The organism is Brooklawnia cerclae (assembly GCF_011758645.1).
In the GTDB taxonomy this organism is placed as follows: domain Bacteria; phylum Actinomycetota; class Actinomycetes; order Propionibacteriales; family Propionibacteriaceae; genus Brooklawnia; species Brooklawnia cerclae.
The window spans coordinates 684,706-742,376 of the sequence record NZ_JAAMOZ010000001.1 but is presented as its reverse complement, the minus strand read 5'-3'; the positions used below and the strand labels follow the sequence as shown (position 1 = coordinate 742,376).

The window sequence follows — 57,671 nt, the reverse complement described above, 5'->3', positions numbered from 1 at the left end:
GAGATCCAGAGGACGGCGTGGTGGGCGGAGTCGGTGCGCAGCCGGTTCCAGGATTCGTTGACGGCGACGGGTCCTGCGGTGGCGAGGTTCTGGCCGAGTTCCCCGTGACGTTCCAGGGTGGCGGCGATGGCGGGGTCGTAGGCGGAGCGCAGGATAACCGCGATCTGCCCGCAGCTCAGCCACGCCGACGGGGCCAGGTCGGCGGAGCGTAAGGCGGCGACGAGGGTGTTCATTTCTTGGCGGAGGACGGCGGCGCCACCGCGGATGCCGCCACCTGCGGTGCGGATCTGCCGGGCAGCGGCCTTCATGTCCAGCGAGAGCGACAGGGTGGTGGCGTGGCGTTCGCCTGCGGGTCCAGCCCGGTCGATCAGCTCACTGTAGGTGGTCGATGCCCAGGTGGTGTCGTGGGCGCCGTGGGTGGACCACCATTCGGCGAGACCCGTGCCCGAGTCCGGCAGGGTGCGTTCGAGGACTTGGAGCATGGAGACCCGCCCGGAGCGGCATACGGTAGCCAGCACTCGGCTCCAGGAGGTGACGCGTCGTTCCTGTTCGCCGGGGTCAAGCAGGACGAATGCTGGGTGGGTGACGGAGATGACGGCGGTGAGTGTGGCGGCAGCTGGGTCGTGGATCATTCCTGCCCCGGTGATGGGGTCGCGGTATTCGCGTAGCCGTGCGGTGTCCCCGGGTAGGGCGAGGGTGCCCTCGGGGCGTGGGCGGATGATGCGGCGGCGGTAGAGGAGTTGGCCGCCGGTGGTTTTCCACATCCACCAGAAACCCACGGGCACCCATTCAACGATCGGTCGTCCGGCCAGCGGTATCCAGGTCAGGGCCGCTGCGAGGACCCAGACGGGTGCGGTCAGCGCGATGAGGATGCCGCCGCCTGCGTAGAACGCCCACACCAGGGTGGCGATCCCGACACCCAACGTCACGAGCTGTGACAGTGAGAGTCCCAGGAGGACCCCGCGGCGGGTGAGCCTGGAGAACTTCACCGGCACCAGGTCGGACCCGGGAGTATTGCTTGACGTCATGGTGCTCACTCCTTGGGTGGCTGGGGTGCGGGCGGGTCAGCCGGTGGCTTCGGCTCGGCGGGTGGCGGGCTCTGCGGTGGTGCGGGGTCACTCGATGGCGGGTTCGGCTGCGGCGTCGACGGTGGTGGCGCACCGGGGTCACTCTGCTCAGGTGGTGGGGTGCTTCCTGGCTGGTCGGCAGCGTCAGCGGCCGACTCGGCTTGGTCGCCGACCTCGTGGCCGAGCGTGGGCCCGGCCTCGGCAACCGTTTCAGCGACTTCGGCGCCGACGATGACCGCCGCTGCGGGCCCTGCTGCCGCGGCGGCACCCCCACCGGCTCCCGCAGCTTCAGTGGTGGCAGCGGAGCCTGACGTGGGTGCGGCCTGCGTGGGTGGTGCAGAACCACCGCCGCCTCCTCCTCCGCCCCCTCCGCCTGATCCGGAGCCTCCTCCGTCACCGCCGTCGAGGACCTTCTTCACCCCGTCGGCTTGCGGCTTCGACGGGACAGGGACGGGCTGGTTGAGTGCTCCCTTGGCTTCCTGCTCGGTGCCCATGGCGTGGTAGAGGTCGAAGCCGAGGAAGGAGATGAACCGGTAGACCATGTAGGGGGCGAACGCGGCGATGAACAGCAGCACGATTCCTGTGATGGGTTCGGTCACTGCCGACAGGTCCGCCTCGATGGGTGTGGCGACCTGTGTGATCGCGATGAGGAACACGACGACAAGGACGAGCTTGGAGACGATCAAGGCCACGACGAATGCTGCCCACTTGCCGATCCAAGAGCGGGTGACATCCCACGCGGCACCGGCGAAGGCGACCGGGGCCAGCACGATCGCCACCAGCAGCAGTGCTTTGCGGATCAAGAGGGAGAACCAGACGATGGCGACGGCGCAGATCATGAGCCCGGCGAGGAAGATCGTCACGATGGCGCCAACTCCTGGGGCACTGATGTTGATCGCGGTGAGGCCCGCGGTGAGGAGCGCGATCTTGTCGCCCATGGTCCCGGTGGTTTCCCCGGCGGCTTGGACGATGCCGATTGAGAGTTGGTCGACGATCTCCAGGGCTGTGGCGGTCAGGGTGATGACGAGGAAGGAGCCGAGTACGGCTTTGCCTGCGCCGAGGGCTGCCCTGGAGAGGGCGGAGGGTTCGCGGCGGATGAGGCCGAGGATGAGTTGGAAGCAGAAGAAGAGCAGGACGATGAATACGCCGATGCCGAAGAGCAGGTTGTACACGTCCAGGTAGCCGTCTGCGGTGACGTCGACGAGGGTGGTGGAGTCGAAGACTTTCCACATGGCCTCGATGAGCCATCCTGCGGCCTGGCCCATGGTGGAGGCCAGCCAGTCGAACGGGGCCGACACGAGGGTGGCGGCGGCTTCTCCGGCGGCATCGCAGACCGTTGAGATGACGGGAACATCGCAGACACCCATCACAAACCTCCCAAGGTGAAACGGACGTGGCTGGCCTCAGACCTGCTGGCCGACGTTCCAGAAGAAGTTGATGAGCGTGACGGCGGCACCGCAGACCACGGCCGCACCACAGGAGACGAGGACGCCGATCTTGCCGCGCCCGGCCAGGTGCGGGTTCGAGGAGTTGGAGCCGAAGCCCCACACGATCGCCGAGATGATGAGCGCGAGGACGGACAGGATCAGTCCGATGGTCATGACGGCACCGACGATGGTGCGCAGCTGAGAGATCCCGGGCAGGCCGGAGTCGTTGGGGCTGATGTCGATGTCCATCGGCAGCACGGCGGGCAGCTGGACGAGGACGGATGCGAGGTCGATCACGATGAACTCCCAAAGATCAGAACCACCCGGCGGGCGGCAAACGAGAAACATGGTCGACCAGCAGGTGCACCTGCCTCCCCACGGCGCCAGAAGGCCCGCCACGGGAGACGATCCGAGGCGGGCCAAAGCCGGGTCAGTTCAGAGTTGTTCGCCGAGATTGATGAGCCAGTTGATCCAGGTGACCCCGGCCCCCGCCAGGACCGCGGCGCCCAGTGCGACGAGGACGCCTGCGCGGGCTTTCGTGGCGACACTGGTGTTTCCGGTGCTGCTGGCGATGGCCCAGATGATGGCGGAGACGATGATCATGAGGACCGCGATGACGAGGACGATGGTGAGGGCGGCGCCGATGACTGTCTTGAGGTCGCCGATGCCGCTCAGGCCGTCAAAGTTGGGGAACACGCCTATCACAGGGCTCCTTCTTTCACGGTGATGTGGAGGTGGTCGTAGTGGCCTCCGGTGATGTCTGACGGGTCGTGCATGCCGCCGCCGTTGTAGGGGCGCCAGCCCTCCGCGTCGCGGTCGAAGTTCCAGATGGTGCCCTGCCAGATCAGGTACTGGACGCCGAGGGTGTCGGCGTGGTCTTTGACCCAGTTGGTGACCTCCCACCCGTCCTCCAACTGCGCCGACGTTGGGCGCTTCCCGATGGGGTTGCCGAAGGTGATGTCGCAGGCCCGCCCGAGTGGATGCTCGGACTTGGTGCCAGTGCGCGGTGAGTAGCAGGACCAGGAGGTGTCGGGGAAGGCCTGCTGGGTCTGGGCCATCACGTAGGCCATGCGCGCGGTGATCTGCCCATCGGTGGTCGGATCGTCCACGAGCTTGTCGGGGTTGCCTCCGGGGAAGGCGGCAGGGTCGCCCGCGGTGCTGGAGGTTGAGCAGCCGTGGCTGTCGGTGCCGCCGGTGGCTTCGGGCAGGTCGGCGGCGTGGTGCCGGTTCAGCCAGGGTGCCGGGTCGATGGCCTCACTGTCGGTCCCGCCCGGGCGGACCTCGAAATGCAGGTGCGGCCCTGTCGAGTGCCCAGACGATCCGACGTCGCCGATGTGTTGACCCGCGGTCACACTCTGTCCTGCGGTGACGTGGATGCCGGTTTGCCACATGTGGATGTAGACGGTGGCCAGGGTGGTGCCGTCGATGTGGTGTTCGATGATGATGATCCCGCCGCCCGTCTCGGTGTAGCGGGCGACTGTGACGGTGCCGTCGGCGGCGGCCATGATGGGCGTGCCCTGCGGGGCAGCGAGGTCGATGCCGGAGTGGATGCGGGATTCCCCGTTGATCGGGTCGAGCCGGGGCCCGAACTGCGAGGTCTGCACCCAGGTGCCCTCCGGAAGCGGGAAGACGACCCGGGAGGTCTGACCCGTCACCACCGGCTTCGCGCCGTTGCCGGTACCCGTGCCACCAGCGGTGAGCGTTGTGAGGATCTTTTCGGCCACGGGCGCATAGTTGTCGTACCGGTCGGGGTAGGCGGAGACTTCTACGGCCTGGGCTGCCTCGCCTGTGCCCATCTGTTCCCAGCCGGGGATGTCCAGCAGGCCGCGGGGCGAGGGGTAGTTGGGGCCTGTGGGGCCGCCGAAGAATGCCTTGACCTGGTAGGTGGCGTCCATGAGCTGCTTGACGGTGCCCCATCCGGATTGGGGGCGCATCTGGAACAGGCCGAGACTGTCGTGGTCGGAGCCGTTCCCGTCGTTCGGGTAGTCCCCGGATTCGGGGTAGGTGCCGGTGTTGGCGAGCATCCGCAGCGTGGACTCGGTGAGCGCAGCCATCAGGGCGATCTTGAGCCCGGCCCGGGTGACGCCGTCGATCTTTGAGCCTTCAGTGATGATGGTTGCCGCGTGGGTGAGCTGCTGGTGGTTGAGCGTGAACGTCTCCCCGGCCGCGGTGGTCACCTTCAGCGATTCCGGGACGTTCCCGACGCCGACGCCCGGGCCGCCGGTGGTGGTGCAGGCGGCGTTGGCGGCGGGGTTCATGACCAGGGCGACGCCGACGAGTCCGAGGGTGGGCCCGAGGAACATGAGGGCGGCGGCGAGGATGGCGAGCTTCTTCAACATGACGTGGCCCCCGCTCATTTCAGGGGGTTGTCGAGCCCGGACAGGCGCAGCAGGTAGCAGTCCTTGCCGGGAGGGCAGGCGATGAACACGGTGAACGCGACGTCCCGTTCGGCCGAGGCCGGTTTCCCATTCCACGTGCCGTCGCGGTGCCGGGTGCCGTGGATCGTGTAGGCGGTGGCGCCTTCGGGGAGCTGGCCGGGATGCGTCTGCTGGAGGGCCTGCGCCCACGAGTCCGGGACCCGGATCGAGGTGATGCTGAGGGTCTGAGTGGTGGCGTAGGGGCGCAGCTGGGCCCACGCGTCGCGGGTGGGCAGGTAGGTGGCGATGTCGGCGGCCAGCCCCGCTTGCTCTTGGCCGGTCGGGTCGCCGACGTCAAGGAGGACAGACGTGTAGTCCAGGGGCATGAGCCCGGTGGAGGTATCCCAGGTGAACAGGGCGACGGCGACATTACCTGCGAATGTCTCTGGGTCCCGGCTTCCTCGCACCATAGGCACCGTCGGTTGCGGCGACGCCCAGGTGTCACCGGGAGCGGGCAATGCTGACGCGGAGGGCGCTGGCGTCGAGGTCTGACTCGACGGTTTCGCTGGTCCGGCGAGAAGGCCGTAGACGCCGAACGCCACCAGCACCAACAGTGCGGTGCCGGCGATCAGGGTGATGAGGCGGCGTCGGGCGCGCGAGTCGGCTGGAGTCTTCATACCCAGCAGGTGCGCCGCGGGTTCCTGAGGCTCAGATGGCCTTGAAGTGGGGGCGCTGTTCCACGCCAGTGAGCGTGGGCGTGGTGAGGGCGGCGCGGATCTGTTCGGCGAAGGCCGTGGCCTCGTCGACGAAGGTGAAGAACTCGTCAATCTCGGTCGTGGTGAGCTTGTCGACGAGGATGAGGACGTCGAAGTGGTCCCACCAGCCGGGCGCGAATCCTTGCCACGTGCGGACGAAGGTACGCGGCGGCCAGGCCTCAGGCCCCGAGGCGATAGGTGCTTTCGGCTTGGTCGTGGCCGGACGCTTCTTGCCTGCGGTGCGCTGCTCAGCCTGGAGTTTCGCGAGTGCTTCTTCGGCCAGATGCGCGGCGTTCTCCGAGCGGGAGGTTGTAGCTGCGGTGGTGAGGTCGCGGACGCGTTGCCAGGCCGGATGCACGGGAGCGCCCTGCTCAATGCTCGCCAACTCCTGGGCAGCCTGACTGCGCACGTCCTCGGGCTGGTCGGGATCGACGGCGACGTCTTGGAGCCAGGTGACCTTGTCCAGCGTGGCATAGGAGGCACCGCCGGGGACCATGTCGGCCGCCTGCTTGCGGCGGTCCCCAGAAGACTCTGACGGTCCCGCAAAATTTGCGGGACCGTCATCCCCAGGCTGATGCTCACGGGAGAACCGGGTCGCTTCTTGGCGTCGTTCGGCGTCCTCACGCAGCAGCTCGTTGATCTCTCGGTAGAGTCCGGCCTGCTCCAACTGGGTGAGCGGCTTGTGCAGCACGTTGTCGTCCTGCTCGGCCAACAGGTAGGCCAGCGGGTCCGAGATTCCTGAGCGCACCCACACGCGCACGGTGTCCCACCCGAGTTGCTTGATCGCTGCCAGGCGCCTGGCCCCACAGACCAGGACCCCATCGGGCGTGATGGTGATCGGCTGGAGCAGACCATACGTCTGGACCGAGGCGGCGAGCCCGTCAAGGTCTCCGAGGTCGCGGCGGTGACGCGCCCCGACCTGGATCGAACTGACGGCTCGTTCCAGTTCGATATGCCCGCTGCTCGTGCCCACGGTCGTTCACCCGGCCCTGCCCGGAGCGGCGAGCGCGATGGCGAGGATGAGGTCCTCGTCGTGGAGGATCGAGCGGATGGGTTCGCCGATGACCAGGCGCATGAGAATCCCGCGCCCGGCCGGGGTGGCCTGTAACGCGGGATGCGGGTAGCCCAACAGGGCGTGCAACAGGACTCGCCAGGAGTTCTGCGGCAGGTCCAGGAACGCGAGCGCGTATTTGTCGCGGCGCAGTCCCTCGTAGGCGGAGAGTCTGGAATGGGTGCGTGAAAGAGCCGTGGTCACGTAGTGGATAGCGGTGCGGGCCGCGTCGGGTGGCCAGCCGAGCCCGATGAACAACGCGACACACTCGTCGACCGCGTTCAGTGCCGACATCGCCTCCTCGGACGCCGCTTTCGTGCTCTCATCGCGGTCGTCGATGGTGGGGTTGTCGATGTGGTCGTAGACCTGGAAGGACGGGTGGTAGTCCGGTAGCGGTGTCTCCCGATCTGAGATCCGCTCGGGGTCGTGGAAGGCCTCGTACTTCTTGCGGCGGGCCTGATGCGTCGAACACAAGAGTCCTTGGCCGCGTTCCTCGGCCATGCAGGACAGTTGGACGGCGTGAGTGACCACGGCCCAGGGGTCCCGCGCGGTGCGGGTGGATTCGTTGCGCATCGCCTCGAAGGCGGCACTGGCAGCCTCCCACGGGTCCAGCCCGTGCTTTCGAGCCAGCCCCGCGTACTTCTCGGCCGCATAGGCGACGAGGGCGTCGGCGGTGCGGTCGTGTTCCCAACTGGTCGGTCCTGCCTCGTGGAGTCGGATAAGGACCTGGCGGAGTCCTTCACTGGTCGTGAAGTCCTCGCCCGATTCTGATCGTGGTGTCGTGGTGGTGGTCATGGTTGCTGCTACCTCCTTGACCAACAGGTGCGCACCCGCCCCCACACCGCACGATGGCGGCGGGTCGAGGCGGCCTGGTGGTCGTGGTTCCTCAGGTCAGGGAATGCCGACCGAATCCCTCGTCATCGGCTGGGTGCTGTGGCCTCGCCCGAACGCGGAGACCGGCGGGAGGCTGCGGGCCCTCGCAGCGACAGCTCGGGCGCTGGTGGCTGCGGCGTGACGGGAGCGGCGGGCCATGTCTGCTTGGAAGTCGATCCCGGCGCCCGCGACCCGTGAGCCGCTGCGGGCCATCAGTTCGGTAGGGCGCACCCAGTCCACGCCGCGGCCCACACGCTGGTGCGGACTGGAGGCCGGGTCGATGGCTGGGTCGTGGCGCCGGATGCTGGTGGCTTCGATGGCGTCTGGGGTTCCGCTGGCGCCAGCGATGTCACCGGCCACAGGGTCTGGGGTCTGCTCATCAGTACTCATGAGTTCTCCTCTTTATTGGGTGCCTGATCACTCAGGCCTTCTGGTTTGTCGTAGGTGTCCGAGCCATCGGCAGACTCGTCGTCTGCCTGTTCGGTGAGGGTGGTGAGCCAGCGGCCGACCGTGGAGGGATGGACGCCCAGCTCGCGGGCGATCTGCTTGTTCGACCAGCCCGCCTCGTGAAGGTCCGCAGCCCGGACGCGGCGATCCACTGACGGCGCCAGGTTGAGGTCGTCGTCGTATGCAGATTCGGTGCCTGTCCCGGCCGCGATCAGCACGGGTGAGGTCGGAGCTTCGTCATCGGCGTCGGGCCCCAGGTGCACCGGGACGTCGGAGGGATTCGCATCGGCTTGAGCTTCGGGCGGTCGGGTGAGGATGACAGTCAGGTGGGTGATCGCCAGGAGCACCACGGGCGGGACCGCGGCGACAGCGCCCGCGAGGATGCCCGGCACATCGCTATCGGCGGCGATGACGGCATGGATCGCGTTCGCTGTCACCGAGACGCTGGCTCCTCCGATCAGCAGCGCCCACGGATACCAGGAGGTGCGGGTTCCGGCCAGGGCAACGACGGCGACGGTCGCGACGACGATGATGCCGTCCACGATCAGCGGCCACGCCCACGCCTGGCTCGCCCCAATCCCCGAGCGCCGCGCCAGGTCGGCCAGCGAGGTGAAGGACAACCAGAAGGCCCCCACCGCGATAGACACCGTCCCCGCCACGGCCGTCATGACGGCCCAGCGGGTCCCATCCTGGGCGTTCATGACAGGCTCCGGACAGGAGGAGGCAGCGGTGGTGAGCGGTCCAATGAGGCCGCTGGCGCCGGTGAGCTGTCCACAGAGCTGCTGATGGGTGCGGCGGTGACGGTGCGGTAGGCCGAACGCACCGTCACGGTCACTTCACGCACGGAGAGCCCCGCCTGGCCACCGGCAGTAGTGAGGACGTCGAGTGTTTGCCCCGGCGGGACGTGGTGTTCGGCCATGGTGCAGGCGGCCCAGAACAATCCGTGGTTGCGTTCGCCCTCTTGAAGGCGCCCCACCCAGGCGGCGAGACGTTCAACATTCACCCCGTGATCCATCGCCTGCGCCTGCGACTGCGGGCCACGTGTCCGCGGCGGTGGCGGATCGAGGAAGCGGCGGAGCCGCCCCGCTTCCAGAGGCTGAGGCTGGTCGCGGGTCACCTGCTTCAACCGATAGACGCACCGCTGGCCGTCGATGATGCGGCTGGAGGGCGGGACGATGATGTATCCGCCGTCGCCACGAAAATCGATCCCAGCCCGTGCGGCTTGCCACGATCGTTGCTCGTTGCCTGAGGTGGCTGGGTAGTAGGCGTGGAGCCCGTCGGTGGGCGTCTGGATGAGGGCTTCCCACCCGGCCAGGAGTCCTGCGCGATCGGCGCGGTCCAGGGCGACGTACCCGTTGACGGGCCCGTGGACATCCACGTCGACGACAACGAGACCCGAGGCGGCACCGGTCGGCATCCCAATATTCGCCCCAGGGGTCGCCGACCACCACCGGCGGATCTGATCGAGGTCCGTGGTGGCGTCGTGGAAGCCGTGCCGGGTTAGTGGCTGCTTCCCACCTACCGTGACTGGAAACACGGGAACTCCATCAGATGCCAGCGCCACTGCGGCCTCGCCCGTCGACGCTCCGGGCGGCATGCGTATCAGCGTCTGTGTGAATGCGGAGAGGTGAGGCATCACAGACTCCTGGCCTCAGCGAGCACGGGCTCGCGCCCTACCGGTGTTGCTCGGTCGGCGGCCACCGCCTGCCGCGTGGTCTCTCGTGCTGGGGTGTCACGTTCCAGTCCAGGTGGCGTGCCGTTGCCGACCTGCGTGGTGTCGAGTTGGTCGAGGATCTTCAGCGCGACAGTGCGGACGCGTTCTCCCGTCGACTTGACGACCTCGGCAGGCTCGCTTCCCTCCACTTGGCCCGCCCAGCCGGAGACGTACGGGATCGTGTAGCCGGAGGTGTCTATGCCGTGCGCGGCGCAGATCATGAGGGCGACCGATTCGGCCTCTACCTCGCTGATCCCCCGATGCTGGCGCGCATCCTGATTCTCGGGGCCGTGCATGAGGACGTGCCCCAACTCGTGCGCCAGAGTCTTCACCCGGGCCGCGGCATCCATGTCGCCGCGCACCGTGACCGTGTGCGCGGCGTAGTCGGTGACCCCATTCGCCCCATAGATCTCCGACGCCGCGACAACATCGACGAGGTCGAATCCGGCGGCTTTCACCTGCGAGGCCAGCCCCTCCCACAATCCGGTGGGTGCTTCGCCTTCCAGCAGCTTGGGACGTGGGGGCTCAGGAATGTCGTCGCCCGCAGTCTGGGAGGCGTCCCACACGTAGGCCGGGCGCACCCCGACCATCTTCGAGCGCACCGCCTCACCGGGCCGGGGCTTCTCGAACTTGCCCAACCTGCGCCACGAGTCGGCATCCTGTGGGGTGGCCGAAGCGAACCTGCCGGTCACTGGAGCGATGATCTGATACCCGGGCTGACCCTTCTGCACCTGACGCCCCAGCCCCTGCCACTGCTTGTACCCCGCCACATACGACGGCGTCGACTCGGGCACCAGGCCGCGCTCATAGGCCGCGGCGTGCTGGGCCCAGATCAGCAGCGTGTTGTTGAAACTGCGCGAGCGGAAGTTCGCCGCAAACGCCAACGCACGCTTCCAGTCCTCACCAGAAACGAGCTGGTCCACGGCAGCGGTGAGCTTGCCGTGCAGCTCATCCAGGCGCGCCTCACGGGCCGCCTGCTGGTCCTCTCGTCGTGTCGCCATCTCGCGCTCCTCCCGCCTCACGGCCTGTGCCCCGGGGTGGGGCTGTGGCAATGAGGTGCGCCGAGGAGTCCAACGAGAAGACGACGGTCAAAAAGGGTAGGAGTGGTGCAGCGCTCGGGGTCGCTGGCGGGGTTGGCCGTCAGGGACCCGGCGTGACACCTGACGCACTACCAGAAAAGCAAGCAGACGGGCGGATTACGAGCCCTCAGCGGCGGTTTCGGCCGTATCCGGTCCAGGCGTGGCCAGATCCAGACCACGAGCCCGCCTCCGGTACTCATCCGGGCCGATCCCCAGCAGAGCCGTGAACTTCTCTCGAGCGTGTGAGCGGCCTCTCCAACCGACCATACGCCCGACCGCTTCCACCGAACAGTCCGGTTCATCGCGCAGCAGGCGGGCCATCTCCTTGGCCCGCAACATCGCCACATACGACATCGGCGGCAAGCCGTAGGACTCGCGAAACGCCCGGCCCAGCTGACGCGCCGACAGGTGAGCGATCCCTGCCAGATCCGTGAGCGTCCATCTGCGAGAAAGCTCGCTCTGCACGGCCTGACCGACGGAGACGATCTCCCGCCGCAGCGGCGGGAACCGCCCGCCCTCGCCCTCGTCGGCCAAGGACCGCACTGGGCCTTTCGAGATGTTCTCGTAGGGCAGGAGCGGGACCAGCAAGCTCAGGAGGGAAGCGAACGTGGCCTCGATGTCATAGAAGCCGCCGCCCTCGCTCTGGACCTGTTCGACCCGGTCAAGCAGCCTGCCCATCTCAGCTGCGACGTCAGAGCCGAGGCTGGTCGCCCACATGTTGTCGCGGAACGCCTTCGCCGCGATCGCCTCGGCCTCATGGCGGTCCAGCAGCAGGCCGTTGAGCCGCCACGTCAGCTGATCCAGCAGATAGTCCAAGCTCACGTAGGCCGTCGTGACCCTCACACTGGGCTCAGGGATGCCGCCACACAGCGTCCCCGCACAGACGATCACCAGCGATCCCGGACGAGCGCTCACCTTGCCCTGGGCGGCGTGCACCATACAGGCACCCTCCCGGAACAGCATGAACTTCAAGCACGTGTACGCGACTGGGTCCACGACCTGGTCAAACGTCGCTGTCTCGACATGGATTGGCCCGGGAGCCCGCTCACGGACGGCCTCCACACCGTCAGGGAAGATTCGCTCCATACCTCATTTTCGCTCATGGGCCTGTGGCGTGCACCCCGCTTGGGTGGGACATCTCCGCACAAACGGGGTCTGATTCGGTAGAATCAGCACGGTGTCCCAGCTGGTGGGGCCCGCACCGTCGAGGGAGGACCAACGTGACCGAGCCGTGGCTGTCAGCAGACGACATCGCGGCCCACCTCGGCGTCACCAAAGACACCGTCTACGCGTGGATCGCCGACAAGGGCATGCCCGCCCACAAGATAGGCCGCCTCTGGAAGTTCCAAGCCACCGAGGTCGATGACTGGGTCCGCAACGACGGCGCCGCCGACTCGGACTCCACCAAGGCGGGTGGCTGATTCGCGTGCGCATCATCGACAACGTCAACGACCGTCTGGGCGATGACCTGAAGACGGTTCTGGCCAGCGGGTCGAAGGTCAGGATCGCTGCCTCCACGTTCTCCATCTTCGCTTTCGAGGCACTGAAGAAGGAACTGGAGCGGGTCGACGAGCTGGAGTTCATCTTCACGTCCCCATCGTTCGTAGCCGAGGATGTGACCGACAAGATCCGCAAAGAGCGCCGTCAGTTCTTCATCCCTGCCGGGCATGCCGAGTCGGCGATCGCTGGGTCAGAGTTCGAGATCCGGCTGCGCAACAAGCTCACCCAGAAGGCCATCGCGCGGGAGTGCGCGGACTGGGTGCGCAGCAAGGTCACCTTCCGTTCCAACGCCACGGGCAGCCCCATGCAGCCGTTGGCAGCGGTAGATGACCGTGCCGCCTACTTTCCGATCCAAGGATTCACGACCACTGACCTGGGTTATGAGAAGGGCCCGGCCGTCTCCAACGTCGTGACCAAATTCGAGGGCGCGGCTGAAACCCAATCGTTCCTTGCCTTGTTCGACCAGATCTGGAACAACCCTGAGCAGCTCGACGACGTCACACAGGCGGTCTGCGACCACATCGCCACGGTGTACGCGGAGAACTCCCCAGAGCGCATCTACTTCCTCATCCTCTACAACCTGTTCGCTGACTTCCTCGACGACATCAACGACGACGTCCTCCCCAACGACCGCACCGGCTACCAAGAGACCAAGGTCTGGAAGAGCCTGTACAACTTCCAGCATGACGCCGCCACCGGCATCATCAACAAACTGGAAACCTACAACGGCTGTATCCTCGCCGACTCCGTCGGTCTCGGTAAGACCTTCACCGCGCTGGCCGTCATCAAGTACTACGAGCTACGCAACAAGTCCGTGCTGGTCCTGTGCCCCAAGAAGCTGGCAGAGAACTGGACGAACTACAACTCCAACTACACCACCAACCTCTTCCGCGAGGACCGCTTTGCCTACGACGTCCTCGCCCACACCGACCTATCGCGAACAAAGGGCGAGTCCCTTGGCCTGGATCTGGCCCGCATCAACTGGGGCAACTACGACCTGGTGGTGATTGACGAGTCTCACAACTTCCGCAATGCCGACTACGCGGAGGAGAAGGAGTCGCGCTACCAGCGCCTCATGCGCCAGGTCATTAAGGAGGGCGTGAAGACCAAGGTTCTCATGCTGTCGGCCACCCCGGTGAACAACCGGTTCAACGACCTGAAAAACCAGCTCCAGCTCGCCTACGAGGGCGAGTCGGAGAATCTCGCCAAGCACCTGAACATCTCCACCAGCGTGGAGAAGGTCTTCTCCGACGCCCAGCGGGTCTTCAACGAATGGTCCAAGCTCGACGCCGAGCAGCGCACCACGGACCGGATCTTGAAGATGCTGGACTTCGACTTCTTCGAACTTCTGGACTCGGTGACCATCGCCCGGTCGCGCAAGCACATCCAGGCCTTCTACGACACGACCGAGATCGGCGCCTTCCCCGAACGCCTCACGCCCATCTCCGTGCGTGAACCGCTCACCGACCTCCCGGACGTTCCGGGCTTCAACGACATCTTCGAACAGCTCCAGGCCCTCACCTTGGCCGTCTACACCCCGCTGGCCTACGTGTTCCCGTCCCGTCGCAGCAAGTACGAGGACCTCTACGACGTCACCACAGGCAGCGCCCGGTCGAATCTGGGGCAGGCGGGCCGCGAGCAGGGACTCAAGCAGCTCATGACCGTCAACCTCCTCAAGCGTCTGGAGAGTTCGGTTGAGGCGTTCCGCCTGACGCTGGGCAAGGTCCAAGGCTCTGTCACGCACACGCTGTCCCGGATCAGCAACCACGCTGGAAACCTCGCCGATCTTGTCCCGGACATGGCGGGGCAAGACTTCGACATCGACGACGAGGACGACGCCAACATTGAGGCCCTCTCCTTCGGAGAGAAGATCCGCATCGACCTGGACGACCTCGACATCGAGTCCTGGCAACGGGACCTGTGGAACGATCGCGAGACTCTGCGTGAACTCCTCGACGAGATGAACAAGGTCACCCCCGACCACGATTTGAAGCTCCGCAAGCTCAAAGACATCATCCGCTCCAAAGAGCAGCATCCAATCAACCCCGGCAACCGTAAGGTCCTGGTGTTCTCCGCCTTCGCTGACACCACCGACTATCTCTACAAGAACCTCGCACCAGCACTTGCCACCGCGGGGTTGGAGACGGCGGTCATCACCGGCGGCAACCGTGCCCACACCACCCTGGGGAAGGGGTACGACTTCCAGCAGATCATGTCCCTGTTCTCCCCGCGCTCCAAGCAGCGCGAGCTGACCATGCCCGGAGAGACCCGCGAGCTGGACGTGTTGATCGGCACCGACGTCATCAGCGAGGGCCAGAACCTCCAGGACTGCGACTACCTGATCAACTACGACATCCACTGGAACCCGGTACGCATCATCCAACGGTTCGGACGTATCGACCGCATCGGGTCCACCAACCAGGTCATCCAGTTGGTGAACTTCTGGCCCGACATCTCACTGGACGAGTACATTAACCTCAAGGAACGCGTCGAGAACCGGATGGTGATCGCCGACATCGCGGGCACCGCCGACGACAACGTCCTCACGCAGGAAGACCCGGACGCTGCATTCCGCAAGGAACAGCTCCGCAAGCTCCAAGATGAAGTCATTGAGTTGGAAGACGTCCGCACCGGGGTCTCCATCACCGACCTCGGACTCAACGACTTCCGCATGGACCTGCTCGGCTACATCAAGCAGTACGGCGACCTCGCCACCGTCCCGAAGGGCCTGCATGCCGTCGTCCCCGCCGACCCCGCCAAGGGGCTGGTGCCCGGCGTGATCTTCGCGTTGCGCAACGTCAACGCCGACGAGCACATGAACCGTGGAAACCGTCTCCACCCGCACTACCTCGTCTACCTCAACGAGGACGGCCAGGTGATCGCCGACCATACCGAGGCCAAGCACCTGCTCGACCTCCTGCGCAGCGGCTGCCGCCCCTATGACCAGCCCGTCCCCAGTGCGGTTCGCGCGTTCAACGAGGCGACCCGCGACGGCGCCGACATGAGCGCGTACTCGCAGCTGCTGACGGATGCGATCCACTCGATGATCAACGTCACCGAGGAACGCGACATCGACAGCCTGTTCACCCCCGGCCCCACCACCGCCCTCACTCAGACCATCGCCGGACTCGATGACTTCGAACTCACCGCCTTCATCGCCGTCGTCGACTCCACGGAGGAGGCGAGTGCCGGTGACTGACCTGCTGTACCAGTGGCCGAGCGCCGCCCACTTCGGGCGACGGGTGCCCAAGGAGAAGTTCTACGAGCACGCCAGCGTGAACAGTGCCTTGCGGGAGAAGTTTATCTCCGAGGTCGATCGCGTGATCTGGGCCTATGACTTGGCTCAAGCGAGCATCAACCTGGAGAGTACTGCTGAGGTCCCCGACATCGCTATCTTCCAGGTCGATACCAAAGGGACCGACGTCTCCGAGCAGGTGCTCGGCGCCATCGACAAGTCCATCCCGCGCCCGATCATCTTCGAGGTCAACCGCGACGACGCCGGCGTACGCGCGACTCGCATGGTCGCAGCCCACAAGCAACTCGGTGCGGGTGCCCCGAAGATCAGCCAGTACTTCAGCACCGGCTGGCAGCCCGCTGACACCGAGCGCCAACCGCTACCGACCGCCATTACCTTGCCTGCCCTCTACGCAGCCCTTCTAGAACCGCTCGCCGATGTCGAGGTTCGTCCAGGCGAAGGAATGTCGGAGGTCGCTGACAGACTGAAGACCGTCGGCAAGCTCGAACGCGAGATCAAAACACTGGAGCGCAAGCTCCGCACCGAGAAGCAGTTCAACCGCAAGGTTGAACTGCGCCGCACCCTCAAGACCAAACAAGCACAGCTGGAACAGCAAAGGTAAGACCCATGGAAAAACTGCGCATGACATCGCCCGACCTGACCGAGGCGAACATCGACAAGCTCGCCGAACTGTTCCCAACCGTCATCACCGAGACTCTCGATGCCGACGGAAATCCGCAGCGGGCCGTCGACTTCGACCTCCTCCGCCAGGAACTCTCCGATCACATCGTCGACGGACCGCAAGAGCGGTACCGACTCGACTGGCCGGGCAAGCGCGCAGCAGCGTTCGCAGCGAACGCGCCGATCGCCAAGTCGCTCCGTCCGATCCGCGAGGAATCTGTCGATTTCGACACGACCAAGAACCTCTTCATCGAGGGGGACAACTTGGAGGCGCTCAAGCTACTCCAGGAGTCATACCTCGGCAAGGTCAAACTCATCTACATCGACCCTCCATACAACACTGGCAACGATTTTATCTACGACGATGACTTTGCGGAGGATGCAGAGTCGTATCTACTGCGTTCAGGACAAGCCAGGGAGAACGGCGAACTGCTCAATGCAAACCCGGAGTCTAACGGGCGATTTCATTCCGACTGGCTCGATATGATGTATCCGCGACTCAAGCTAGCACGCTCGCTGCTCAGCGACAAAGGTGTCCTAATGGTCAGCATCGACGATGGAGAAGTTGCGGGTCTCCGGCTGCTGCTTGACGAGTTGTTCGGAAGAGGCAACTTCATTGGAACTCTGATCCATCAACGAGCCAAAGGTGGAGGAAATGCTAAGAACCTTGTTCGCGGTCATGACTACATTCTTACAATCGCTCGGAATATCGATTCTGTCGAGCCGCTCCGTCGAGACAAAGTTGTGCAGGGACGAACCGAAATCATCGACGGTGTGCAATACCTCATCGATGATGACGTCCTAAGAAAGACCTTCGGCAAGTACGAGACAGGCACGGAACGTCGTTGTCTATACGAAGAGATTGTTACCTATAAAGGCCAGGCTAAGAAGGACGAGATTGACTCTCAGCTGGAGGCTGGGACGCTATTCCTTATGCCCTGGAAGGGAGGGCACATCGTCGCTAAGCGCACACCGCTCAATGAGGCAAAGTCAAAACTGTACTCGATAATTAAGGTTCTTTCGGAAGAGGGTACCGCTGATCTTGAGTCCCTAGAGATGGCAGGGACGTTTTCTTACCCGAAGCCAGTGCGTCTAATGCGCCAACTCATACAAGCAACCGCTTCCTCTCCAGGCGATATTGTCATTGACCTATTCTCCGGATCTGCATCTACAGTACATGGTCTCTTTGATCAGTCAGTCGCCGACGGCGTGCCACGCTCATTTATAGCAATGCAGATTCCCGAGGATCTCGATGTCCAATTGAATAGCGTCTCAGGCCCGGCAGAATCCGTCGCCCGAACTGGTATTGAGTTCACGAACTCAATCGGAGCCCCTCACACTGTGGCAGAAATCTCGAAGGAACGGATCCGTCGCGCTGGCTCAAGAGCGTCAAGCGAAGCCACCAAGAAATCATTGGCTTTGGATACGGGATTCCGCGTGTTGAGGGTGGATAACTCGAACCGAAATGCAGTGTTGCAATCTGCTGACACTTTGGAGCAGCTGAGCATTGACACCTTAGTGTCAAGTATTAGGGATGACCGGAGCGGACTGGATCTGCTGTTCCAGGTGATGTTGGACTGGGGACTAGAGCCCACCATGTCGATTGTCCAAGAGGATTTCCCCACCTACACTTTGTTCAATGTCGAGGACGGTATGCTCCTTGCCTGTTTTGATCGCAATTTGACTTCAGAGGCGATCCGCGAGATGGCGCGGCGGCAACCTCTTCGCGCAGTTTTCCGTGACGATGGGTTCGAGTCTGACGCCGCTCGGATCAACGCTGAGCAGATTTTCCGTGAAGTTTCCCCTTCGACTGAAGTGAAGGCGATCTGATCAGGATGAAGCTTCAGTTCAAGGTCCAGCAGTATCAGACAGAAGCCGTGGATTCGGTGGTTGATGTCTTCGAAGGCCAGCCCAAGCGTGAAGGGGTCGCGTACCGGATCGATCCTGGAAAGGTGACGCCGGTCACGAATCCGGCGCTCTTTGAAGCAGATGAACGTCCAGACTCTGGTCTACGTAACAGCGAGATCCTCCTAAGCGACACCCAGCTGTTGGCGAACGTCCACAAGGTCCAACAGACTCGGAACTTGCCGTTCTCCTCCACGCTGAAGGACAGCAAAGCTGCGCCCCACGCTCCAAACCTGGATGTTGAGATGGAGACTGGTACCGGCAAGACGTACGTCTACATCAAGACGATCATGGAGCTTCACAAGCGGTACGGCTGGTCGAAGTACATCATCGTCGTGCCGTCGATCGCGATCCGCGAGGGTGTGAAGAAGTCCTTCGACGTCACCGCTGAACACTTCCAGCAGATGTACGGGACCAAGCCGCGATCTTTCGTCTACAACTCGTCTCAACTACACGAGTTGGAGCGGTTCAGCTCGGATGCTGGCGTCCAGGTGATGATCATTAACATCCAGGCCTTCAATGCGACGGGCAAAGACAACCGGCGAATCTACGACGTGCTGGACGACTTCCAGTCACGAAAGCCGATCGATGTGATCGCGGCGAACCGGCCGATCGTGATCATCGATGAGCCACAGAAGATCGGCGCGGAGAAGTCTCTCAAGGCATTGGCGAACTTCAACGGGCTGATGATGCTGCGGTACTCCGCAACCCACAAGGTGGAGCATACCAAAGTACACCGGCTCGATGCACTGGATGCTTACAACCAGAAGCTGGTCAAGCAGATTGCCGTTCGTGGCATTACCGTGAAAGGTCTAGCAGGGTCTACTGCCTACCTCTACCTGGAGGCAGTAGAGATCGCGAAGGGTGCACTACCGCGCGCTCGCGTCGAGATCGAGGTCCAGACCAAGACTGGTATCAAACGTCAGGTCAAGCGGGTGGAGAAGGGGACGAATCTCCACGATCTTTCCAATGGGCTGGAGGCCTATCGTCCCGACGGCAAGTCCCTCGTCGTTGTCGACATCGATGCGAACCGTGATGTGATCGAGCTGAGCAATGGGGACATCGTGTTCGCCGGTCAGCTCGCCGATCGCGACGTCACGGAGGACACCAAGCGACGCATCCAGATCCGGGAGGTCATCCGCGCCCACCTGGACAAGGAACGGGAACTCTTCAGCCAGGGCATCAAAGTGCTGTCCTTGTTCTTCATCGACGAGGTGGCGAAGTACCGTGACTACTCCCGAGAAGACACGCTCGGTGAGTACGCGCGGATGTTCGAGGAGGAGTACACGCTGATCCGCGACGAGGTGCTCAGCGAGCTGGCCCTCGACCAGGCGACTGCCGCCTACCAGGCCTACCTGCGCCGCGACGAGATCCGAGAGATCCATCAGGGCTACTTCTCCATCGACAAGAAGTCCAAGCACCAGGTCGACGGCAAGGTCTCCGGCCGGGGTGATGACAAGGGCCAGTCCACCGACATCGACGCCTACGACCTGATCCTCAAGGACAAGGAACGGCTGCTCTCCTTTGACGAGCCCGTGCGGTTCATCTTCTCCCACTCCGCGCTGCGCGAGGGTTGGGACAACCCCAACGTATTCGTCATGGGCATGCTGAAGAAGAGCGACAACACCGTCTCCCGACGTCAGGAGATCGGCCGTGGCCTCCGCCTGGCTGTTGACCAGCGGGGCGAGCGCATGGATGAAGCAACGGTTGGTGCTCGGGTCCACGACATCAACGAGCTGACCGTCGTCACCGACGAGTCCTACACAGACTTCGTTGACGGGCTCCAGAAGGAGATCTCGGAGTCCTTGGCTGCCCGTCCGCGCAAGGCGAGCGTCAACTTCTTCAAGGGCAAGACCATCCAGACCACCGCGGGCGAGTCGATCGTGGAGGAGCAACTGGCCCGGTCCCTCTACAACTACCTGGCACGCAACGACTACATCGACGATGACGGCCACATCACGCCCACCTACAAGGAGGCCAAGGCTGAAGGGACGCTTGCTGTCCCGACATCTGAGGTCTTGTTGCCGGTGGTGGACTTCATCTGGCCGCTGGTCGACTCGCTGTACATCGACGTACCGAAGCCCACCGATGACCGTAAGCCGAAGAAGGTTCCCCTCAACGAGGCCAACTTCGCGCGCAAGGAGTTCCAGAGCCTGTGGGGCCGGATCAACCATAAGGCGGTCTATCAGGTCGAGTTCGACTCAGACGAGCTGATCCGCAAGGCTGTTGACCACATGGACAAGCACCTCAACGTTGCGTCCATGCAGTACGTCATCCAGTCGGGCAAGCAGCGTGATGAGCTAGAGGCGGACGATCTGTCGAAGGGCTCGGGGTTCGCGGCGTCTACCACGGAGACCGTGACCGAGGCGGTGACGGCTGGGTCGCACGTGAAGTACGACCTGTTGGGTGAGATCGCCGAGAAGACGAAGCTGACCCGCCGTACGGTCGCAGCGATCCTCAAGGGCATCCGGCCGGATACGTTCGGGAAGTTCAGGCTGAACCCGGAACAGTTCATCACCGAAGCTGCGCGGTTGATCAACGAGCAGAAGGCGACCGTCATCGTGGAGCACCTCGCATACGACGCTCTGGACGAGACCTTCGACTCTGCTATCTTCACGGAGAACCAGACCAAGCAAGACCTCACCCACGCCGGTACCAAGCTCACGAAGCACATCTACGACTACGTTGTGACCGACTCGAAGATCGAGCGTGCTTTCGTCAACGACCTTGACACCAGCACCGAGGTCGCCGTGTACGCGAAGCTCCCGCGCGGGTTCTTCATCCCGACTCCGGTCGGGGACTACAACCCGGACTGGGCGATCGCGTTCAAGGAAGGCAGCGTCAAGCACGTCTACTTCGTCGCGGAGACCAAGGGCTCACTCTCAACTCTCCAGCTGAAGGGCGTCGAGGACGCGAAGATCGAGTGCGCCCGCAAGTTCTTCGCCTCCCTCAACAAGAAGAATGACGGCGACGTCACCTACGACGTCGTCACCGACTACACCGAGCTGATGCGGCTAGTTACCGCGTAAAGGCAAGAAGTTGACGTTCTTCTCAGAGAGCTACAGTTGGCCATCTAAATCGATCGAATTTCGATCCGCGTGTGAGGGAGCACGCGACGGCTCAGCCGATATCGTAGAGCGTGCCGGTAGATGGTATCTGAAGTCTCCTGGCAGCTTTTCATATACCAGCGGAAAGTCGGGCACGCGGAGTCTTACGACGCGTTTGGAGAATACTCCAACGTTCATTCGAGGTGAGGTGGCAGCTATAGAAGGCGATCTAGGTCTGCGCATCGATGAGCTCAGAGTTGGCTCCGAAACTCCTGACGGTTCATATGTGAAGGTTCAAGCCGTATTCGAACACCTATCTGCAGTATGCGCGTACCGGCCGGAAGATGGACCTGCCCGCAGTTTGTCGCAGCGGATTACTTTTCCGGCCGTAGAGGGTGCGTCTGAGATGTCGGCAGTTTTTCCTACGGATGGCAATACTATCGAATTGACCTCATCGACCGCCGTACCTCTTGAAGAGTTCGAGTCGCAACTCGCGGTATTCCAAGCATTGCTAGTACTCGCAACGGACCTCCCTTGTGGTCAGCTCTCAATGATCGCTACTGACGCTTCCGACGTTCGTGTTCAGATATTTGGCCGCGACAAGTATTCTCCTTTCCGCCGCAAGGAGCGACCCTCGGTCGAACAATCATTGCGATTTTCTGGCGATTGGCTACAAGAAACGATCGATGAATGGTGGAACTCGTATACGGACTGGAAGCCGATTCTACAGATAATCAGCGGTCTTCGATATCAGCCAGGCTATGTTGACGCCGACGTAATCCTGAGTTCTGCAGCTATTGAATCCCTCGCAACGAAGTTGAAACAAGACGCGCCTCCGCGACTGGATGCTGACGAACGGCAGCCTTTCCTCGATGCGCTTAACTCGCTGAAGGATCTAAACGCCGCACAAAAAGACATGCGTGGCATACTGAAGAGTGAATTGTCGAGGACCACATTCAGATCCAAGGTAGAACAGCTAGTGGAATCGGTTCCTGTTGATGTCTGGCAACAGGCCCGGATATCAACCTCGGAATGGACGAAGGCGCTCATTCGTGTGCGCAACACCATCGCCCACGCGGCTCAAAATGAAATCTGGGATGATTCGCAATTGTTACGAGGCGTGAGAGACGCGAACTGGATAGTTCTATCACTCTTGATATTGAAACACATTCGGGTCCCTTCCAAGGTACTCTCGCACTCCGCCGATCGACTCGGAGTTCGTTATGCACCGCGGCATCCCAGCGTAGATATTTTCCTCTGACCTAGTCCGTTCGTAGAGCTTCCACGCCTCTTGCAGATCGAGGCCCGGTGGTTCCGGTAGCTCACCTCCTTCCTGATGGAGGGAGGTGAACAGGCGTGACGGTGTCGATGCGGGTGATGTCGGCCGGGGACGGCTACAAGTACCTCCTGCGGACCGTCGCCGCTGGGGACGGGGACCGGTCACTGTCCACGCCACTGACCCGCTACTACAACGCCGAGGGCACTCCTCCCGGCCGGTGGATGGGCAGCGGGCTCCCAGCTCTCGGGACTGGGCAGATTGCCTCTAGCGACGAGGTCAGCGAAGCTCAGCTCCAGCTACTGGTAGGGATGGGCCGCGACCCCGTGACGGGTGCACCCCTGGGCCGCGCCTATCCGGTCTACAAGACCATCGCGCAACGCATCGAAGAGCGGACCGCAACCCTTGACTCGCACCTTGATCCGGCAGCACGTGCCCGCGCAATGGCTACAATCGAGGCCGAGGAAGCCGAACGCGGGACGCGACGGGCGGTTGCAGGATTCGACTTCACGTTCTCGATCCCCAAATCCGCCAGCGTGCTCTGGGCGGTTGCGGATGCTGGCACGCAATCCCTGATCGCCCACGCACATCACGACGCGGTTGCGGACATGATCGCCTACATGGAGCGCGAGGTTGCAGCCACTCGCACCGGTGCAAACGCTGGCGACGGTGCTGTTGCCCAGGTCGATGTTCGCGGTGTCATTGCCACCGCCTACGACCACTATGACTCGCGCGCTGGTGATCCGCACCTTCACACGCATGTGGTGATCAGTAACAAGGTCCAGACCGTCCTGGACGGGAAGTGGAGATCCCTGGACGGACGGCCGATGCACGCGGCCGCTGTGGCACTTTCGGAGCTGCACGAGGCCGTCTTTGCCGACCACCTGACGCGAATGCTCGGCGTGGAGTGGGAGGCACGGGCCCGCAGCCGGGACCGCAACCCAGCATGGGCGATTGTTGGGGTTTCCGAAGAGCTGGTGGCGGAGTTCTCCACTCGTGCACGCCACATCGACGAGGCAACCGATCGGCTGATCGACAAGTACGTGGCCGAGCGCGGGCGGCGCCCGTCGGCGACGACGATCATGAAGCTGCGCGCCCAAGCAACGCTCTCCACACGCCCCGAGAAGACGGTGCACTCCCTGGCCGACCTCACCGCAAGCTGGCGCAACCGAGCCGCCACCGTGCTGGGTGAGGATGCAACCGGGTGGGCACGCCGGGTTGCAGTCTACGAGCAGCCGCTGTTGCTACGGGCCGACGACATTCCCCTCGACATTGTCCGCAACCTCGGTGAGAACGTCGTCGCTGCGGTCGGCGAGAAACGCTCAACGTGGCGACGCTGGAACCTCACCGCCGAAGCCGCCCGCCAGACCATGGACTACCGATTCGCCACCACCCAGGACCGCGAAGCCTTGGTCGGCCTGGTTGTGGATGCCGCCGAGACGGTCTCGCTGCGATTGACACCGTTCGAGCTGGCCTCCAGTCCGGCAGCGTTTCGCCGCCCAGACGCCACCTCGGTCTTCCGGCCCAAGAACTCCACCATCTACTCCTCCCACCAGCTCCTTGTCGCTGAGGACCGGCTCCTTGAGCGCAGCCACGACACGACCGGGCCGACGGTCAGCCTGGGGACAATGGAACGCGTCGCACGGAGTCCGGACTCTGACGGCCGCGTGCTGGGTGAGGACCAGGCGGAGGCCCTCGCGCAGATCGCGGTTTCCGGCCGCGTCCTGGACGTGCTGGTCGGCCCCGCAGGCGCTGGAAAGACCACCGCGATGAACGCCCTGCGCCGAGCATGGGAAAGCGAACACGGCACAGGTTCGGTGGTCGGGCTGGCGCCGTCCGCGGGTGCCGCCCAGGTTCTGGCGGAGGACCTGGGGATCGCGACGGAGAACACGGCGAAATGGTGGCAGACCCACCAGACCACCGGCGCCACCTTCGAACCCGGTCAACTCGTCATCGTGGACGAAGCGTCACTGGCAGGCACGCTCTCCCTTGAGCGAATCACCGGCCTCGCAGCCGAGGCAGGCGCGAAGGTGCTGCTGGTCGGTGACTACGCCCAGCTCCAGTCCGTTGATGCGGGCGGCGGCTTCGGACTGCTGGTCCACGACCGAGGAGATGCCCCCGAACTTGTCGACGTCCACCGTTTCACCCATGCGTGGGAGAAGACCGCCTCTCTGGACCTGCGGCACGGACGCACCGACATCATCGACACCTACGACGCTCACGGCCGCATCCACGATGGGGAGACCGAGGAGATGATCGACTCCGCCTACACCGCTTGGCGCGCAGATCTGCTGGCAGGCAAAGCCACCGTTTTGGTTTCGGACTCCAACGAGTCCGTCACCGCCTTGAACACCCGAGCCCGCACCGACTTGATCCTTGACGGCGTCGTCCGGGGACCTCACGAAGTTGACCTCCATGATGGCACTCGCGCCGCCACTGGAGATGTCGTCATCACCCGACGCAATGATCGGCGCCTGCGTGCCGGGCGGGGATGGGTGCGCAACGGCGACCGCTGGAACGTGATGGACGTGCGTGACGATGGCTCCATCGCCCTCCAACGCGCCGGAGCAAAGTGGGGTGCGACCGCTATTGTTCCGGCCGACTACGTCGCCGAGCATGTGGAACTCGGGTACGCGGTCACCTCATACCGGGCGCAAGGCATCACCACCGACACCGCCCACGTCCTCGTCGATTCGGCTATGACTCGCGAGAACCTGTACGTAGCCATGACCCGCGGACGGGACGCGAATGCCGCCTACGTCGCCGTCGACCAGCCCGACACCGCCCACGACGTTCCACACCCCGGCGACAACCAGGCCGCCACCGGCCGAAGCGTCCTCTACGGAGTCCTGCAACACGCAGGCGCAGAACTCTCGGCTCACGAGACGACCGTCGCCGAGCAAGAAACCTGGGGCTCGATTGCTCAGCTGGCTGCCGAGTACGAGACCATCGCCGCGGCCGCGCAACATGACCGCTGGGCCACCCTCATCCAACACTCCGGCCTCACGGATGCCCAGGCCGCCGAGGCACTCGCCTCCGACGCCTTCGGGCCACTCACCGCAGAACTGCGCCGAGCGGAAGCCAACCACTACAACGTCGACGTTCTTCTGCCGAAGCTGGTGCGTGCGCGACGGCTCGACGATGCTGACGACGTCGCAGCTGTCCTCCACCACCGCGTCGCCATGGCCACCGCACGCCCAGCCGGATCAGGACGCACTCGCAAGACTCCACGGCTGATTGTCGGTCTCGTCCCGGAAGCCACCGGCACCATGAACGACGACATGCGCCAGTCGCTCAACGAACGCCGCGACCTCATCGAAGCACGAGCCGACGCCGTCCTCGACCGCGCACTCAATGAGGCAGCGCCGTGGACCGCAGAGCTGGGGCCGCAACCCGCCGAGGTGCGGAAGCTGTCTACCTGGCGACGTTCCGCCCGAGTTGTTGCCGCCTACCGGGACCGATACCAAGTCACCGCAGACACGGCACTCGACACCCAGGTTGATTCCGTCGCCCAGAAGGTCGACGCAGCGCGCGCCCGGGCAGCGCTCGATCTCGCACGCACGCTCACGAAGAACGCCCAGGACGTAGACGAGACCCGCCGGGCCGCCCCGTCGATGGGCAGGAGTCTCTGAACGCCCAAGCTCTATCGCTGGGGAGGCTCCGGGCGTAGAGTTGAGGAAGACGGATTTCTCCTTCACTTTGGGCCGCTTGCGGCAGGCTTCCGAGCCCCTCACCACGCACCGTCACCGCCGAAGCACGTGCGTAAGAGGAGAACATCATGTTCCGTGTACTCTGGATCGCCAGCATCCACACCCGCGCCTTCATGCGCCGATTCATGCCCAGCAACATCATTCTCGACCGTGTCCGCACGCGCCGGGGACTGAAGTGGGGAGCCCTGGCCATGCTGCTGGCCATCCCTTACGCCGCGGCGGGCTACTGGCTCACCGCGTTCATCGACGCGGGTGGCCCCGACTGGCTCTACCTCGTCGTCTTCGTGTGTCTGTGGAGCGCATTCAAGATGCTCTGGGTCGGCCCTGTCAGCGTCGTCCTGTTGGTGAAGGCTCGTTCGCGTGAGCGTCGCTCAGGAGATACTCCGTCACTGGCCGACTATGCAGACGCGTAGACATCGAAAGTGCCTTTCGTGACGCTCTGCACGTAGGATGCCGCACCTGCGATCAGCCTGAGCTGTTCGTTCGTGGATGCCTTGATGCTGAGTCCTGGTTGGGCAATGACGGTCGAGATCCGAGGGAAGAGTTGGGGAGCTTGCTGCCGGATTCGGAATAGGGTTTCTCGGTCGCCGATCTCGAAGGGACTGAGACCGGTCCTTCTCGTATAGGCCTTCGCGCGGCGGTCAAGGTGCTCCAATAGCGGAAGCGCCCCGTTGTCGCGCCATCGTGCTCCTCGCATTGCTTGCCCACATACTTCATACAGGTCACTGAGACGTGATCCAGGGGTGGGCTTTGATGAGTATTTGCAGTGCGCGAGCGTGACGTAAAGATCGCCCTTGTCCACGCGGATACCTACGAGGTCGGCGGCTTCGCCAGCGCGGTCGTCATCGATGAGAATGTCGAAGGTCTGGTGTTGCGATAGGTATCGGGCCATGCATGCCTGAATGGAGTTCGTTTTGCGCTCTGTTCCTTGCGACTCCACTGTGATGTCAACGCCTTCGCCCACCCAGTCGAGTGCTCGGAGCTGGTCGCGTGGATATGGAGCCAACTCGGTCCTCGGCGCCAGGAGCCGATCGTCTCCGGTCACCATCCGATCTCCCGACAGGAAGATGGTCGGCTTGTGGTTGTTGAGCCAGGTCGAGAAGAGAGTCCTTTCATCTCGCGAGCCGACGACTTCGGCGTCGTCGCCCTTCGGACGGTAGCGCAAGCCCTGCTGCCCAAAGTGTCCCTCATAGGCGAGTTCCCAGCTGGGAGCCACGATCGAGAAGCCGAGTGGACCACTGGTGCCGAAGTCGTCGATCCTGAATTCAGCATCGGTCAGAAGGACGCTTGAGTCTTGGTAGCTGAGGTTGGACGACGTGCCGTTCCCCAGGTACAGCTCCCAGGGCCACTCCATCGCGAGGACTGGAAATGCTGGTCGTTCCCTCACGTCAATCGGGATGATCATGGATCGGAAGAGCGAGTGAACATCGATGCTGCCGTCGCTCAGCTTCGCACCTTGCTGCTGACACCAGGTGCGCCACTCTGCGAGGTTCGGCGCTGTCCGCATGGACCAGAACCGTCCTGAGAGCGACGCAGCGATGGTGACACGCTCGCCTTCCTCAAAGGCCTTCGCTGCGACATGAGTGTTGGACTTGTGCGTGCGCTCAGCCTCCGTGAGAGCTGTCTCTACGTCGCTGCCGACGTGCATGGAGAATCGCTTGTCGCGGTCGCGGGCGTCGAGAAGGCCGATGTTGGTGGGTATCAACCTGTCAAGCTTCGAGAAGACCTTGAAAGTTTCGTACCCGTTGACTGGTCTTGGCTCGTGGCCGAGAACTGCCTCGACCAGCTTGTCCAGACTGTGCTTCGTGTCAGAACAGTGCACATAGAGCATGCCTCGGCCACGATCGAGGTACATGGTAACGAGCGTGTAGTCAGTGGCACGAAGTGACGGGATGTCTCCCCATCGCACGTCCCCGATGGATTCGATTACGAACCAGGCAATGGAGTTGTCGGCGTTGACGCTGATGAGATTGTCCAAGACGGTGGCCCCATAAACGTCGCGCGCCGCCAGCGGATTCCAGTCGATCGTAGAGGTCGCGAAGGCCTTGGCACTCATCTTCGGTTCCAGTAGCCCGACGGGCACATCCGGAGGGTTGTCAACAAACGAAGCCTCGAACTCGCTGACCTCGTTCGCACGCTCAGTGGCCCGTTCCGTGACATCGCTGATAACCTTGTCCCAGTCCGGATCTTCGCGGAGAAGGAACCGCATGGGCGAGAGCGCCTGGCTCGGGTCTTGGCGTACGAACACGCTCGCTCTACCAATCGGCAGTGGAGACGAAGTTCTGGCAAGACGGCCAATGAGTTGCACCATTGGGCTCAGCGATCGGTGTGTGTCGTGGAATGCCCCTACCTTCAAAGTTGGTAGATCGAACCCTTCTCCGAGCATGTCAACGCAAACGATTACCCGGCTGGTCCGGTCTCGCATCGCGTTCAGCGCCTCTGCTCTTCGGCGGGCCGACATCGAGTCGTAGATGACCTTCGGCGAAAGTTCGGGGGCAATGTGCGAGTAGAGTGCATGAACCTCATCTGCCCGAGCCTTCGATCCCACCCGCGCCAAGAGCAGATGCTCGTGACCAGCGGCCAAGTCTTCTCGAAGCCGAGAGATCGCGGCCATCGCCAATGCCTCGTCGTCATCGTCCAGATCAAGCACCGCACTGAAGTCGATGGTGCTGAAATACCCCTCCTTCTGAGCTTCGCGTAGCGGGAAGCGGAAGATAACGCGACCGGGCAGAGTCAGCCCGTCACGACGGAACGGCGTTGCGGTGAACAGAAGCGTCGGCCTGTTCGCGAATTCTCGAATGATCTCTGTCCATGTACGAGCAGGAGCGTGATGCGCTTCGTCAACGAGTAGATGCGTGAAGCCTTGGAAGAAGGCTTCACGCACTTCCGGATCGTTGGCGTGGATCGCGCTTGGCGTCGCCACAACGACGTTCGCCATCTCGACGAACGCTCTTGCTTCGGCTTCGCTGGCAAACCGTCCCTCCAGCCGCCCGACCCTTGGGCGTAGCGCAGAGCGGTCGACGATGCCTTCGAGTTGAAGAATTCCCAGGGTCTCAAATTTGGTAGCGATCTGATCGCGAAGCGCCGTGGAAGGAACGACCACAAGCACACGTTCTGGCCGCTGGGCGACCAGCCACGCCAGCATGGTCTCAGTCTTGCCAGTGCCGGTTGGCATGACGACGATCCCGGGCTCGGATAGGCCAGAAGACTGATAGCCAACGATTGAGTGGAGCGCCGCAATCTGCGGACGCCTCAGACTATGTGGCTGGTCATGCGCGGTGAATCCAATGGCACCTTCGAAGGATCGGACGACGTCGCTTGCTTGCACTGCCTCTCGATCACCTACCCATGTGATCCGGGAGTTCTTTGATCGTCGGGCCGGAAGCCTCGCTGCAAGCGGTCCCTCCGTTGGGAGTTCAGCGGTGCGGGTCACGGGCCACTGGCCGAATGGCGTGCTCACCACCTGGTGGCCCAACTCGGTCTCAAGTACCTCAACATTGTCGTAAGCCGGAACCAGCAGCTGGCGCACTGCGTTCTTGCCCGCAACATGCTGCTTCGCCCAAACCTCTTCGGTCCGGTATCCCATGTCGAGCCTCTTTCGCCTTCGCCTATGCAAGGAACGCCATTACCAACGTGTGCGCCGAGGTCACCCCTTGGAAGCCCTTGGGTCATTCCCTGGCGCAACCGTGTCTTGCGCGCGGATCGTCCCCTTGAGTGAACGGACCTGCAACTCGCCGCCCCCATCGTTTCCGAGGATGGTACGGGCGCGTTGGATGCCCTCGGCCTGTGTTGATGTGATGGCGCTGGCACGATCAGCTCCTGGCTTCCGTACCTCCCAGTCGCCATCGCTTCGGCGCTGCACTACTCGCTTGGAGGGCTGTGTCATGATTTTTCCTTTCTCGATGGGATTGCGTCCCACTACTTCCAGTTGTCTGGATGGTCTTTCACCAGCGTCAGCTTGGGCTGGGGATCGTCGATGTCAGCTAGCCGTCGTATATGCCGTGGTGTCATCTGGAGGTCCTCTGCGACCTGAGCAAGTGAGACACCTGCTCCGTCGAGCAGTTCAAGTGCGGTTTTGAGAAGTTCGGGTCGCTCGCCGGGATAGTCATGGACAGGCATGGCCCTCCGTGAAATCCCATTCAGCGTGATGTACGCGCGCCTGGCAGTGGATTCTGAGATGAGGTCAAGTTCTCGCGACCTGAAGATCAGTGAGTTGATGGAGACTCCCCACAACTGGCTCAGTTCCTCGTACCGGTTGAAGTTGATCCGCCGAGGCAGCTGATCACGGATCACCTCTCTTGGAGTGAGGAACTCCGCAGCGAACATGTCCGCTTGCCGCTCCAGTTGGCTGTCTGTGCCCTGCCGACCGTGGTGGAGGACGATGTGTCCCAACTCATGCGCCGCGGAGAACCGATGCCGCATCACATCATTGGCCTTGTCTGGGGTCAGCACGATCATGGGACGCGGCAGCGCGATGGTCGAGAAAGCGTCGATGCGACTCTTCTCGTCGAGCGCGACGTCCTCCTTCATGGAGAAAAATACCGTCAAGATGCCGTGCTGTTCGAGCTGGTACACGAGGTGTTCTATCGGTCCAGTTCCGAGCAGCCAGTGTTGGCGGATCGCTCGCGCTGCGGTCACGGGGTCCGGCACATCTAGTGAGTCGGCGTGCGCCCAGGCAGGAAGGTCGAGTTCCGGGAACTCCACGCTTTCTTCGAGGTAGCAGCTGAGTTCCCAGGCCTGTTCAACATACGCAGTCGCTTGCTGCTGTTGCGTAACCGTGGTCGAACGGAGGCGCCGGAACGATGCTTCGGCGATATCCACTTGGACGCGTGGACGCCCAAGTGCGAAGAAGCCCGGGGGGACACCAAGCGCTGTAGCCAAAGCAGCGACAGTCTCTGCGCGGGGACGCACTTCTCCGCGCTCGTACTGACCGATCGCGGCAGCAGACACGCCGACCCTGCGATGGAGGTCAGCCTTGGACATCTTGTTGATCCGGCGAGCCTGAGCCAACCGGGCTGGGTCAAACATCCTGGCGACTCCGGCAAGGTCACCTTTGCCTTCGTGTGCCGTCGACATGATCAGCTGCCTTCCTGTTCGGACGGCCGCTGGCGCAGCTTCACCGAGGTCCGTGGGCGGTCTCCACTGTTGAACCCAGCCACAGGCTTCAGCATGGTGCGCGGAGCATCAACCGAAGATGGACTGTGCTCGTAGGCAAGTCGCTCGGGGTCGGCAAACTCCAGGTATCGACCGTTCAGTCGCGCAGGTGCGAAGTAGATCGTTCCCACGCCCTGTGGCGTACTGCTGTAGTAGGGGACGAAGAGAGTCGTGCGAGGCACAGCCAACTCGACGTGGATGAGTGCGTCCTCAAGCGATGCAGGCTGATCTGTTTCGAGAACGTCATCGATGTCGAAAAGCCCGGGGTCTGAGTATTTGACATTGCTCGTCTTCGACAGGAGCTCACGGCGCGAGTCAGGCAGGTAGCTGAGTCGAACGCGCCGGAAGTTGCGCGGCATCTGTTTCCCCACGCGATGCGGGAAGATAAGGGCGTTTCCAACGAAAGTGAGCATCCGTCTCGTAGAGGGTGCCCTCGACTCCCGGTAAGAGGGGAGGTCGGACAAGAGCGACCGGAGTTCTTTCTGAACACCCCGAGCCATGCCAGCGCCATAGACGTCTTGGTCGCCGTCGGGATCGTCGTACGCTTCGTGTGCGCGGGCTGAGCGGTCCTGGCTTCGCTGGATCGCGACCGGGATGCGTTCACGCAGCGCCGCGAGTTCTGCTGGTTGAAAGTCGTCGCGCCAGTCGTTGCCGTCGAGCTGCTGAGTCACTGCGCCCTCCTTCGTCGTTGAGAAGAACTCTACCACGCTACTTTAGTTTTGTGCACGAGACCGTCAACTCTGCTTGCGGTGGAGACTTCAGCTGGTCACTCTTCGGTTGGCTCGGAACGCTCGATCCACCATTGTGAGAGCTTCAGGCAGGACATGCCGCTTCGTCCAGGACGATGCCCGCCTCAACCAGCGCCGCTCGTACGGCTTTGCGGTCCACCCCCATCTGGCGTCCGATGGCTCGCATCGACATGCCCTCCCGTGACAGGCGCACCGCCTCGGCTTGTTCCTGCTCGTTGAGCCCAGGACGCCGCCGAGGAACCTCCCGCCGCTGGAGGTGCGAGAAGACCGTGGCGCGGTGGATACCGTACTTGGAAGCGAGCTCCTGGACGCCAGATCCAGCCTCATAATCGGCGACCATCTGGTCCACCTCGGAGGGGGTGAGAAAAGTTTGAGCGATCCCAACAGTCCTCACAACAGGGCCCCGATGGTCTCGCGGAGCGGTGTTCCGGGGCCGGTTGCAGACCCGGTAAACCCCACGGTTCAGGCGCCTGACCAGCGTATTCGCCTTCGGGGAAAAGTTGCCGAACGTGCTACGCAGGGACCCCACCGTCATCATCACGAAGTTCTGATGCATGGCGCCACTTCGTGGTCCCGGTTTGAGCCTCGTCCCCTTGCCTACGACGCTTCGCCGCTGAGCGCTTCCGGACCCGTCACTTCTGCCACCGGTCGTTGCCGCACCCCCGGATGAAGCAGGACGAAGGCCACAACGATCCCCATGAGTCCGGCCGAAATGAGGATGGGCAGCACCGGTGCGACACCGTACGCCAGGGTGCTGAGGCTGGGCGACAACACGAACGTCAGTCCGTTGGTCATCCCGATGACGCCGGCCAGCCCGCCCTGCTCCTCCGGTCGCATGAGCAACGACGGACCTGCGGTGTAGCCGGGTGTCGCGATACCAAGACCGAGCCCGATCAGGAACAGTGCACCCACGAACACGCCCATCCCGGCGTCCGGCAGAAGCGCAACGAAGCCGGCCAGCGTGATCACTCCCCCGCTCCGCAGCAAGGTCAGTGGCGACCAGCCGCTCCTAGGGACGATGACAACCTGCGCGAGCACCTGCCCGATGCCGGCCGCCAGCAGTGCCCCGCCCGCCGCCAGCCCGGTGCTCTCGGAACTGAGATGGAAACGGTCCTGGACGAGGAAACCCGATATCACCTGAATGAATCCGAGCGAGGTGAACATTCCGAAACCGGCGACCAGGAAGGGCCACGCCCTCGGATCGAACGGGCTGATTCTCGCCGGTCGGGCGAGACCGACCGGGGCAGCCTCAGGTTTGAGGCTCGCTGCCACCATGATCGCGGCCAGAAGCAGGATCGGCACCGCACCTATCGAAACGAGCAACCCGAGGCCTGCGAGCGCCCCACCCACCACAGCTCCGAGGATCATGGCCATCCCCTGGGCCGCACCGATGCCGGCCATGCCCTTGACCCGTTCGGGCTCGGAAGTCGTGACGCTCGCCACATAGGTCTGTGCCGTAGGTGGGACCGCCGAGATTCCGGCGCCGAACATGATGCCGCGCAGCACAACGAACAGGACGAACAGGATCGTGCCGCCGAGCAGACCGCGCGTCCCCGCCCAAGCGGTAAGGAAGAAGGCGATCATCGCCACGGCGGTGAGCCCCACCGCCCGGATCAGCACACGGCGTGCACCGTGGGTCTGCGCGAAGCGACCCCAGAACTGGCTCAGCACGACCACGGTGACCGCCGCCACGCTGATCGTGAGTCCGATCTGCCACTCAGCCAGCCCCACCTCACGGGCGAGCGGCGCAATGACAGGGTTGAGCGCCATCTGGCCCATGTAGACCAGCAGCACCACGAGGCTGACCGCTCGCAGTTGCGATGCCCCCGCACTCATGCGACGACCGTCCAACCACGTGCCCGAGTCTGGGCCGCCCACATCGAGGCGTAACGGCCTTCGGCCCGCAGCAGTGATTCATGATCGCCGATCTCTGCAACCGCACCGTCCTCCAGCACAACGATCTGGTCCGCGGCGGCAACCGTGGACAGTCTGTGCGCGATGACCACGACCGTCCGGTCGGCCACCAACGCGTCGATCGCCTCCTGCACCATCACCTCCGACTCGGTGTCGAGAGCAGACGTCGGTTCGTCCAGCAGGACGATCGGTGCGTCCTTCAACAGCGCGCGTGCGATGGCCACGCGCTGTCGCTCGCCTCCCGAGAGTTGGCCTCCGATCTCTCCCACCGGGGTGTCGGCGCCCTGTGGCAGCCGTGCGAGCAGTTCGCCGCAGTTGGCCGCCTGCAGCGCCGCGAGCACGTCCTCTCTGGACGCTCCCGGTCTCGCCATCGCGACGTTGTCGTAGATCGTCGTGTTGAACAGGTAGACGTCCTGGAAGACGACGGCGATATGGCTCATCAGCTCACGCTCGGTGACGTCGCGGATGTTCGTCCCCCCGATGCTCACCGATCCCTCCTGTGGGTCCGCGAAACGCGTGATGAGCTTCGTCATGGTCGTCTTCCCACTGCCCGATGGACCGACGAACGCGGTGAGCGTCCCGCTTCTCATCGTGATGCTGATGTCACGCACAGCGGGGGCCTGCGCACCGCGATAGGCGAATGTCACGTGATCGAACCGAATGTCATGGCCGGTGAGCGTCCGGGGTTCGGATGGTTCAGGCAGCGGTTCGATCGCGAGTACTCCGTTGACACGCTCCATGGCTGCCTCGGACGCCTCGAAGACCGCCGACAACGACGCGGCCCGGGCCAACGGTTCCGCCAGCCCGGCAGCCGCCACCACGACGGCCGCCACGGTGATCGGACTCATCTGTGCGCCGAGCGCGAGCGCCGCAGCTACCGCAACCACCCCTGCAACGGCGAGGTTGGCTCCGACCGCAGCCCCAGTCAATGAATACGTCATCTCGTCGATCGAAGCTCGTAGGGCCTTGCCCTGGCTCTGCATCGCAGCAACCAGACGCTCGGAGCGGTCGCCCACCTGGCCTGCGGCTTTGAGTACCGGCAAGCCCTGCACGTACTCGACGATCCGATCCGCGGTCTCAGCATCGGCTTTGCCGAGTTCGCGTTGTGATCTCAGCATGACGGAGTTCTGCCTGGCGAGCGCCACGGCTGCGATCGCCGCACCGACGAGAGCACCCACCAGCAGCCGCCAGTCGATGACGATCAGGGCAACCACGAATCCGATCGGAATCACGATCAGCCGCAGGAACAGGGACGCGACGTCGCTGACGGACAACAGGCCGGTCGTCACATCCTGATTGAGCACCGTCGCCAATCCCCCGGATCGATGACGCGCAAGTTCCTCTGCGGGGATGCCCCGCAGATGCTGGCCGAGCCGCATCCGTAGTTCCTTCATCACATCCGGGTGAAGGTTGTAGGCGAAGCTCAGCTCACCGAGCCGGGCGAAGGCCTCCGCGATCAGTACGACCACCAAGCCGGCCAGCAACCACCAGCCGGTATCGGTATCGCCTCGCAGAAGCGCTTGGACCAACGGGAGTAGCAGGATCAGTGCAATCCCGTTCAGCAGAGCACCCACCACTGTGATCCGGACGCTGCGGTGCCACTGCCTCCGATAGGAGCCGGCGGCCTCGTCCATCATCGTCATGATGCGCCTCATGCGCCGACCTCCTGGGTGTGCGCGGTGGTCTCGGTACGAGATCCGGATCTCATGCCCCATCCCTGAGCGCGCGTGTGGCGTTCCCAAAGCCGGGCGTAGCGACCACCCGCGGAGACGAGCTTGTCGTGCGTCCCCTTCTCGACTACCCGTCCACCGTCGATCACGACGATCTGGTCGGCGCCGACGATAGTGCTCAACCTGTGCGCCACGATGATGACCGTGCGTCCTTTGGTGAGTTCGGCGATGGCGTCCTGGATGGCCGCTTCGTTCTCCGGATCTGCGAAGGCCGTTGCCTCGTCGAGGATGACCACTCGGGAATCCGACAGCAGAGCGCGAGCGATCGTCACGCGCTGCCGCTGCCCTCCTGACAGGCTGGAGCCCCGCTCTCTGACGACGCTGTCGTACCCATTGGGTAGCGCAACGATCTCGTCATGGATGCGCGCCGCCCGGCACGCCCGGACGACCTGCTCCTCGGTTGCGTCCCGCGCGCCGATCGTGATGTTCTCGCGGATGCTCGCGTGCAGCAGGAACGGCTCCTGGAAGACCAGTGCGACACGGCGGAGCAACTCGGCGGGATCGATCTCGCGAACATCCACGCCGCCGATGCTCACTGCCCCCGAGTCGACATCGAAGAAGCGCGGCACGAGTTTGGCGATGGTGGATTTCCCGGAACCGGACGGCCCGACGAGGGCGCACACGGTGCCGTCGGGGATGTCGATGGTGACATGCCGCAACGCGGGCGCGCGCTGCGCGTCGTACGAGAACGTGACGTCGTCGAGGCGGACCCCACCATGCTGCGGAGCTTGCGGATGTGCAGCCTCCGGCAGGATCGGCTCGTCCAGCACCTGACAGATCCGCAGTGCTGCAGCCATGGCTTTGTTGTTGGACTCGGTCAGGAACATGATCGGCGTGAAGGAATCGACGGGGAGCGACGCGACCAGAAGCGCGACGACGACGGACACCGGGTCGATCCAGCCCGCGATCGACATCGCGAACCCTCCGACAGCAACCATCACGGTCACCGGCAGCGGCGCGATGAGAAGCCGGGTTGCCAACGCCCCCGCCTTGCTGCGCTCACTCCACGCCCGGTATCGGTCCGTGAACCTTGTGACGCGCTCAGCGTAGCGTCCGAACGACTCGGACCCGCCGTCGAAGGCTCGCACCTCCTGCATCCCCTGCACGTACTCGACGCTTGTAGCGTCGATCGCCTCAAGCGCCTCGTCGTAAGCTCTGCGTTCCGCGCCGTAGTCCTTCATGGCGATCTTGGCCACGACCGCGACGATCGGGACGATCGCGAGCACGACCAACAGCAACCTCCACTCGATCATCCCGAGCGCAACGAGCGCGGAGACCATGCCGCCCAACGCTGATCCGAGTTGGGAAGGCGAATCGGCAACGGCGGAGTGCATCGCTCGGACGTCTCCCTGGACGATCTTCTTCATTCCACCCGCCCCGAGGGCCTGGACGCGGCCGAGCGGCATCTTGCCGAGGCGCTCCGAGATCGCTCGCCGCATCATGGATTCGTGGTCGAAAGCTGCTTGGTGTGCAACCACCATGCCTGCTTGGGCTGATACCGCCGAACCGATCATCGAGCAGACGATGCCGGCGAGCCACCGGACAGCGGTGGCAGCGTCGGGTTCTTGCAACAAGGCGGAGACAAGCAGGCCGCTGAGCACAAGCGAGGTGACGCGGAGAGCAGCCCCGAGCACCCCGAGCACCCCGGCGAGGATGAGGCGGCCTCTCACCGGCGCGATCAGTCGCATGAGAGCCTGCGGCGGGCTCAGTTCCTCGAAGCGCATCTCCTCCGGAAGACAAGTACGGTTTGCCTCATCGACTACGGTGCCTGCGGTCATGGCTCTCCTCGTGCGCTCGCGGAGCCGTCAAGCCCCATTGCGTAACAATGTACACAAAGGCAAGGCATACCTAATTAACGTTCGCTGCACGAACCGGCGACGCACCAGGGCCGAACGACTCAGGAACCAGGCAGCAGCAAGTCGACGAGGCAGGCCAGGTTATGAGCGAAGTCGGCCTGTTCCTCGCGCCTACCCGCGAAGTCGTGCAACCGGCCAATCGCGGGAAGCTCCGCCGGATCCACGGAGCGGAACACCTCGCGCGACTGCGCGACAGCCCCGACATGGGCGAAGATCGATTCTCCAGCCAGGTAGTAGAACAGCACCTGCCAGGCGCGAATGGCCGCCAAGGGGTCGAGGCCGGCCCGATCGAAACAATCGAAGAGCTGGTCCATGAGGGGCATGACGTGCGAACTCGCCAGGCCATCCCCCGACAGGACGGACACCACCCACGAATGTGCCCTGAACGTCTCATGAAGCCTGCTCAGAATCTGGACGACCTCCTCGCGGGGTTCAGAATGCGGCACCGGCGGCATTGCCAGTGCCACCACGTCGAGCATCGCCACCAGAAGCCCTCTGCGATCACCCACGTGGCGGTACAGCGACATCGGCGCCACGCCCAGATCGTCGGCCACTCGGCGCATGGTCAGCGCGGGCAAACCCTCCCCTTCGACAATGTCGAGAGCGACGGTCACGATTTTCTGCGCCGTCAGGGGATCGCGGGCACGACGGCGACGAGGCGTGGTCATCTCATCCATGGTGCCTGCGCAGATTTCACTTCTTCTCGTATGTATGGTTATCCTAACCTAAGTGTACATAGTTACTATATTCCGATAGGACTTTCCATGGCATCAGCCTTTCGTAGGGTTGCGCGAGGCCTCATCGCCGCAGGCATAGCCCTTGCCGTCACCGCCTGCGGTTCATCCTCCGAAGCCCCGACCGTATCCAGCGCCGCCGATTCAGGTACGGTCGCCACCGGCGGGACGGTCAGGGTCGGCATCCTCGGCGGCACCACCGACAGCCTTGACGTCACCCAGGCCTCGTCCTTCCTGGTCTACGGGGTCGCTCTCAATGTCTACGACTCGCTGGTACTTGTGATCGACGGCTCACCGCAGCTGAAACTCGCCGAGTCCATCACCTCGAACGCCGACGCCACGCAATGGACGATCACCATTCACGACGGTGTGACCTTTCACGACGGCACCGCACTCACCGCCGACGACGTGCTCGCCTCACTGAGCTACCTCGGCACCGCGCCCAACTACGGCGCTATGTTCAGCGACATTGACTTCGCCAACGCGACCAGCGACGGCGAGCTCACAGTCACGTTGCCGTTACTGCAGCCGCGCGCCGACTTCGTCGAGTCCGTGTTGGCGCAGATCAGCGTTGTTTTCCCCGCGGGAACGACCGACTTCGATCACCCCATCGGGTCAGGACCGTTCAAGCTCGAGTCGTACACGCCCGGAACCGGCGCCGTCCTCGTGCGCAATGACGACTACTGGGGTGAGAAGGCCACGCTGGACCGCCTGGAATTCCTGCCGATAGCTGATGCCACAGCGCGCATGTCCGCCCTGACCAGCGGCCAGATCGACTACGCCGTGGGCGTTACTCCCACGGGCATCGAAACCATCCAGGAAGGCTCCGGGATCACGGTGCAAGACCCAGGAGCATCCGAGTCCAGCGCATTCGAGTTCATGATGAACCAGGCAAAGGCCCCCTTCGACGATCCGGAAGTCCGCGAAGCGTTCCGGCTCGCGATCGACCGGCAGGCGCTCGTCGATGTGGTGTTCCGCGGCAAGGGCGTCGTCGGCAACGACGTGGTTGGCAAGGGCATGCTCGGCTACGACGATTCGCTGACGCAGCGCGAGCGCGACGTCACGAAGGCCAAGGAGATCTTCGCCGCCAAAGGTGTCACAAGTCTGAGTGTGCTCGCCTCGGAGATGACTCCGGGCATCACCGACGCGGCCAAGCTCATGGCCCAACAACTGGAGGAAGCCGGGGTCGAGGTCACCGTCAACGAGGCCGACCCGACAACCCTGTTCAATGACCTGAGCGTTGTCGCGGCCAATGACATCTTCTCGTTCTATGCGATCAACCGGCCGTTCGCCGCACACGCGACGATGTTCCTCACCGACGGCGCCCCCGGCAACTACTTCGGCAGCCAGGACCCCGAGTTGACGAACCTGATCGCCGAGGCACAAGCGCAGACCGACGAGGCACAACGCACCGACCTGCTCCATCAGGCCGAACAACTGGTCTGGGAGTCCGGTACCGATGCCGTCTGGGGTTTCCAGCCGGTACTCGCGGCCCACAAGGAGACACTCACCGATGTACAAATGACCATGAGCGTCCCGCTGTTCTCCCAGGCCGCCTACCAGCAGTGAGGTCTCTCCGCTCAGCCGCAGCCCGGACGGCAGCCATCATCTGGTGGCTGCTCGTCTGGGCTGCGTGGACGCTCGCGGCCTTGGTCGTCGTGTTCCTTCTGCTCGACGCGCTGCCGGGCGACGCAGCGAGCGCGCGGCTCGGGCAGTACGCAACGCCGGAGGCTCTCACGCAACTCCGGGCACAATACGGTCTGGATCGTCCCGTGCTGGAACGGCTGGCGAACTGGCTCCGGGGCCTGGCATCCGGCGACTTAGGGACGACGCTGCTGACCAACACTCAGGTCGCCCCGATATTGACCTCAGCGCTGGGTCGCACGGCGCTGCTCGCCGCCCTGGCGTCCATCGGCATCATGGTGCTCGGCTGGGGCGGGGCCATCCTGGCGGGGTCGAGGTCGGGCTCCGTCCTCGACCGGGTTCTAAGCTCGTCAGCACTCGCAGCGATCTGCACTCCGGAGTTCGTCGTGGCCACTCTGCTGATCGTCGTCTTCGCGTCCGTACTCGGATGGCTCCCGGCTGTCTCCCTGGTCCCCGCCGACGGAGGGGTGCTCGCCCATCCCGAGATCCTCGTACTACCGACGCTGAGCATCGTGATCGTGGGCAGCGGGACGTTGATGCGGCTCGTGCGACCGGTGATCGCTCGTCAATCCGTCAGTCTCCACGTGGAGGCAGCGCGACTCGCCGGGCTCTCCCCGGCACGCGTGCTTCTGCGTCACCTTCTTCCCGGTGCCATCGCCCCAGCAGCCCAAGCGAGCGCCATGATCGTGCCTTATCTCGTCGGAGGCACCGTGGTCATCGAACGAGCTTTCGCCTACCCGGGCCTCGGCAGCCTCATGGTGCAAGCCGTCAGCAATCGAGAACCGGATCTGCTCATGGCTTGCGCCGGCGTCGTCATCGCGCTCACGGTGCTCGCCTACCGGTTGGCCGACCTGTCCCGGGGGAAGACCTCGTGAGGCGCACCGACCGCGTCTGGCTCACCCTGCTCCTGGCCGTCCTCGGGCTCGCACTCGTGGGCCCGTTGTTCGCCGACGGAGCCGATGCCACTGTGGCAACCGGTTACTTGTCGCCAGCCCAACACGGCCCGCTCGGCACTGACGGTCTCGGTCGTGACGTCTGGCTGCGGCTGGCCCACGGAGGTGCAGGTCTGTTGCTCGTTGCGGTGATCGCGACGGCCGCAGCAATGCTCATCGGTATCGTGCTCGGGCTGACGCTGACGGCACACAACCTGGTCGCACGACTCCTCGGCCTGCTGACCGATCTGCTGCTCGTGATCCCGTCGATGCTGACCATGATGGTGCTGGTCTTCGGGCTCGGGTCCGGCGTGTGGACGATGGTGCTGATCATGACCGTGGCGAGCGTTCCTTTCGTCGCACGTTTCACGCGGTCGATCGCAACGCCCGTTCTCGGCAGCGACTACGTCCTTGCTGCCCGCGCGGCAGGCGATTCGTGGTACACCGTCTTCCGTCGCGAGGTGCTGCCGAATCTCGCCCCTCCCCTGCTGGCTGACGCCGGAACTCGGCTCATCAGCGCGCTGTACCTCGTGGCCGCAGCGGGATTCCTCGGTTTCTCCCCGTTGGGCGGGGACGGTGACTGGGCGACCATGGTGCAAGCAGGGCTCGAAGGCATCAGGCTCAACCCTTGGGCGAGCCTCGCGCCCGCGCTGGCCATAGCAGCCGTCACGATCCCAGCCAACCTCTTGGCCGACCGTGTGATGCGACGGGTGATGTCGTGATCGAGTTGACGGGCCTCACGATTGAAACAGAGTCCGGAACCCGGATATTGGACGACGCGAGCCTCAGCGTACGCGACGGTGAGACACATGCTCTCGTCGGAGAGTCGGGGTCAGGTAAGACGACAGCCGCCCTTGCCCTGTTCGGCCTGATCCGTCGCGGGCTGCGGGTCACGGCAGGCACCATCCGTGTCGCCGGAGCGGAGCCACTCGGACTCCGCGGCTCTGCGCTACGACGATTCCGCCGCGAACGGCTCGCCTGGCTCGGCCAAGATCCCGCCCTGGCGCTGACACCACACGTGACGATCGGCGAGTTGCTGCGCGAGGTGGCCCCGAACCACACCAGTGACGAGACGTTGCTCACGTTGGTCGCATCACTCGGCTTGGACGACGTCCCGGACCTACTTCGGCGCCGCCCTGGCCAGCTCTCCGGCGGTCAGCGGCGTCGAGCCGCCTTCGCCCGGGCACTGGCCTCCCAACCCGAGATACTCGTACTCGATGAACCGACCAACGGGCTCGACGCCGACGCGATCGCCCAAGTCGCCTGGGCCATGGATGCGCTTCGCGCGCAACGCCGGCTCACCGTGCTGTTGATCACCCACGACCTCGGCTTCGCGCGGCGGGTATCAGATGTGGTTTCGTTCATGCACGAGGGGCGCATCGCCGAATCGCATCCGGTCGCCCAGTTGGAGGATGCCACTTCGGTGACAGTGCGCCGGGCGCTGGCTGCGGCGCGGCTGGAGAACCGTCCTCGGCAACACGACCGGGCCGGAGAACCACTGCTCCGAGCAGACCGGCTGACCGTCCAGGCACCGTCAGGCCAGGCGGTGGTCACGGATCTCAGTCTCGAGCTACCGAAAGGAGCGAGCATCGCCCTCCTCGGGCCTTCGGGAATCGGCAAGACCACGTTGGTGCGGACCCTCATCGGTACTCACCTCCCAGATGGCGGAACACTCGACGTCGACGGCGCTCCGGTGCCCTGGCCGATGTCGGCGCGCACTCCTGCCCAGCGTCGTCGAATCCAGCTGATCAGTCAGGACCCGGCTGGCAGCCTGAATCCCGCGATCTCGGTGGACCGTCAGTTGCGCCGCGCGGTGAGGCGCTCGCGGCCGGGGCTGTCCCGCGAACAGGTCACCTGCGAGGTCGAGCGGTTGCTTCATGCTGTCAACCTGGCTCCCGAGACCGCCGGTGCGCTACCCCGGACGTTGTCTGGCGGCCAGGCACAACGTGTCGCTATCGCCCGAGCACTTGCCCACGAGCCCGGGATTCTGCTCTGCGACGAGGCGACGAGTTCACTCGATCCGACCATTCAGCGAGCCGTACTGGAGTTGCTGGATTCGCTTCGGCGAGAGCGTGGGCTGGCGCTCCTCGTCATCACGCACGACGCGGCCGTCGCCCGGTTCTGCGCCGACCGGACCCTCCTGCTGGAGGGAGGTGGGTCCGTCCGCTGGGAGAGCACCGGTGAAACATCTCGCGAGACCGCCGCGGGCTAGCGGCCGACCACGGCTCCCCACTGCGCCGCTGCAGACAGACATGGCCAGGGACCCTGCGAAGCGCAGACTGCCACTATCGTGCGTTCTGCTCTCCATCGCGACATGCCCCAGTGTCACGCCCCCGTCCCCACTTCCAAGGTCTGCCACAATGGCCTGGTGGCTCCAGCCGTTTCACAAACTCCCCAACCGCTGACTCTGGCCCGCCAGGCACTCGCCTTCGGCCTGGGCAATGCCGCGGCGTTCGCCTCCCGCGTGACCGGGCGCGGCACCGGTGCGTCCATCAAGGGCGCGATCATGATGAAGATCGACCCGGGCTTGTTCCGGCGCCTGCTGGCCGGCAAGCGCATCGGCGTCGTGTCGGGGACGAACGGCAAGACCACCACGACGCATCTGCTCACCGCGGCCCTGCGCGAATCCGTGCACGATCCGCGTGACGTCGTCACCAACCCCGACGGGGCGAACCTGCGCGAGGGAGTCGTCTCGGCGTTGTCGACGCGCCCGAAGGCACCGATCGCGATCCTCGAGGTGGACGAGCAGGTCGTCCCCGACATGATTCGTTACGGGCACCCCGAGGTGCTCATCATGCTGAACTTCAGTCGCGACCAGCTCGACCGGCATCACGAGATCAACGCTCTCGGTCGCAAGTGGCGGGAGGCCCTGCTGGCGGCCGGCGACCAGGGGCCGGTGGTCGTGGCGAACACGAAGGACCCCCTGGTGGTGTGGGCCGCGTCCGCCGCGCACCGCGCCGTGTGGATCGACATGGGCACAGGCTGGGCGCAGGACGCCGCCCTGTGTCCCAACTGCGGTGCGGTACTCACCCACGACGCCGACCAGAACTGGGACTGCCCGGGCTGCGAACTCACCGAGATGCCCCCCGACTACCGGGTCGACGGCGGCGACGTCGTCCGAGCCGACGGCGAGCGCCAGGAACTCGGCTTGAAGGTGCCGGGCCGGTTCAATCGTGGCAACGCCGTATGTGCCCTGGCCGCAGCGGTCGAGATGGGCGTCTACGAGCCGGTCGCCCTGCACGGCATGCGCACGGTCGAGGCTCCTGCCGGCAGGTTCGCGATCGGCACGTACGCGTCCGCGGGCGCTCGTCCGACGAAGGCACGCCTCGTCCTGGCGAAGAACCCCGCCGGCTGGGCCGAATCGCTGCTCGTCATGGAATCCGATCCCGTGGTGCTCGCGGTCGACTCGGCCATCGCGGACGGCACCGACGTCAGCTGGATGTGGGACGTCGAGTACGAGCGATTGCGCGGTCGGCGCGTGATCGCCACCGGGCCGCGGGCGAGCGACCTCGCGGTGCGGCTCAGCTACGCCGAGGTCGATCATGAGGTGATCCCCGACATGGCGGAGGCCTTGAAGGGACCTTTCGACAGCACCGTCGACGTGCTGTCGACCTACTCGGCGTTCCTGCGGCTGTGCCGCATGGGAGGGGTGGAGCTCAAGTGAGCCACAAGATCGTCGTCGTCTATCAATCACTGCTCGGCATCTACGGCGACCGCGGCAACGGGATGGTGCTCGCCAAGCGACTCCAGTGGCGTGATCTGGACGCAGAGGTGGTCAACGTCGAGCCCGGCGAACCGGTGCCGGACGACGGCCTGATCTACCTGCTCGGCGGCGGCGAGGACCTCGCCCAGATCGCGGCCGTGAAGGCTCTCGAGGCCGACGGCGGTCTGCACCGGGGATTGGACGCCGGCGGCGTCCTGTTCGCCGTGTGCGCGGGCTATCAGCTGTGCGGGCACAGCTTCACCGTGGGCGACAACGACGAGGTGTTCGGCGGGCTCGGGCTCCTCGACGTGGAGACCCGCCGTGGCTCCGAGCGGGCGGTCGGTGAGATACTCACACACTGGACGCGTCCCGACGGCACCGAGGACCTCATCACCGGCTTCGAGAACCACGGGGGTTTCACCTCGCTCGGTTCGGACGCCACCCCGTTCGCCTCGGTCGAGGTCGGGGTGGGCAACGGCACCGACGGGCACGACGGGGCGGTGCAGGACCGTGTCATCGGCCTGTATCCGCACGGCCCGATCCTCCCCCGCAACCCGGCGCTCGCCGACCATCTGCTGGAACTCGCGCTGGGGACGAAACTGGAGCCCATCGATCGGCCGGAGTTGAACGCGGAGCACGAACGACTGCGCCAGGAGCGGATCCGCATCGTCCGGACGACGAGGAACCGCGCCGAACAGACCCGCTGAGGACGGCACCCGCTAGGACGCGGGCGGTCGTCCGCCCAGACCTGCGACACGGTGCCGCACCCGGCGTCCTGACGCGTAGAAGGCTGCGAGGATGATGAACACCCCGAAGACGGCGACGCCGCCCAGCAGGTAGTCGCGGGGCAACCCGAGCAACCGCTCGTGGCCGATCCAGCCGAACCCCCACAGCACCGCCAACCCGACGCAGTACTGGCGATACAGCTTTCCAGCCAGGCCCAGGCTGCCGGCGATGAACACACAGAACGCGCCGAGCGCCACCAGGAGCGCCTGATCGTCCTCGACGAGGCTGAACGCGTCCACCACCACACCGACCGACATGAGCAGTTCGACACAGCTCCAGCCGAGCAGGAGCCCCCACCCCACGTCCGTCGCGAATCGTTCGAGCACTGTGGACGCAGGGTTCCGGGCGAGGCGCCAGACGAGCACGCACAAGGCGCCGATCGCCATGGACAGGCACGTCACGGCCCCGACCACATGGCCCTCGCGGCCGAGGATCACCCACGCGAGCAATGCCAGACCCGCCACGACCGAAGGCCGGGTGAGCAGGATGAGCCGCGGCGATGCCCAGTGGGCCGGGATCCACTGCCACACGAGGAAGGCGACCAGCCCCGCGCTGACCGCCCACCAGATCAAGAAGGCCTCGGGCCCGGTCGAGAGCAGTCCCGCGCCCGATCCGAACATGCCGGTGGTGATCTCGGCACCGGGCCCGGCGATCACGGCGACCAGCGCCGCGCTCAACGCGAGGACGGCGCCCAGCGAGTTCATCCCCGGGAACACGAGGTCGAAGGGGTCGATGCGCCGCATGGGAGCGGCCGACGGCTGCTCCACCGTCTGGACGAGCAGTGCGCTCGGTGACAGGTTCGGCGAACTCGGTGGCTGAACGCTGTGGTCGGCGAGGGGCCGGACGAGCCCCGTCGGAGCCAGTTCGACATGCGGGCGCGCGTGACGCTCGCGAGCGCGAGTCCTGCTCTGCTCAGTCGTCATGACGGCCTCCCCCTCGGCGGACGACCACTGCGGTTGTGGTGCTGACTGGACGATTCAATCAGGCCGGAGGCTCACCAGCAGCGGATTGCCGATGATCAGAGGTCTTCCCCGCCTGCTTCGCCGGCGAGGAATCGGGTCGCTGAGGCGCGCCCAACAATGTCGGACGGCTCTGCCAGGATGTCGTCATGGCTGTCAGACCCACGATTCAAGAAGTCACCTTCGACTGCTCCGACGCGGCCGGAACGGCCTCGTTCTGGGGGAACCTGCTGGATCGTCCGTGGGGCTTCCGCCCGGGCCTGGGAGGTGTCGTGGACGCCGGGGCCGTCAAGCTGTACTTCCAGGTGGTGCCGGAGCCGAAGGGGTCCCCGAAGAATCGGTTGCACCTCGACATCGAGGTCGACGACCTGCGCGAGGCGGTCGACCGCGCCGAAGCTCTCGGCGGCCGCCGCATCAGCGACTATCACGAGGACGACGACAGCGGGTTCGTGGTGATGCACGACCCCGAGGCCAACGAGTTCTGCCTGGTTGCGCAGTCGGATCACTCCTGGCTACGCCTGCTGACGTCCGCGACGCTCGCCCCTGCCCACGTGAACCCCGTGGCCACCCCTCCCGTCCTGGAGTCGGAGCATTTTCGCTTCCGGCTGGTGCGGTTGCAGGACGCCGACGATCTGCTGACGTACCACATCGACTCGGCGATCACGGCGGTGCCCGGATCACCCGACCGCGCCTCCGGCCCGCCCTGCACGACAGCCGAGCAGATGCGGGCGACCATCGCCTCCTGGCTGGCTGAGGGAACCGAGCACGGATGCGTCGACTTCGCGGTGGTCGACAGGTCGTCCGGAAGAGCCATCGGAATCATCGAGGTGTCCGCCCATCCCGCCGATCACCACAGCGACCTCCGGTGGGCGCTGCTGCGCCTCGGTCTTCCGCCCGACTACGAGGACCTCGTCCGTGTGTCCGAGATCTTCGATCTGGCAGACGCGTTCTTCGACTGGTTCGACGTCGACCGGCTCGTCACACACGTCCCGGACGGCTCGTCCACCAGAGCGCTTGCCGCCGGGAGGGCCGGCTACCACGGCTTCGGCCAGGGCGGTTCCTCCTCGGCGAACACCATGGCCAAGACCCGCGACTAGGGTTCGGTCATGGCGGACGATCACGGGCCCGGAGCCGGCCTCACCGATCGGCTCCTCGACTACTGCCTGGGCAAGCCCGGCGCCTTCCTCGATTTCCCCTTCGGCCCGGACGTCACCGTGGTCAAGGTCAAGGCTCCGTCGCAGGACAGGGGGCCGATCTTCCTGCAACTGTTCGAGCTGCGAGGGGACGCCCGGGCCACATTCCGATGCACCCCGGAGGACGGGCAGTACCTGCGTTCGACCTTCCCCGGCCGGGTGGTGCGCGGCTACCACTGCCAGACGCCTCTCCAGCCCTATGCGAACACCGTTACACTGGACGGCGTCGTCCCCGACGACCTGCTGTTCCAGATGGCGGACGACTCCTGGTCGCTGATGGTCGCCAAACTGCCCGGATGGGCCCGGCACGAGGTGCTTTCCTGCGATCGATCACCGGAGACAGGAACGGCTCCGGTTGAACCGGAGCCGGACGAGTGCACCACCAGGGACTCGAACCCTGAACCCGCTGATTAAGAGTCAGCTGCTCTGCCAGTTGAGCTAGTAGTGCGCGCGACGATTTACTTTAGCGCAGGGGCCGGGAAAAGACGAAATCATCACGATGCCCCGCGCCGATGGGCACGCCTCACAGATACAGGCCTGTGCCGGAGTCCTGAAGACGCTCTGCCGCGACCGCGTGCAGGTCGCGTTCCCTGAGCAGCAGATAGGTCTTGTTGCGCAGTTCGACCTCCGCCCGCTCCTGCGGATCGAACAGGACGCGGTCGCCCAGCCTCACCGACCGGACGTTCGATCCGATGGCGACGACCTTCGCCCAGGCGAGCTTGCGTCCCATCTGCACGGTGGCGGGGATCAGGATGCCACCGGAACTTCGGCGCTCACCCTGCTCGTCGTCCGGATCGACGAGGACGCGGTCGTGAAGCATGCGGATCGGCAACGCGGCCTGGGACTCACCGGCCCCGCCGGTCGGCTCGTCGAATGCCACCTCGGCGGCGTCTACGTCCGCATCCTCCTCGGGTTGCGGCGACTCCGGAGCGTCGGCGTCCGCACGACTCACTTCGTCGCCCTGCGGATCAGCGCGCCCGCACCCGCGAAGGCACCGAACACGGCGGCGGCCCCGCCCACGACCAGGGCGACGGTGCCGACGTTGTTCCAGCGGACACCACCGGAGTCCACGAACCAGTTCCTCGTCTCGTCCACGGTGTCGAAGATCACCTTCCTGGTGTCGTCGAAGGTCTGCTTGATGGTCTGCTTGACATCGTCGACGGCCCGGTTCTTGAGCGTGGTGGGATGGACCTCGGATACGAGCCCCTCGACCCCCGTCGAGATCGTGTGCCGTGTCGCGGCGATGTCGGCTCGGATCTGCTCCGGTGTGCGTTGCCTGGAAGCCACGTTGTCCTCCACCCAGTCTCGACAGTCAGTGTCCCAAGCCTAATGCCCGCGAGCGAGTCGGTGCACCCGTCATACCCATGGCCTATGGTTGGGCCATGACGCAACTGGCAGCAGGCGACGCGGCACCGCCATTCACCCTTCCGGACGCCGAGGGACGCGACATCTCACTGTCCGATTTCAAGGGACGAAAGGTGGTCGTCTACTTCTACCCCGCAGCGATGACGCCGGGCTGCACCACCGAGGCGATCGATTTCACTCAGGCTCGCGACGACTTCCTGGAGGCCGGGATCGACGTCGTCGGCATCTCCCCGGACTCCCCCGACAAGATCCAGAAGTTCCGCACCCGCAAAGATCTCAAGGTCACCCTGTTGTCGGACGAGAACCGCCAGGTCATCAGCGCCTACGGCGCTTGGGGCACCAAGGTGCTCTACGGCAAGCCCGTCGACGGCGTGCTGCGTTCCACGTTCCTGGTCGATGTGGACGAGCAGGGAGTCGGCACGATCGAGTTGGCACAGTACAACGTGCGCGCCACCGGGCACGTCGACCGCCTGCGCCGCGACCTCGGGCTGCTTCACATCTGACGGCGGTGACCCGTCCCGCCCTGTCGCCCCGTGGCTCATAGGGGACCATGCCCTACACTGGTGCCCGCCGTCACGGCAGCGCGGGAGTGGTGGAACTGGTAGACACGCAGGATTTAGGTTCCTGTGCCGAAAGGCGTGAGGGTTCGAGTCCCTTCTCCCGCACAAGCCCGATCGAGATCACAGGAACACAGCCATGACCACCATCACCCTCGACGAGGACGATGTGCGGCAGGCTGTGAGCATGCCCGCCGCCATCGACGCGATACGGCGCGGCTTCGTAGGCCTGGCCGCGGGTGAGTTCGAGATGCCGGTGCGAACAGTGCTGCGGGACGGACAGTTCCTCGTGATGTCCGCGCATCATCGCCCCAGCGCGACTGCGATGGTGAAGACGCTGAGCCTGAACTTCTCTCGCGTGCCTGCCATCTCGGGCACCGTGGTGTGGAGCGAGGCCGCCCGCGCCGACCACCTGGTCGCCCCAGCGGGCGTGGTCACCGCGTTGCGCACGGGCGCGGCAGTGGGAGTGGCGACCGATCTGCTGGCCGTGCCGGACGCGAGCCGTCTGACATTGTTCGGTGTCGGCGGGCAGGCCGCCGACCAGGTACGTGCCGTCCGGGCCGTCCGGCCGATCCACCGGCTGACGGTGGTGAACACCGATCCTGGCCGCGCCCGGAGGTTCCTGGAAGCACTCGGTCCCGAGCTGTCGGGCATCGACGTCCGCATCACGACCGATCCCGTCGAGGCCGTGGCGGATGCCGACGTGGTCTGCTGCGCCACCAACACGTCCGAACCGCTGTTCCCTGCCTCCGCGCTGCCCCGACGCGTGCATGTCAATGCCATCGGAGCCTACCGCCCCACGATGCGGGAGCTCCCGGACGAACTACTCGCCGACAGCTTCATCGTCGTCGACGAGATCGGGGCGATCCTGGAGGAGTCGGGCGAGATCATCCACGCACTGCGGGCGGGAGCTCTGGCGGTCGACGACCTCGTCGAGCTGGGCTCCGCACTGCGATCCGCCCCGTCGACCCGTGCTCCGCGCACGGTCTTCAAGTCGGTGGGCATCGCCATGCAGGACTGGGTCATCGCCCGATTGCTGGCGGACGCGTACCTCGGCTGATCAGCTCCCGCTAAGGAAACGCTGATCAATGCGAGCAACGCTGGCTGAGCCTGTCGAAGCCCGCTTCCGGACGACAGTTCCGCGACCCTTCGACAGGCTCAGGGATCATTGATCAGCGTTTCCCTAACTGAAGCCGCCGAGCGCCTACCTCTTCGCGCGCTGCTGCGTGACGCGGAACTCGACGATCCTCGTCACGAGATCCCTCGGCAGCGGGTGGTCCAGCGGGAACTGCACGGTGCCCTTGGCGTGCTTGAGCCCCAGCCTGTCGAGTTCGTCGGCCACCACTGCGACGCCCTCGGAGCCCGGATAGAGCCCGATGTGTTTCGCGAACGCCCCGAAGGCCACCAGATAACCGTTCAGGGTGAAGGTCGGCATGCCATAGGAGATCTTCTCCCCCGCGTCGGGCACGAGTGCCCGGACCAGATCGGCCAGCTCTCGCATGAGCCCGGCCTTCGCGCCCTCATGACGGGCGATGTAGTCGTCCATGACGGTCATGACGCCCCCAAGAATCCGGCGGTCGCTACGTGCGCAATTCTCACACATTTCCACGTCAGAAGAGTTGCCTCCAGGATCTATCACAGAGTATGTTGCGTAGGCGAACACAGAGGTTTCGCTAGGTGAACACCGTAGTTGCTCCCGGATCAGAGGCGATCGATGCACGAAAAGACGCTGAATCCCGACATCCTCGGCCTTCCGTTCAGCACGGCGCTCGGCGAAGGTCCGTACTGGGACGGCTCTCGCCTGGGCTTCGTCGACATCCTCGGTCGCAAGCTCCACACCGCGACGCTCGACGGCACCCAGGTCACCACCCACGACCTCCCGCAACTCGTCGGTTTCGCGGTCCCGCACGCGGAGGGCGGCTGGGTGGCCGGGTTCACCGACGGCCTGTGGCGTAGTTCCGCGGACGGGTCCCGATGGGAGCAGATCTGGCAGGCGCCTCACTCCCCCGCGACCCACCGGTTCAACGACGGCAAGACCGATCCCCGCGGCCGCGTCTGGTTCGGCTCGATGACCTATGCCGAGGACGAGCCCACGTCGGCCCTCTATCGATGGGACGCCGAGGGGGTCTCCCAGCAGGTCTCGGGCATCACGACCTCGAACGGTCTCGACTGGTCCCCCGACCGGCGCACCTTCTACTACACCGACTCGATCCCGCGAGTGATCTGGGCGTTCGACTACGACGACGAGTCGGGGACGATCGGCAACCGCCGGGTCTTCGCCCAGGACCCCGACGGGTACGTCCCGGACGGCGGCACGATCGACGACGAGGGCTGCTTCTGGTCGGCCAAGTGGAACGGGGCGCGGCTCGTCCGGTATGCCCCCGACGGACGTGTCGATCTCGTGTGGCACCTGCCCGTCAACAACCCCACCAGCTGCTGCTTCGTCGGCCCCGATCGCTCGATCCTGGCCGTCACCACCGCCACCCCACCCGATTCGACCCGTGCCAGCGAACTCGATGGCAGGGTTCTCCTCATTCCGACAACAACCACTGGTCCGGCAGCGACGTCGGCCAGCATCTAGAGGGGGAAGACATGACCAATCCGATCAGCCGCAGGGCACTGCTGCAGTCATCACTCGCCCTGGGCGCCGCAGGCGTCCTGGCGAGTTGTTCCACTGCGGGCAGTGGAAGTTCGGGCTCCGGCTCCTCGGCGGGTTCCGGCGCCAACCACATGGTCCCGTCGGTGGACGGGCCGCTGGTCGTCGGCCTCGCCAACGGATGGGCCGGCAACTCGTGGCGCTCGCAGATGGTCGCGGAGTTCCAGTACGCCTGCGAGAACCAATACAAGTCCGACGTGTCGAAGACGATCATCACGGACGCCAACAACTCGGTCGACAAGCAGATCTCGCAGATCAACGACATGCTGACGGCCGGGGTCAGCCTGCTGCTCATCGACGCATCGAGCGCGAGTGCGCTCACCGGTGTCGTCGAGCGTGCGCAGCAGCAGGGCGTCCAGGTGGTCTCCTTCGACAATGCCGTCGAGAGCGAGTACAACATCATCGTCAACACCGATCCGGTCGAGTTCGGGCAGATCGGCGGGGAATGGCTGGCGAGCCAGCTCTCCAGCGGCGACACCGTGTTCATGCTCGACGGCGTCTCGGGCACCCCGGTCAGCAACGGACGCATCGAGGGCGCCCAGAAGGCTCTGGAGGACGCCGGGATCGAGATCGTGGCCAACGCCGCCGGCGACTGGGATCAGGCCAAAGCCCAGTCCGCGGCTGCGAACCTGCTCTCGGCGCACCCCGACGTCAAGGGCATCTACTCCCAGGGCGGTGCCATGACCCTCGGCGCGATCGAGGTCATGGAGCAGCGCAGCATGTCGCTCGTGCCGATGCCCGGGGAGGGCTACAACGGCTTCCTCAAGAAGTGGAAGGAACTCAAGGACGCCAGCGGCTGGGCCTCGATCGCCCCGTCGCAGTCTCCGGCACTGGTCGTGACCGCGCTCGACTACGGCATCAAGGCCCTCCGCGGGGAGGATCCGGGCCAGGCCCCCAAGGTTGCGCTCGACGTGATCACCCAGGACAACCTCGACGACTACGTGCGCACCGACATGTCTGACGCCATGTTCCTGCCCACCAACCTGCCGGACGACGTCCTGACCAACCTCTTCGGGTGACGTGCGGCTTTGACCAGTTCATCATTCGTGACTGACGCCGGCTCCGTTCCCTCCGGGGGCGCCGTGATCCTCGCCGCCTCGGGTATCCGCAAGTCGTTCGGTGGCGTGCACGCACTGTCGGGGGTCGACCTGACAGTGCGTGCCGGCACGGTGACCGCCATCGCGGGAGAGAACGGAGCCGGTAAGTCGACTCTCATCAAGGTGCTCACGGGCATCTACCAGCCGGACGAGGGCACCGTCGAGATCGACGGTCAGCCCCGCACGCTCACCCCGGCCCTCGCACGCGAGCTCGGGATCGCCGCCGTGGCCCAGGAGTTGTCGGTCCTCGACCACCAGTCGGTGGCCGACAACATCACGCTCGGGCGTGAGCCCCGCACGCGGCTGGGCTTCGTCGACCGCCGCGAGCAGTACAAACAGACGACGGCACTGCTCGACCGGATCGGCCTGCAGGTGAGTCCGCACACCATGGTCCGCGATCTCACCCTCGCCCAGAAGCAGATGGTCGAGATCACGAAGGCCATGGTGGCCTCGCCACGCATCCTCATCCTGGACGAGCCCACGTCGGGCCTGCGCGAGGGCGACGTGCAGACGCTGCTCGACCTGATCCGCCAGCTCCGCGACGAGGGCACCGGCCTCATCCTGGTCACTCACCGCATGAGCGAGATGTTCGAGGTGTCGGACGAGATCATGGTCCTCAAGGACGGCCGTCACGCGGGCACGCGGACGACCGCCGCAACCGACGAACGGGAGATCGTCCGGCTCATGGTCGGACGCGACCTGGATGCGGTCTACCCGGACAAGGCACCCGCGCGGTCCGCGTCCGACGAGATCGTGATGGAGATCGAGAACTTCAACGTCACGGGAACCCAGGTGCACGACGTGGCGCTGACGATTCCCAGGGGCAGGATCGTCGCACTCGCAGGTCTGGCCGGCCATGGCCAGACCCCCTTGCTGGAGGGGATCGCGGGCCTTCGGTCGGCCAAAGGACGCATCAGGCTCGGTGGACGCACGCTCTCGCCCTTCCCGTCGGTCGCCGCCGGCATCCGCAACGGCGTCGTCCTCATCCCGGAGGACAGGAAGACCCAAGGCCTCGTCCTGCCGATGACAATCGGGCAGAACGTCTCGCTGCCCACCGTGGCGAGGCGGGCCGTCGCGGGGTGGATCAGCACCACCAAGGAGACCGCGGTCACCAAGCAGGCCATCGAGGCGGTCGCCATCAGGCCCCCCGACCCCACGCTGGTAGCCGGTCAGCTCTCCGGTGGTAACCAGCAGAAGGTCGTGATCGGCAAGTGGCTGGTCGCGAATCCCAAGGTGGTGCTGTGCGCCGATCCGACACGCGGCATCGATGTCGGCACGAAGCAGGAGATCTACACCCTGCTCCGCAGGCTGGCCTCCGACGGGGTCGGGGTCCTGATGCTCTCGACCGACCTCACCGAGGTGGTCGGGCTCGCCGACATCGTTCACGTCATGGCCGAGGGACGCATCGTCCGCACCCTCACCGGCGACCAGATCACCGAGGAAGCCATCACCGGGGCAGCCTTCCAGGGCGTCGAGGAGGAGGTCGCCGAATGAACGCGATCATGCGGTTCGCACGCCGCGAGCCACCGGCCGTCGCGGCCTACGTGATCATGGCAGTGGTCGTCATCGCCTGGATGCTCAACACCTCGCGGCTGTCGATCTCGTCCGTGGCGATCGTGATCTCCCAGGTGCTGCCCCTGGCCATGGTCGCCTGCGGCATGGCGATCGTGATCTTCGGCAAGGGCATCGACCTGTCGCTCGGCAACGTGCTCACGATCACCAACGTGATCGTGATCGTGCTGGCGGGCCGCGGCGTACCGATCGTCCTGGCAGCCGTCGCGGCCCTGGTCGTGGCGATCGTCGTCGGAGCCATCAACGGCCTGCTCATCGCCTACATGGGCCTGCCGCCGCTGGTGATCACGCTGGCCACGTCGTCCATCCTCGCGGGCAGCGCGTTGTACATCCTGCCGCAGCCGGGCGGCTCGGTGCCGCGCTGGTTCGCCGACATACCGCTGCTGCTCATCGGCCCCATCCCGTTCTCGCTGGTGCTGCTCATCGGGCTGCCCGTACTGGTGTGGTACCCGATCCGCAGGTCGAAGCTCGGGCCGGCCATCATGGCGGTCGGCGAGGACGAGACGTCCGCCTTCACGTCGGGCATCAACGTGAAGGCCACCCGCGCGCTCACCTACGTGCTCGGTGCTGTGTTCGCGTGCCTGGGCGGCATCCTCATGACGATGACAGCGATGTCGGGCGACCCCAAGATCGGTGTCCCGTTCACCATGAACGCGATCGCGGCCGCCGTCCTGGGCGGCACGGTGCTCGCCGGCGGACGCGGCACGCTGGCCGGAGCCGTGGCAGGGGCGGTGACCCTTCAGCTGATCGGCAACCTGCTCTTCAGCCTCGGGCTCAACGGCTACTGGCAGTACGTCGTCATCGGGCTCATCCTGGTCGCGGCCCTCGGAGGCCCGTATCTCATCGGGCGCGCTCGGCAGAACTCGTCACAAGCCATCAGGAGGGCGGCATGAGCGCCACCACCGCAACACCGGTGACCGATGGTCAGGGTTCGGGGACGCCGGCCCGCCCTCGCCTGACACTCGTGCAGATCGCGCCGCACGCGATCTTCCTGCTGGTCGTCATCGTGACCTTCGTCTTCGCACCGGGCTATCGCAGCGCGCATCAGATCGCGAGCCTGCTGCAGTTGATGGCCCTGCTGGGCGTAGTGGCGATCGGCCAGAACCTCGCCATCCTGATCGGCGGCATCGACCTGTCGGTCGGCGCGGTCATGACTCTGACCAACCTGGTCACGGCCCTGGTCATGGCGGGTACGGACGCCACCATGCCGGTGGCCATCGGGCTCACCCTGGCGATCGGCCTGGTGGTCGGGCTGTTCAACGGTCTCGGGGTCGCGCTGCTCAAGATCCCCGACATGGTCATGACGCTCGCCACCATGACGATCCTGCTGGGCGTGAGCTACCTCGTCACCGGCGGGGTCAACAAGGGCAACGCCAGCCCGGCGATCATCGCGTTCATCACGCACCGGTTCGCCGGCGTCCTCACCGGCGGCGTGATCCTGTGGCTCGTCCTGGGCGTCGCCATCGTCCTCGTCCTGCGCAAGACGGTCTTCGGGATGCAGTTGTACGCGGTCGGCCTGCGCCGGCGCGCGGCGCAGGCATCGGGTGTGCGGGTCTGGCTGGTCATCGTGGCCATCTACGTGGTGTCGGGACTCATGGCGTCGTTGGGTGGGCTCATGCTCACCGGCTACGTGGGATCGAGCTACTACAACCTCGGCGACCCCTACGTGATGAGCTCCATCGCCGCGGTCGTCATCGGCGGGACGAGCATCTTCGGAGGCGTCGGCGGGTACGGCGGCACCTTCTCGGGTGTCGGCACCATCGTCGTCCTGCTGAGCTTCCTGCAGGTGGTCGGGCTTCCGGAAGCAGGCCAGCAGATCGCCTACGGCGTGGTGCTGCTGCTCATGCTCATCCTGTTCGTCCGTCAGCAGAAACGGGCCTGAGCCCGGTCGGCGTCGGCACCCGGTGGTGGGTGCCGACGCCGACTAGGGGTTGTCGGCGCTCTGTGCGTCCACAGCCCGCCCGTCCGCATCCTGATTGTCGGTGAACGACGGTTCGGCCACGGCCCAGGTCATCGGCAGCGGCCCCACCGCACGCAAACGCGGGTCGTCGGCCGCCAGTGAGCGCACCGGGCCGACGCCGGTGAGCCGCGATTCGAAGCGGACGGTCACGATGCCGTGGCCGGCTCCCCACACCCATCCGCGCCCGTGGTCGTCGTGCTCGACGTCCATGCCCGCGATCCACTGGTCCGCGAGACCGAACCGGCGACGCATCGCGGGAGCCGTGTGGACGACCTGCTCGATCACCGGGGCGGGGCTCTCGTCCGGCCAGAACAACTCCTCCTGGGCGGCCTGGGTGAAATTGGCGACGCCCACGCCCAGCAGACGCACGCCCTCACGCAACTCCAGGTCGCTCAGCAGCCCGTGGGCCACCGAGCGGATCCGCTCGGTGGAGTCCGTGGCGCCGTCGAGCGTGCGCGATCGCGTCCACGTGGTGAAGTCGCCCAACCGCACCTTCAGGGTGATCGTGCGGGCGAACAACCCCGCACGCCGAAGGCGGGCGGCCACCGACTCGGCGTCCCGGTCGACGATGCCCGCGAGCTGCGCGGGATCGATGACGTCGACCTGGAAGGTGTCCTCGACCGAGATCGATTTGACCTCCCGCGTCGACTGCACCGGACGATCGTCCCGTGCGAAGGCAAGTTCGTGCAGGGACGACCCAGCCGACGACCCCAGTTCCCGGACCAGTTCGCGCTCGCTGGCATGCTGCAGGTCGGCGACCGTGGCGATCCCCAGTTTGGCCAGGCGTTCCATCGTCGCCGGGCCCACCCCGGGCACGGCACGCACGGGCAGCGGGGAGACGACATCGAGTTCCTGCCCGGCCAGGACGATGAGCCGCCCGTCGGGCTTGGCCGCCTCCGAGGCGACCTTGGCCATGAACTTGCTCGATCCCACGCCCACCGAGGCATGGAGTCCCTCGGTGCGCCGGGTGAGCTCAGCGCGCAGTT

General features: G+C 64.8%; 50 protein-coding genes and 2 tRNA genes (2 of these 52 only partly in view). 24 read left to right on the top strand and 28 right to left on the bottom strand.

The genetic code is table 11. The features are described 5' to 3' along the window. From FB473_RS03625 to FB473_RS03565, 13 genes are all read right to left on the bottom strand, one after another. Positions 1-1,028 carry the 5' portion of an SCO6880 family protein gene (locus FB473_RS03625; RefSeq protein WP_167164907.1) on the bottom strand. It extends 433 nt beyond the left edge of the window, so only the first 1,028 of its 1,461 coding nucleotides appear in the window; the start codon lies at positions 1,026-1,028; its stop codon lies off the left edge, out of view. 5 nt (positions 1,029-1,033) lie between these two features. Beyond that, positions 1,034-2,434 (bottom strand): TrbL/VirB6 family protein, encoded by a 1,401-nt coding sequence (locus FB473_RS03620; protein WP_167164905.1) that lies wholly within the window; start codon positions 2,432-2,434, stop codon positions 1,034-1,036. Positions 2,435-2,470: 36 nt separating this feature from the next. Continuing rightward, on the bottom strand, positions 2,471-2,791 hold the full coding sequence (locus tag FB473_RS03615; protein ID WP_425546698.1) for a DUF6112 family protein: 321 nt from the start codon (positions 2,789-2,791) through the stop codon (positions 2,471-2,473). Positions 2,792-2,929: 138 nt separating this feature from the next. Continuing rightward, positions 2,930-3,190, bottom strand: coding sequence for a DUF6112 family protein (locus tag FB473_RS03610; protein ID WP_341770018.1), 261 nt, complete (start codon positions 3,188-3,190; stop codon positions 2,930-2,932). A gap of 5 nt (positions 3,191-3,195) precedes the next feature. Then, on the bottom strand, positions 3,196-4,851 hold the full coding sequence (locus FB473_RS03605) for a M23 family metallopeptidase (RefSeq protein WP_243863455.1): 1,656 nt from the start codon (positions 4,849-4,851) through the stop codon (positions 3,196-3,198). Continuing rightward, complete coding sequence (locus FB473_RS03600; RefSeq protein WP_167164903.1) at positions 4,848-5,528, bottom strand: hypothetical protein; 681 nt, start codon at positions 5,526-5,528, stop codon at positions 4,848-4,850. Before FB473_RS03600 ends, FB473_RS03605 begins: the two co-directional genes overlap by 4 nt. Before the next feature lie 31 nt (positions 5,529-5,559). Further along, positions 5,560-6,579, bottom strand: a complete 1,020-nt coding sequence (locus FB473_RS03595) for a ParB N-terminal domain-containing protein (protein WP_167164901.1) — start codon at positions 6,577-6,579, stop codon at positions 5,560-5,562. Positions 6,580-6,585: 6 nt separating this feature from the next. Continuing rightward, the gene (locus FB473_RS03590; protein WP_167164899.1) at positions 6,586-7,452 is read right to left on the bottom strand and encodes a hypothetical protein; all 867 of its coding nucleotides are present in this window, start codon (positions 7,450-7,452) and stop codon (positions 6,586-6,588) included. A 96-nt stretch (positions 7,453-7,548) separates the two neighbouring features. After that, positions 7,549-7,920, bottom strand: a complete 372-nt coding sequence (locus tag FB473_RS03585) for a hypothetical protein (protein ID WP_167164897.1) — start codon at positions 7,918-7,920, stop codon at positions 7,549-7,551. Continuing rightward, positions 7,917-8,678 carry a DUF2637 domain-containing protein gene (locus FB473_RS03580; protein ID WP_243863454.1) on the bottom strand — a complete coding sequence of 254 codons (762 nt, stop codon included), beginning with the start codon at positions 8,676-8,678 and terminating at the stop codon, positions 7,917-7,919. The genes FB473_RS03585 and FB473_RS03580 overlap by 4 nt, the downstream gene beginning before the upstream one ends. Beyond that, positions 8,675-9,574 carry a bifunctional DNA primase/polymerase gene (locus FB473_RS03575; protein ID WP_243863726.1) on the bottom strand — a complete coding sequence of 300 codons (900 nt, stop codon included), beginning with the start codon at positions 9,572-9,574 and terminating at the stop codon, positions 8,675-8,677. Before FB473_RS03575 ends, FB473_RS03580 begins: the two co-directional genes overlap by 4 nt. Positions 9,575-9,612: 38 nt before the next feature. After that, on the bottom strand, positions 9,613-10,692 hold the full coding sequence (locus FB473_RS03570) for an ArdC family protein (protein ID WP_167164893.1): 1,080 nt from the start codon (positions 10,690-10,692) through the stop codon (positions 9,613-9,615). A 195-nt stretch (positions 10,693-10,887) separates the two neighbouring features. Next, complete coding sequence (locus FB473_RS03565; RefSeq protein ID WP_243863453.1) at positions 10,888-11,586, bottom strand: helix-turn-helix domain-containing protein; 699 nt, start codon at positions 11,584-11,586, stop codon at positions 10,888-10,890. Positions 11,587-11,990: 404 nt separating this feature from the next. On the opposite strand from FB473_RS03565, the gene FB473_RS03560 reads away from it, so the two are divergent. The 8 genes from FB473_RS03560 (at position 11,991) to FB473_RS03525 (ending at position 26,537) form a co-directional block, all read left to right on the top strand. Further along, positions 11,991-12,191 (top strand): excisionase family DNA-binding protein, encoded by a 201-nt coding sequence (locus FB473_RS03560; protein ID WP_167164888.1) that lies wholly within the window; start codon positions 11,991-11,993, stop codon positions 12,189-12,191. 5 nt (positions 12,192-12,196) lie between these two features. Next, positions 12,197-15,469, top strand: a complete 3,273-nt coding sequence (locus tag FB473_RS03555; protein WP_167164886.1) for a helicase-related protein — start codon at positions 12,197-12,199, stop codon at positions 15,467-15,469. After that, a complete protein-coding gene (locus FB473_RS03550; RefSeq protein WP_167164884.1) occupies positions 15,462-16,127 on the top strand; it encodes a DUF4391 domain-containing protein in 666 nt (221 codons plus the stop codon). Before FB473_RS03555 ends, FB473_RS03550 begins: the two co-directional genes overlap by 8 nt. A 5-nt stretch (positions 16,128-16,132) precedes the next feature. Then, positions 16,133-18,016: a site-specific DNA-methyltransferase gene (locus FB473_RS03545; RefSeq protein WP_167164882.1), complete on the top strand. Its 1,884-nt coding sequence runs from the start codon at positions 16,133-16,135 to the stop codon at positions 18,014-18,016. Between the two features lie 5 nt (positions 18,017-18,021). After that, positions 18,022-21,120, top strand: coding sequence for a type III restriction-modification system endonuclease (locus tag FB473_RS03540; RefSeq protein ID WP_167164880.1), 3,099 nt, complete (start codon positions 18,022-18,024; stop codon positions 21,118-21,120). Positions 21,121-21,346: 226 nt separating this feature from the next. Continuing rightward, complete coding sequence (locus tag FB473_RS03535) at positions 21,347-22,399, top strand: hypothetical protein (RefSeq protein ID WP_167164878.1); 1,053 nt, start codon at positions 21,347-21,349, stop codon at positions 22,397-22,399. Positions 22,400-22,494: 95 nt separating this feature from the next. After that, positions 22,495-26,046 (top strand): MobF family relaxase, encoded by a 3,552-nt coding sequence (gene mobF, locus FB473_RS03530; RefSeq protein WP_341770017.1) that lies wholly within the window; start codon positions 22,495-22,497, stop codon positions 26,044-26,046. A 146-nt stretch (positions 26,047-26,192) separates the two neighbouring features. Continuing rightward, positions 26,193-26,537 (top strand): sulfate permease, encoded by a 345-nt coding sequence (locus FB473_RS03525; RefSeq protein WP_167164876.1) that lies wholly within the window; start codon positions 26,193-26,195, stop codon positions 26,535-26,537. On the opposite strand, the gene FB473_RS03520 is transcribed toward FB473_RS03525, so the two are convergent. From FB473_RS03520 to FB473_RS03480, 9 genes are all read right to left on the bottom strand, one after another. Next, a complete protein-coding gene (locus FB473_RS03520) occupies positions 26,522-29,710 on the bottom strand; it encodes a DEAD/DEAH box helicase (RefSeq protein ID WP_167164874.1) in 3,189 nt (1,062 codons plus the stop codon). The genes FB473_RS03525 and FB473_RS03520 overlap by 16 nt on opposite strands. A gap of 60 nt (positions 29,711-29,770) precedes the next feature. Further along, entirely contained in the window at positions 29,771-30,010 is a 240-nt protein-coding gene (locus FB473_RS03515) for a DUF2188 domain-containing protein (RefSeq protein ID WP_080970543.1), read from the bottom strand. A gap of 32 nt (positions 30,011-30,042) precedes the next feature. Further along, positions 30,043-31,200, bottom strand: a complete 1,158-nt coding sequence (locus tag FB473_RS03510) for an ImmA/IrrE family metallo-endopeptidase (protein WP_167164872.1) — start codon at positions 31,198-31,200, stop codon at positions 30,043-30,045. 2 nt (positions 31,201-31,202) lie between these two features. Beyond that, complete coding sequence (locus FB473_RS03505) at positions 31,203-31,949, bottom strand: hypothetical protein (RefSeq protein WP_167164870.1); 747 nt, start codon at positions 31,947-31,949, stop codon at positions 31,203-31,205. 142 nt (positions 31,950-32,091) lie between these two features. After that, positions 32,092-32,367 (bottom strand): hypothetical protein, encoded by a 276-nt coding sequence (locus FB473_RS03500; protein WP_208390417.1) that lies wholly within the window; start codon positions 32,365-32,367, stop codon positions 32,092-32,094. Positions 32,368-32,624: 257 nt separating this feature from the next. Next, positions 32,625-33,863, bottom strand: coding sequence for an MFS transporter (locus tag FB473_RS03495; RefSeq protein ID WP_167164867.1), 1,239 nt, complete (start codon positions 33,861-33,863; stop codon positions 32,625-32,627). After that, positions 33,860-35,596, bottom strand: coding sequence for an ABC transporter ATP-binding protein (locus tag FB473_RS03490; RefSeq protein ID WP_167164865.1), 1,737 nt, complete (start codon positions 35,594-35,596; stop codon positions 33,860-33,862). The genes FB473_RS03495 and FB473_RS03490 overlap by 4 nt, the downstream gene beginning before the upstream one ends. Continuing rightward, complete coding sequence (locus FB473_RS03485; RefSeq protein WP_208390416.1) at positions 35,593-37,449, bottom strand: ABC transporter ATP-binding protein; 1,857 nt, start codon at positions 37,447-37,449, stop codon at positions 35,593-35,595. Before FB473_RS03485 ends, FB473_RS03490 begins: the two co-directional genes overlap by 4 nt. 119 nt (positions 37,450-37,568) lie before the next feature. Next, a complete protein-coding gene (locus FB473_RS03480; protein ID WP_376837299.1) occupies positions 37,569-38,090 on the bottom strand; it encodes a TetR/AcrR family transcriptional regulator in 522 nt (173 codons plus the stop codon). Between FB473_RS03480 and FB473_RS03475 the strand changes: the two genes are divergently transcribed. From FB473_RS03475 to FB473_RS03450, 6 genes are all read left to right on the top strand, one after another. Then, the gene (locus FB473_RS03475; RefSeq protein ID WP_341770016.1) at positions 38,037-39,830 is read left to right on the top strand and encodes an ABC transporter substrate-binding protein; all 1,794 of its coding nucleotides are present in this window, start codon (positions 38,037-38,039) and stop codon (positions 39,828-39,830) included. The two genes, FB473_RS03480 and FB473_RS03475, sit on opposite strands and share 54 nt — an antisense overlap. Then, positions 39,827-40,780, top strand: coding sequence for an ABC transporter permease subunit (locus FB473_RS03470; RefSeq protein WP_167164859.1), 954 nt, complete (start codon positions 39,827-39,829; stop codon positions 40,778-40,780). The genes FB473_RS03475 and FB473_RS03470 overlap by 4 nt, the downstream gene beginning before the upstream one ends. Continuing rightward, positions 40,777-41,559: an ABC transporter permease subunit gene (locus FB473_RS03465; protein WP_167164857.1), complete on the top strand. Its 783-nt coding sequence runs from the start codon at positions 40,777-40,779 to the stop codon at positions 41,557-41,559. The genes FB473_RS03470 and FB473_RS03465 overlap by 4 nt, the downstream gene beginning before the upstream one ends. Further along, positions 41,556-43,049 carry an ATP-binding cassette domain-containing protein gene (locus FB473_RS03460; protein ID WP_167164855.1) on the top strand — a complete coding sequence of 498 codons (1,494 nt, stop codon included), beginning with the start codon at positions 41,556-41,558 and terminating at the stop codon, positions 43,047-43,049. Before FB473_RS03465 ends, FB473_RS03460 begins: the two co-directional genes overlap by 4 nt. A gap of 156 nt (positions 43,050-43,205) precedes the next feature. After that, positions 43,206-44,501, top strand: coding sequence for a MurT ligase domain-containing protein (locus FB473_RS03455; protein WP_341770015.1), 1,296 nt, complete (start codon positions 43,206-43,208; stop codon positions 44,499-44,501). Continuing rightward, entirely contained in the window at positions 44,498-45,247 is a 750-nt protein-coding gene (locus tag FB473_RS03450; RefSeq protein WP_167164854.1) for a glutamine amidotransferase, read from the top strand. The genes FB473_RS03455 and FB473_RS03450 overlap by 4 nt, the downstream gene beginning before the upstream one ends. A gap of 12 nt (positions 45,248-45,259) precedes the next feature. On the opposite strand, the gene FB473_RS03445 is transcribed toward FB473_RS03450, so the two are convergent. After that, positions 45,260-46,249: a hypothetical protein gene (locus FB473_RS03445; protein WP_167164853.1), complete on the bottom strand. Its 990-nt coding sequence runs from the start codon at positions 46,247-46,249 to the stop codon at positions 45,260-45,262. A 185-nt stretch (positions 46,250-46,434) separates the two neighbouring features. Here FB473_RS03445 and FB473_RS17595 point away from each other — a divergent pair, with 185 nt between their 5' ends. Together FB473_RS17595 and FB473_RS18560 are read left to right on the top strand one after the other, a co-directional pair. Continuing rightward, a complete protein-coding gene (locus FB473_RS17595; RefSeq protein WP_208390415.1) occupies positions 46,435-47,382 on the top strand; it encodes a GNAT family N-acetyltransferase in 948 nt (315 codons plus the stop codon). A gap of 9 nt (positions 47,383-47,391) precedes the next feature. Continuing rightward, positions 47,392-47,892 (top strand): MmcQ/YjbR family DNA-binding protein, encoded by a 501-nt coding sequence (locus FB473_RS18560; RefSeq protein ID WP_167168964.1) that lies wholly within the window; start codon positions 47,392-47,394, stop codon positions 47,890-47,892. Here FB473_RS18560 and FB473_RS03430 read toward each other — a convergent pair. From FB473_RS03430 to FB473_RS18185, 3 genes are all read right to left on the bottom strand, one after another. Further along, positions 47,854-47,926 (bottom strand) — tRNA-Lys (locus tag FB473_RS03430). The genes FB473_RS18560 and FB473_RS03430 overlap by 39 nt on opposite strands. Before the next feature lie 75 nt (positions 47,927-48,001). Further along, the gene (locus tag FB473_RS03425; RefSeq protein ID WP_425546699.1) at positions 48,002-48,430 is read right to left on the bottom strand and encodes a GroES family chaperonin; all 429 of its coding nucleotides are present in this window, start codon (positions 48,428-48,430) and stop codon (positions 48,002-48,004) included. Further along, positions 48,427-48,765: a DUF3618 domain-containing protein gene (locus tag FB473_RS18185; RefSeq protein WP_376837280.1), complete on the bottom strand. Its 339-nt coding sequence runs from the start codon at positions 48,763-48,765 to the stop codon at positions 48,427-48,429. Before FB473_RS18185 ends, FB473_RS03425 begins: the two co-directional genes overlap by 4 nt. 95 nt (positions 48,766-48,860) lie before the next feature. On the opposite strand from FB473_RS18185, the gene bcp reads away from it, so the two are divergent. The 3 genes from bcp to FB473_RS03405 all read left to right on the top strand — a co-directional run bounded on the left by bcp (position 48,861) and on the right by FB473_RS03405 (position 50,460). Next, the gene (gene bcp / locus FB473_RS03415) at positions 48,861-49,346 is read left to right on the top strand and encodes a thioredoxin-dependent thiol peroxidase (protein WP_167164851.1); all 486 of its coding nucleotides are present in this window, start codon (positions 48,861-48,863) and stop codon (positions 49,344-49,346) included. Between the two features lie 80 nt (positions 49,347-49,426). Continuing rightward, a tRNA-Leu gene (locus tag FB473_RS03410) sits at positions 49,427-49,508 on the top strand. 31 nt (positions 49,509-49,539) lie between these two features. Further along, positions 49,540-50,460, top strand: a complete 921-nt coding sequence (locus FB473_RS03405; protein ID WP_167164849.1) for an ornithine cyclodeaminase family protein — start codon at positions 49,540-49,542, stop codon at positions 50,458-50,460. Positions 50,461-50,604: 144 nt separating this feature from the next. Here the strand turns inward: FB473_RS03405 and FB473_RS03400 are convergent, their stop codons facing one another. Next, on the bottom strand, positions 50,605-50,955 hold the full coding sequence (locus tag FB473_RS03400; RefSeq protein ID WP_167164847.1) for an iron chaperone: 351 nt from the start codon (positions 50,953-50,955) through the stop codon (positions 50,605-50,607). Positions 50,956-51,114: 159 nt separating this feature from the next. On the opposite strand from FB473_RS03400, the gene FB473_RS03395 reads away from it, so the two are divergent. From FB473_RS03395 to FB473_RS03375, 5 genes are read left to right on the top strand one after another with little or no spacing between them, the layout of a single operon-like run. Further along, on the top strand, positions 51,115-51,981 hold the full coding sequence (locus FB473_RS03395; RefSeq protein ID WP_167164845.1) for an SMP-30/gluconolactonase/LRE family protein: 867 nt from the start codon (positions 51,115-51,117) through the stop codon (positions 51,979-51,981). 11 nt (positions 51,982-51,992) lie between these two features. Further along, complete coding sequence (locus FB473_RS03390; protein ID WP_167164843.1) at positions 51,993-53,075, top strand: substrate-binding domain-containing protein; 1,083 nt, start codon at positions 51,993-51,995, stop codon at positions 53,073-53,075. 27 nt (positions 53,076-53,102) lie between these two features. Further along, on the top strand, positions 53,103-54,647 hold the full coding sequence (locus FB473_RS03385) for an ATP-binding cassette domain-containing protein (protein WP_167164841.1): 1,545 nt from the start codon (positions 53,103-53,105) through the stop codon (positions 54,645-54,647). Then, positions 54,644-55,618, top strand: coding sequence for an ABC transporter permease (locus tag FB473_RS03380; protein ID WP_167164839.1), 975 nt, complete (start codon positions 54,644-54,646; stop codon positions 55,616-55,618). Before FB473_RS03385 ends, FB473_RS03380 begins: the two co-directional genes overlap by 4 nt. Next, positions 55,615-56,607 (top strand): ABC transporter permease, encoded by a 993-nt coding sequence (locus FB473_RS03375; RefSeq protein WP_167164837.1) that lies wholly within the window; start codon positions 55,615-55,617, stop codon positions 56,605-56,607. Before FB473_RS03380 ends, FB473_RS03375 begins: the two co-directional genes overlap by 4 nt. Before the next feature lie 42 nt (positions 56,608-56,649). Here the strand turns inward: FB473_RS03375 and FB473_RS03370 are convergent, their stop codons facing one another. Then, on the bottom strand, positions 56,650-57,671 hold the 3' portion of the coding sequence (locus FB473_RS03370) for a DNA polymerase IV (protein ID WP_167164835.1). 388 nt of this gene lie beyond the right edge of the window; only the last 1,022 of its 1,410 coding nucleotides appear in the window; its start codon lies beyond the right edge, outside the window; the stop codon is at positions 56,650-56,652.

Excerpts from the sequence above, each read along its gene's own strand:
- FB473_RS03620 (WP_167164905.1), bottom strand. The coding sequence starts at position 2,434 with ATGGGTGTCTGCGATGTTCCCGTCATCTCAACGGTCTGCGATGCCGCC.
- FB473_RS03605 (WP_243863455.1), bottom strand. The coding sequence starts at position 4,851 with ATGAGCGGGGGCCACGTCATGTTGAAGAAGCTCGCCATCCTCGCCGCC.
- FB473_RS03600 (WP_167164903.1), bottom strand. The coding sequence starts at position 5,528 with ATGAAGACTCCAGCCGACTCGCGCGCCCGACGCCGCCTCATCACCCTG.
- FB473_RS03590 (WP_167164899.1), bottom strand. The coding sequence starts at position 7,452 with ATGACCACCACCACGACACCACGATCAGAATCGGGCGAGGACTTCACG.
- FB473_RS03585 (WP_167164897.1), bottom strand. The coding sequence starts at position 7,920 with ATGAGTACTGATGAGCAGACCCCAGACCCTGTGGCCGGTGACATCGCT.
- FB473_RS03580 (WP_243863454.1), bottom strand. The coding sequence starts at position 8,678 with ATGAACGCCCAGGATGGGACCCGCTGGGCCGTCATGACGGCCGTGGCG.
- FB473_RS03575 (WP_243863726.1), bottom strand. The coding sequence starts at position 9,574 with ATGCCGCCCGGAGCGTCGACGGGCGAGGCCGCAGTGGCGCTGGCATCT.
- FB473_RS03570 (WP_167164893.1), bottom strand. The coding sequence starts at position 10,692 with ATGGCGACACGACGAGAGGACCAGCAGGCGGCCCGTGAGGCGCGCCTG.
- FB473_RS03545 (WP_167164882.1), top strand. The coding sequence starts at position 16,133 with ATGGAAAAACTGCGCATGACATCGCCCGACCTGACCGAGGCGAACATC.
- FB473_RS03540 (WP_167164880.1), top strand. The coding sequence starts at position 18,022 with ATGAAGCTTCAGTTCAAGGTCCAGCAGTATCAGACAGAAGCCGTGGAT.
- FB473_RS03525 (WP_167164876.1), top strand. The coding sequence starts at position 26,193 with ATGTTCCGTGTACTCTGGATCGCCAGCATCCACACCCGCGCCTTCATG.
- FB473_RS03520 (WP_167164874.1), bottom strand. The coding sequence starts at position 29,710 with ATGGGATACCGGACCGAAGAGGTTTGGGCGAAGCAGCATGTTGCGGGC.
- FB473_RS03515 (WP_080970543.1), bottom strand. The coding sequence starts at position 30,010 with ATGACACAGCCCTCCAAGCGAGTAGTGCAGCGCCGAAGCGATGGCGAC.
- FB473_RS03510 (WP_167164872.1), bottom strand. The coding sequence starts at position 31,200 with ATGTCGACGGCACACGAAGGCAAAGGTGACCTTGCCGGAGTCGCCAGG.
- FB473_RS03500 (WP_208390417.1), bottom strand. The coding sequence starts at position 32,367 with ATGGTCGCCGATTATGAGGCTGGATCTGGCGTCCAGGAGCTCGCTTCC.
- FB473_RS03495 (WP_167164867.1), bottom strand. The coding sequence starts at position 33,863 with ATGAGTGCGGGGGCATCGCAACTGCGAGCGGTCAGCCTCGTGGTGCTG.
- FB473_RS03490 (WP_167164865.1), bottom strand. The coding sequence starts at position 35,596 with ATGAGGCGCATCATGACGATGATGGACGAGGCCGCCGGCTCCTATCGG.
- FB473_RS03485 (WP_208390416.1), bottom strand. The coding sequence starts at position 37,449 with ATGACCGCAGGCACCGTAGTCGATGAGGCAAACCGTACTTGTCTTCCG.
- FB473_RS03480 (WP_376837299.1), bottom strand. The coding sequence starts at position 38,090 with ATGCGCCGAGTGGCCGACGATCTGGGCGTGGCGCCGATGTCGCTGTAC.
- FB473_RS03445 (WP_167164853.1), bottom strand. The coding sequence starts at position 46,249 with ATGACGACTGAGCAGAGCAGGACTCGCGCTCGCGAGCGTCACGCGCGC.
- FB473_RS17595 (WP_208390415.1), top strand. The coding sequence starts at position 46,435 with ATGGCTGTCAGACCCACGATTCAAGAAGTCACCTTCGACTGCTCCGAC.
- FB473_RS18560 (WP_167168964.1), top strand. The coding sequence starts at position 47,392 with ATGGCGGACGATCACGGGCCCGGAGCCGGCCTCACCGATCGGCTCCTC.
- bcp (WP_167164851.1), top strand. The coding sequence starts at position 48,861 with ATGACGCAACTGGCAGCAGGCGACGCGGCACCGCCATTCACCCTTCCG.
- FB473_RS03405 (WP_167164849.1), top strand. The coding sequence starts at position 49,540 with ATGACCACCATCACCCTCGACGAGGACGATGTGCGGCAGGCTGTGAGC.
- FB473_RS03400 (WP_167164847.1), bottom strand. The coding sequence starts at position 50,955 with ATGACCGTCATGGACGACTACATCGCCCGTCATGAGGGCGCGAAGGCC.
- FB473_RS03395 (WP_167164845.1), top strand. The coding sequence starts at position 51,115 with ATGCACGAAAAGACGCTGAATCCCGACATCCTCGGCCTTCCGTTCAGC.
- FB473_RS03390 (WP_167164843.1), top strand. The coding sequence starts at position 51,993 with ATGACCAATCCGATCAGCCGCAGGGCACTGCTGCAGTCATCACTCGCC.
- FB473_RS03380 (WP_167164839.1), top strand. The coding sequence starts at position 54,644 with ATGAACGCGATCATGCGGTTCGCACGCCGCGAGCCACCGGCCGTCGCG.
- FB473_RS03375 (WP_167164837.1), top strand. The coding sequence starts at position 55,615 with ATGAGCGCCACCACCGCAACACCGGTGACCGATGGTCAGGGTTCGGGG.